We start from the raw sequence: 55,877 nt of genomic DNA on the forward strand, positions 1-55,877 counted from the left end.
GGGGGCCCGGCGCCCCCAGCGCGCGGTAGCCGGGCTCCAGGTGGAAGGTGCCCCAGTCGAGGAACTGGCGGCGGACCCGGGGTCCATCGAGCAGCAGGCGCTGGTGCTCGGTGTTGATCAGCTGCACCGGTAGGCGGGCTGCCAGCGCCGACCGGGTGCTGGCGTCGGCGCCGTTGAGACGCAGCCGGGTATGGCCGGGGGAGCGGGCCACCCCCAGGCGATCCTGGCCGCGGCCGGCGATGACCCGCGCCTCGTCCGCCCCCCAGCGGATCAACCGATCGCTCTGCCGGGTGCGGAAGGAACGAACCCGCGAGAGGAAGTAGATTGCCTCGAGCAGGCTGGTCTTGCCCGCGCCGTTGGGCCCGATCACCACGTTGACGTGAGGGTGGGGCCGCAGCTGGGTCTCATCCAGATTGCGGAAGCCGTGGACCTCCAGGCGTTCCATTCAGCTCAGAGCCGCATCGGCATCACGACGTAGCGGGCGTTGTCCAGGCCCTCCCCGCGGATCAAGCCGCTGCTGCTGGCATCGGTCAGGGTGACCTGCACGCGGTCGGTGTCCAGGGCGCCGAGGGCGTCGAGGAGGTAGTTCGCGTTGAAACCGAGCTCCACGGCGTCACCGCCATAGTCGACGCTGACTTCCTCCTCGGCCTCTTCCTGTTCGGGATTGTGCGAACCGATGCGAAGGGTGTCGCCCTCCACCGCAAAGCGGATGCCCCGGTATTTCTCGTTGGAGAGGATGGCGACGCGGGTCAGGGCCTGACGCAGGTATTGGCGGTCGATCAGCACGTGCTTGTCGCCGTCCTGGGGGATCACCCGATTGTAGTCGGGGAAGACACCATCGATGAGCTTGGAGGTGAAGCGCACCGATTGGAGGGTGACGCGAACGTGGTTGGTGCCGAATTCCAGGGTGGCGGATTCATCAGCGTCATCGAGCAGGCGCAAGAGCTCCTGGACACCTTTGCGCGGCACGATGACCTGCCGAGGTTGGGAGACGCTCACCGGGCTGTCGCTCTCGGCCAGGGCGAGGCGGTGACCGTCGGTGGCCACCGCACGCGCGCCGCTGCCGGTGAGCTCGAGGAGCAGACCGTTGAGGTAGTAGCGGACGTCGTGCTGCGCCATGGAGAAATGGGTGCGCTCGATCAGTTTGCGCAGCTCCGTGCGTGGTATATCGACGGACTCGGTTTGGCCGATGGACTCTACCTCGGGGAATTCGTCGGCCGGCAGGGTGGCGAGGGAAAAACGGCTGCTGGCGGCACGAAGCGTAGCGCGATCCTGGTTCGTTTCGATGCTGATCGAGGCACCTTCCGGAAGATTACGGCAGATATCCAGCCATTTCCGCGCAGGAAGAGTAATGACACCCTCGTCTTGGGTGTGAGCCTCGAGGTAGGCGACGAGTTCCACCTCGAGGTCGGTGGCGGTCAGCTGGAGCTGTTCCGGGCGTGCTTCGACCCGGATATTGCCGAGAACGGGCAGGGTCTGGCGGCGCTCGACGACCCCGACGATGGACTGGAGAGCGGCGAGCAGGGGTTCGCGTTGGACCTCGAAGCGCATGTTCGTCCTCGTTGGCTGTAATGACTGCTTAGGAAAAGAGAAAGCTTGTTGTTGTTATTGGCCCCGCGTCAACCTGTGGAAAGCGTTGATAAGGCACTGTCTGGGAAGGAACAAAGAGTTCACAACAAGTACCGGTGCCAGTGGTGTGCCACGTGTGGAAAACCTGGGGAGGAAAATGAGGCGGGAAAGCCTCCACGGGTTTTCCACAGCTTGCCCCCGGTTAAGTGCTCAGGGTTCTCAACAGGTTGTCGTAGTCCTCGGCGAGGCGTGCATCGTCCTCGATCAGCGATTTGATGTTGCGGCAGGCGTGGAGGACGGTGCTGTGGTCGCGACCGCCGAAGGCGTCGCCGATCTCGGGCAGTGAGTGGGAAGTCAGTTCCTTAGCCAGGACCATGGCCATGTGGCGGGGCCGCGTGATGGACCGGCTGCGACGCTTGGAGAGCAGATCGCCGACGCGGATCTTGTAGTAGGCCGCCACGGTCTTCTGGATGTTGTCGATGGTTACTAGCTTGTCCTGGAGCGCGAGGAGGTCGCGCAGGGCTTCCTTGGCGAAGTCGACATCGATGGCGCGGCCGGTGAACTGCGCATTGGCGGTGATGCGGCGCAGGGCGCCCTCGAGCTCGCGGACGTTCGAGCGCAGGCGTTTGGCCACAAAGAAGGCGACTTCATCGGGGAGGTCGACGCCGTCGCGGATGGCCTTGCTTTTGAGAATGGCGACGCGGGTTTCGAGTTCGGGTGGCTCAATGGCCACCGTGAGCCCCCAGCCGAAACGGGACTTCAGACGCTCTTCGAGGCCGTTGACCTCCTTCGGGTAGCGATCGCAGGTCATGATCACCTGCTGCTCACTTTCGAGCAGGGCGTTGAAGGTGTGGAAGAACTCCTCCTGTGAGCGCTCCTTGCCTGCGAAAAACTGGATGTCGTCGATGAGCAGGGCATCCAGGTTGCGATAATGGCGCTTGAACTCGTTGATCGCATTGTGCTGGAGCGCCTTGACCATCTCGGCGACGAAGCGTTCCGAGTGCAGGTAGAGGACGCGGGCCTCGGGGCGGGCCGTGCGGATGGCGTTGCCGACGGCGTGCATCAGGTGGGTCTTGCCGAGACCGACCCCGCCGTAGAGGAAGAGGGGGTTGTAGGCGCCGCCCGGGTTGTCGGCGACCTGCATGCTGGCAGCACGGGCAAGCTGGTTCGACTTGCCCTCGACGAAGGAATCGAAGGTGAAGCCGGGGTTGAGATTGGAGTCGACGGGTCGCTGTCGCGGTTCGGAGCTGCGCTGCGTGGACGCCTGCGCCGTACCGCCGGTGCTGCCCTGGCGCTGTTCCGGCGTGGGCGGGGAGCCGATCTCAAGCTCCACGCGCAGCGCTTCACCGGGACGGATCTCGGCGAGGAGTTCGCCGATGCGCGCGGAGAAGTTGTCGCGCACCCAATCGAGGACGAAGCGGTTCGGCGCATAGAGGCGCAGGGCGTCGCCCTCGAGCTGCGCCTGCAGGGGTCGAATCCAGGTGTTGAGCTGTTGCTCGGGGATCTCGCGCTCTAGCTGCTGAAGGCACGCGCTCCAGACCGAGTCGTCCATCGTGACGGCTACCTCGTTGTTCCGGGTGGTGGGCCGGGAAGGCCGGGGGTTGTGGACGACACAGTCTAAATGGGGGTCCGGAGGTTATCCACAGGTTTCCCCGGTTTTCCACAGCAACGCGGTGCGTCGCTGTAGCAATTGACAGGCCCTTGATGGCGAAGTAGATTCGCGGCTCACTGGCCGGAGGACGGCCTCCCGATCCCTTTCTATGAACGAGTCGTGAACCATGAAACGCACGTATCAGCCGAGTAATATCAAGCGTAAGCGGACCCACGGGTTCCGCGCCCGCATGGCCACCCGGGGCGGTCGCCTCGTGCTCAAGCGCCGCCGCGCCAAGGGGCGCAAGCGTCTGACCCCGACGGCCTGATCCGGGTCCCTGCTTCCTCTTGTCGGTCGACGAGAGGTTCCCGCGGGCCGCACGGCTGCTCCAGCGTGCGGAGTTCGAGGGAGTGCTCCGAACCCCGGAGTGGCGGGCGTCGAACCGCTACTTCCGCATCAGCGCGCGGCAAAATGGGTGCGGGCGCCCGCGGCTGGGGCTGGCCGTGCCCAAACGGGTACTGCGCCGGGCCACACAACGGCACCGAGTCAAGCGGATCATCCGCGAAAGTTTCCGGGTCCGGCAGGCGGCTCTGCCGGACCGCGATTTTGTGGTTGGGGTGCGCGGTGCGGTCGCCGAGGCGGACAACGCGACCCTTTTCAGCGCGCTGGAGGAACTCTGGGCGCACGCGCGGGGGCGGCCATGCGATGGCTCCTGATCGGGGTGATTCGAACCTATCAGTATGTGGTGAGCCCGTTTCTGGGGCCGCGCTGCCGTTTCCTCCCGACCTGTTCTGAATACGCCGCAGAGGCGATCTCCCGTCACGGTCCGTGGCGCGGAGGTTGGCTGGCGGTGAAGCGTCTGGGCAAATGTCACCCGTGGCATCCGGGCGGGCTCGACCCCGTACCGGAGCGCACCGACCGTACGCGAGAGTAGATCCCCATGGAGAATCAACGCCTCATCCTCCTGATCGCCCTGGCCGGGATCAGCCTGCTGTTGTACTTCGCCTGGGAGCGGGAGCAGATGGAACCCGCGGAAACAGTGGTGGAGGAACAGGAGGTCGAAGTCGACGACGAGGCACCGGATGCACCGTCCCGGGCCGAGGAGCCCGACGCCGGGGACCCGATGGCGGAAGGGGTCGTGGATCCGGACGAGGAGGATGCCAAGCGGGTGCGGGTGAGGACCGATCTGGTTGAGGCGGAGATCAGCACCCGGGGCGGTGACATTCGGCAACTGGATCTGCTCAAGCACCAGAAGGCTTCGGACGACCCGACGCCGTACCGGCTGTTGCGCGATGAGGGTGAACCGTTGTTCGTCGCTCAGGCGGGGCTCGGCGGCGATGGACCTGTACCAGGCCGAGACGCCCGCTACGAGGTGGAGCAGGAGGCGTTCGAGCTCGGCGAGGGTGAGGACACCGTCGAGGTTCCGTTGGTCTGGGAGCAAGACGGCGTCAAGGTGCGCAAGGTCTACACCTTCCGGCGGGACAGCTACCTGGTGGATGTCCGCCACGAGGTCGAGAACAACGCCGAGGCGGACTGGAGCGGGTTCCAGTTCATCCAGCTGCGTCGGCGGCCGGATCCGCCGGGCACCACGCCGTGGTACATCCACAGCTTCACCGGGGGGTCGCTGTATACGCAGGAGGATCGCTTTAGCCGGATCTCCTTCAGCGACATGGAGGACTCGGACCTGTCGCGGGACGTGCGTGACGGGTGGGCGGCCATGCTCCAGCACTACTTCCTCGGGGTGATGATCCCGGAGCGTGGCGAGACGTACCGTTACTACACGCGGGCACTCCCGCAGGAGACGTACCTGCTCGGCATGTCTTCGCCGTGGCTGCAGCTCGAGGCGGGGGAAAGCGGGCAGAAGACGAACCGGCTGTTCATCGGCCCGAAGGAGCAGGACCGGCTTACGGCGGTGGGGTCGGCGCTGGAGGTCGACGACCTGCGTCTGACCGTGGATTACGGGTTCCTGACCATCCTCGCCAACCCGCTGTTCTGGGCGTTGGATCAGATCGAAAACCTGGTCAAGAACTGGGGCGTGGCGATCCTGATCCTGACGCTGTTGATTAAGATCGCCTTCTATAAGCTCTCTGCGATCAGCTATCGCTCGATGGCGAAGATGCGCAAGGTTCAGCCGAAGATGCAACAGATCCGGGAGCGTTACTCGGATGATCGGCAGCAGATGAACCAAGCGCTGATGGAGCTCTACAAGAAGGAGAAGATCAACCCGCTGGGCGGCTGCCTGCCGATCCTGGTGCAGATCCCGGTGTTTATCGCCCTGTACTGGGTCCTGGTCGAGAGTGTCGAGCTGCGGCACGCGCCGTTCATGCTCTGGATCCAGGATCTGTCCAGCCGCGATCCCTACTTCATCCTGCCGTTGCTGATGGGCGCGAGCATGCTGGTGCAGATGAAGCTGAACCCGCCGCCGATGGATCCGATCCAGAAGCGGGTGATGCAGGTCCTGCCCTTCGTGTTCACCGGCTTCTTCATGCTGTTCCCGGCGGGACTGGTACTCTACTGGCTGACCAACAACATCCTGTCGATCGCACAGCAATGGTACATACTGCGTCAGGTGGAGAAATCCGACACAGCGTAGACGACGGCCGGCAGGCCGACACGATCTGTGCGATGGCGACCCCGTCCGGGCAGGGCGGGGTCGCTGTCGTTCGGGTATCCGGTCGGCGGGCACTGGCGGTCGCGGAAGCGGTGGCCGGTCCGCTGCCGGCGGCGCGGGAGGCGGCACTGCGGCGCTTTCGGGATGCGGCCGGGGAAGTGCTCGATCAAGGGCTGGTTCTGGTTTTCAAGGCGCCGGCGTCGTATACCGGGGAGGACGTGGTGGAGCTGCAGGGCCACGGGAGCCCTGCGGCGGTGGGAGCGATCCTCGGGGCGCTCTGCGCGGCGGGAGCGCGTCCGGCTGGGCCCGGGGAGTTCTCGGAGCGCGCCTTCCTCAATGGTCGGCTGGATCTGACGCAGGCCGAGGCGGTGGCGTCTTTGATCGAGGCGGAGACGGACAGCGCTCGTCGGGCGGCGCTGCGCGCTCTTTCCGGCGCTTTCGGGCAGCGGGTGGATCGGCTCGGGGAGCGCATGCTCGAGCTGCGGGCGCATGTGGAAGCCTTCCTGGATTTCCCGGACGACGAGGACGTGCCGGCCGATCCGCCGGAGCTCGGCAGAGAGGTTCGGGGCTTGCTGGGGGAGCTTGAGGAGATTCGGCGGCGTGCATCGGCAGGGGTCCGACTCGGCGATGGAATGCGGGTGGTGCTCATTGGGCCGCCGAACGCGGGGAAATCGAGCTTGCTGAACGGACTGAGCGGGGAGGAGGCGGCGATTGTCTCGGGTCGCGCGGGCACCACGCGGGATGTGGTGCGGCAGCGGGCGGTGATCGGGGCGAGGCGGGCGGAGCTGCTGGATACGGCCGGATTACGGCGTGCCGAGGAGCAGGACGAAATCGAGGCTGAAGGCGCCCGGCGTGCACGGGCGGCTGCAGCGGAGGCGGATCTGCTTTTAGTGGTTGTGGAGGCCGGTGGGGCGCTCGACGGGGAGCTGCGAGAGCGGCTGGAGGCGCAGGCGCCCGGGCCGGCGGTTGTGGTCTGGAACAAGATCGACGAGACCGGGGAGGCACCCGGGTGGGAAGAGGGTGGCGCACTCGGTGGGCACGTGTCGGTGGCGCGGGTCAGTGCGCGGACCGGGGCTGGCATGGAGGCGTTTCGCGACGGTCTGGAGTCGCTGGTGGCCGGCGAGGCTGGGGACGACGCCTGGGCGGCGCGGCAGCGTCATTTGGATGCGCTGGATCGGGCCGCCGGAGAACTCGAAGAGGCGCTGGGGGCAGCGACGCGGGGCGGTGAGGAAGAGCTGGTCGCGGAGGCCTTGCGTCGGGCGCAGAGCTCGCTGGGCGAGATTACAGGCCGCGTCAGCCACGAAGCACTACTGGATCGGATCTTCTCTGGGTTCTGCATCGGCAAGTAGTTCCACGTGGAACACTCCGGTTTTGGGGAGGGGAGCCCAGTCGGGGGGGTGTGCACTGTTCCACGTGGAACATCCCCCTTGAGGGTTCTGCCCCGGCGGCCCAAAATCCCCGCATGAACACCAACCGCTACGATGTCATCGTTATAGGCGGCGGCCATGCCGGCACCGAGGCCGCCGCTGCGGCCGCCCGTCTGGGGCGTTCGACCCTGCTGATCACGCACAATCTTGAGACTATTGGTGCGCTCTCCTGCAACCCCGCCATCGGCGGGATCGGTAAGGGGCACCTGGTGCGTGAGATTGATGCCCTTGGCGGCGTCATGGGGCGCCTTGCCGACGCCTCGGCTATCCACGCGCGCGTGCTGAACCAGCGCAAGGGCCCAGCGGTTCGTGCGACCCGCATCCAAGCGGACCGACCGACGTACGCCCGTGCCGCTCGACAGGCACTCGACGTCCTTCCCAGCCTCGCGCTCTTTCAGGATGCTGCCGACGAGCTGCTGATCGAGGGTGATCGCTGTTGCGGCGTACGGACCGAAAGCGGTGCCCGCTTCCATGCCCCAGCAGTGGTCATCACGGCCGGAACCTTCCTGGCCGGACGGATCCACATCGGGGCCTCCCGCCACAGCGCGGGGCGTGCCGGCGATCCGGCGGCCGATCAGTTGGCGGCATCGTTGCGCAATCTCGGTCTGCCGGTTCAGCGGCTGAAGACCGGCACCCCGCCGCGCATCGACCGCCGCAGCGTCGCGGTTGACCGTTTAGACGCCCAACACGGGGACAACCCGCGCCCACTGTTCTCGCCGTTCTGTCCGCCGGAGCGCCCGCTCCCCGAGGCGGCTTGCCTGATCAGCTGGACGACCCCCGAGACCCACCGCATCATCCGTGATGCGCTCGACGAGTCGCCGATGTACAGCGGTGCCATCCAGTCCTCTGGGCCGCGCTACTGTCCGTCCATCGAGGACAAGGTGGTACGTTTCGCCGATCGCGATCACCATCAGGTGTTCCTCGAGCCCGAGGGGCTCCACGCCACTGAGCTCTACCCCAATGGCGTCTCCACCGGGCTCCCATTTGCCGTTCAGGAGGCCCTGATCCGCAGCATGCCGGGCCTCGAGCAGGCACAAATCACCCGCCCCGGCTACGCCATCGAGTACGACTATCTCGACCCCCGCGGACTGACCCCTTGGCTGGAAAGTGCCACCGTCGGCGGGCTCTATCTGGCTGGGCAGATCAATGGCACCACCGGCTACGAGGAGGCCGCCGCCCAGGGACTGATCGCCGGACTCAACGCAGCCCGTGTACCCGCCGGCGAGGATCCTTGGTTCCCGACGCGGGATGAGGCTTATATCGGCGTGCTGATCGACGATCTGGTCACCACCGGCGTCACCGAGCCGTACCGAATGTTCACCAGCCGTGCCGAGCACCGACTGCGTCTGCGTGATGACAACGCCGAGGACCGCTTGACGCAGATCGGCCGCGGTCTGGGCTCGGTCGGAGAGGCGCAGTGGGCCGGCTTCGCGCGCTACCGGGATGCGCTGGAGAGCGAGCGCCAGCGCCTGCAGGCGACGCGTGTTCAGCCGGGGGGGCTCTCCGCTGCGCAGGAGGAGCGTCTGGGCGCACGTCTTCGGCGCGATCAGAGCCTCTACGACCTTCTGCGCCGCCCCGAACTCTCGTACGACGATGTCCGATTCATCGGCGCCCTGGAGACCGACCGGCCAACCGAGCGTGCCGTGCGGCAGCTGGAGATCGAGGCGCGCTACGACGGCTACGTGGAACGGCAGGACCTGGAAAACCAGCGCCACCAGCGCTATTCGAGCGTCCGTATCCCGGACGCCCTGGACTATGGGGCCATCGATGGCCTCTCGACCGAGGTGCGCGAGCGGCTGACCCGTATGCGCCCAACAACGGTGGGGCAGGCCGCACGCCTGCCCGGCGTGACCCCTGCTGCCATCTCGCTGCTGCTCATTCATCTGCGCCGCCGCGGGTGGCTGCGGGCTGTCAGTGAGGATGAAGATGCCGCGTAACCACCTGAATGCGCGCCTTGAGGAGCTCGATATCGACCTCGATGGCCCTGCCCGGCAGCGCCTCGAGGCGTACCTGTCCCTGCTCATGCGCTGGAATCGCGCGTACAATCTCACCGCTGCGCGGGATACCGGGACGCTCATCGATCGCCACCTGCTCGACAGCCTGGTGGTGCGGCACCATCTCCCGCCCGGCGCCCTGGCGGATGTCGGCAGTGGCGCAGGGTTCCCCGGTCTCGCTCTGGCCCTGGTGGAGCCCGAACGGCCGGTCACCCTGATCGACAGCAACGGCAAGAAGACGCGCTTCCTCCGCCAATGCGCCACCGAACTGGGTCTGAGCCACGTCCAGGTCCGTCAGGCGCGCATGGAATCGTTCGACCAGCGCACCTTTGCGGTTGTCACCGCACGTGCCGTTGCCCCACTGGTCAGACTGATCGAGGGAACACGGTGCCTGCTCGCGCCGGGCGGGGCGTTGCTCGCCCTCAAGGGCGAGCGCATCGAGGAAGAGTTGGCCGAGCTTCCCGGCGAAATTGCCGCGGAGCTCGAGGTTCACGAGTTGCCGGCCATCGCCGGTCAGGGGCGCGCCCGACTCGTCATCCGCCGCGCGCCCGTTCAACCCTGACCCCGGCCTGGCCGGGAGCCGAAACGCAGGAGAGTGTCATGGGTCGGATCATCGCAATCACCAATCAGAAGGGCGGCGTCGGCAAGACCACCACCTGCGTCAACCTGGCCGCCTCGCTGGCCGCCAACCGCAAGCGCGTCCTGCTCATCGACCTGGATCCGCAGGGCAACGCCACCGTCGGCTCGGGGCTGGATCGCCGCGCGATTGCCCCGACCGCCTACGAGGTCTTGGCCGAGCAGGCGGCTGTCTCCGAGGCGATCCATGCCATCGAGGGCGCCGGCTTTGACGTCCTGCCCGCGAACGGAGACCTGACCGCCGCCGAGGTCGAGTTGCTGGAGGCGGACCGACGTGAACAGCGACTCAGTCGTCAGCTCCGCGCCGTCACCGAGGACTACGACTACATCCTCATCGACTGTCCGCCCTCGCTGAATATCCTCACCCTGAACGCCCTGGTGGCCGCTCACGGGGTTCTGATCCCGATCCAGTGCGAGTACTTCGCCCTCGAGGGATTAACTGCGCTGCTCGATACCGTCCGCGGAGTCCAGGCCAGCGCCAACCCGAGCCTCGCCATCGACGGGCTGCTGCGTACCATGTATGACGCCCGCAATAACCTGGCCAATCAGGTCGGTGAGCAGCTCGCCGCCCACTTCGAGGCGCAGCTCTATCGCACCATGATCCCGCGCAACGTGCGCCTCGCCGAAGCGCCCAGCCACGGATTACCGGCCCTTGCTTACGATCGCGCCTCGCGCGGCGCCCTGGCGTATATGGCCCTGGCCACCGAGATGGAACGCCGCCACCGCAGCGGCCAGGCGGCCACGGCCGCCTCCGCCTGATCGACTCACCGCACGCAACCCGAGGAGAGAGCAGACGTATGTCGAACAAGAAGCGTGGTCTCGGCCGCGGCCTGGATGCCCTGCTCGGTGCCGAGCCCGGTGCCGTCGCCGCCGGCCAGCCGGTGGATGGCGGCGAGCTTCATGACCTGCCCGTGGATCTGCTGGAGCGTGGCCCCCATCAGCCGCGGCGCCACTTTGACGATCAGGCCCTGCAGGAGCTGGCCGACTCCATCCGCGCCCAGGGCGTCGTCCAGCCGCTGGTGGTTCGCCCCACCGAGGCCGGCCGCTATCAGATCGTCGCAGGTGAGCGCCGCTGGCGGGCCGCTCAACGCGCCGGTATCGACCACGTGCCGGCGCTGGTCCGCGACATCCCCGACGAGGCCGCCATTGCCGTCGGTCTGATCGAGAACCTCCAGCGCGAAGACCTCAACCCGCTGGAGGCCGCCGGTGCCCTGCAGCGGCTGATCCACGAGTTCGGCCTCTCCCATCAGAAGACCGCCGAGGCGGTGGGGCGCTCCCGTACCGCGGTAACGAACCTGCTGCGGCTGCTCGAACTGAATGAGGATGTACAGCGATTGGTCAGCGAAGGCCGCCTCGAAGCCGGGCACGCCAAGGCCCTGGCCGGACTGACGGGCACCGCGCAGAGCGAGGCGGCCGCCCGCGTAGCCCGCGATCAGCTGACCGTGCGCCAGACGGAATCCCTGGTCCGCCGCTACCAGAAGGCCGCCGCGGCGCCCTCGGAGAGCGAACAGGAGCAGGGCGGTGATGCCCGGCGCCTCGACCCGGATGTCGAGCGACTGCGCGATACGCTCGCCGATCGGCTGGGGGCGCCGGTGGACATCCAGCACAGCCGCCGCCAGGGCAAGGGTCGGCTGGTCATCCGTTACAGCAGCCTCGAGGAACTCGACGGCATCCTCGGACGTATCCGTTGAGTAAGGGAGCCTGATTTGACCCCCCTGATGCCGCCGTTTAGACTCCGCCACTTATCGATGCCGTAGGGCGTAAAGCGTGGAAGTGAGCGAAGCCCTCAATCAGGATTACGAGCCACAGGGCATGTGGCGCAGCCGCCGCCCGGCGTTACGGGTGGTTATCGCCGTCCTGCTGACCCAAGCCGGCGTTGGCACCATAGCCACTGGCCTCTGGCTCCTGGACGGTGGTTGGTCGGCCATCGCCGCGGCCTGCGGTGCCGCGATCGCCATCGTCCCCTCGGCCTACTACGCGGCCCACGTCTTTTCCAAGGCGCCGGGGACGGCGCCCCGGCAAGTGCTCAGGGCTTTTTACATCGGAGAAGTCGTGAAGTTGATTCTCACGGCGGTGCTCTTTATTATCGCGCTCCGATGGTTAAGCGGGCACTTTCTGCCGCTGATAACAACGTACGCAGCCGCCCTAGGCACCTACTGGTTCTTCTTCTTGGGGGCCCTCCGTACCTAGCGCATCCGCGCGGTACCAAACCGGGGAGCAACGTTTGCCATGAGCGCCGACAGCGAGTTCGACGCGACGGACTACATCCAGCACCACCTCACCAACCTTCGCCTGGACCTGACCGAGGGTACGATCGACTCCGGGGCCACCGGCTTCTGGACGCTCCATATCGATACCCTGATCATGTCGTTCGGTCTCGGCGCGTTGTTCTGCTACGTCTTCTGGCTGGCCGCCCGCCAGGCCACGCCGGGCGTACCGGGTGGGCTGCAGAACTTCGTCGAAGCCATGATCGAGTTCATCGACAAGACGGTGAAGGAGACCTTCCACGCGAAGAGCAAGGTCATCGCGCCGCTGGCGCTGACCATCTTTTGCTGGGTCTTCCTCTCCAACCTGATGGACCTCGTGCCGATCGACATGGTGCCGAGCATCATGATGGCCGTGGGGGTGGACTACTGGAAGATCCTTCCCAGTGTCGACCTGAATTTCACCTTCGGCCTGTCCCTGAGCGTGCTGGCGCTGATCATCATCTACGGCGTGATGGGCCAGGGTGTCGGTGGCTGGCTCAAGAGCTGGGTCACCCATCCCCTGGGCCCGTGGCTGGCTCCGGCCAACCTGATCCTCAACGTCGTGGAGTTCATCGCTAAGCCGGTGTCGCTCTCCCTGCGACTGTTCGGCAACCTCTACGCCGCAGAGCTGGTCTTCATCCTGATCTCTCTGCTCCCGTGGTGGATCCAGTGGGCGCTCGGCACGCCCTGGGCGATCTTCCACATCCTGGTCGTGCCGCTGCAGGCCTTCATCTTCATGATGCTCACCGTGGTCTATCTGGCCATGGCGTATGAAGAACATTAAACTGCCCCACTTTCGATACTGAGAATCCGGGAGGAATCACATGGAACTCGCAGAGCTCATTGCTAACGTCCAGGGGCTGACCGCCCTGACCGTGGGCATCCTGATCGCCGGCGGCGCCATCGGCACCGGTATCGGCTTCGGCCTCCTCGGCGGCAAGTTCCTCGAGGGCGTCGCCCGTCAGCCCGAGATGGCCCCGATGCTGCAGGTTCGCATGTTCCTGGTCGCCGGCCTGCTCGACGCCGTCGCCATGATCGGCGTTGGTATCGCGCTGTTCTTCACCTTCGCCAACCCGTTCCTGGGTGCTGTCGAGGCCGCCGCCGGCGCGTAAACACACGCCGGCGCTTTTAAGCCGCCAGCTCGATCGGAGGTGAAACCGTGAACTTTGGTGCCACGTTCTGGGGGCCGATGATCAGCTTCGCGCTGTTCGTCTGGTTCACCATGAAATTCGTCTGGCCGCCGATCCAACAGGCGCTTGCCGACCGGCAGAAGCAGATTGCCGACGGCCTCGCCGCCGGTGAACGCGGCAAGGAGGAGCTGGAGAAGGCTCAGGCCGAGGTCGACGCCATGCTGCGGGACGCCCGCGAGCAGGCCAGCCAGATCATCAACCAGGCCAACAAGCGTCAGGCCGAGATGATCGAAGAGGCGCGGGCCGAGGCCCGCACCGAGGCCGACCGGATCCTGGCCTCCGCCCGTGAGGAGATCGATCAGGAGATCCAGCGGGCCCGCGAGGACCTGCGCAAGCAGGTCTCAACCATCGCCGTGCAGGCGAGCAGCCAGATCCTGAAGCGCGAGGTGGACGCCAAGGCGCACAAGGATCTGATCGACGATCTGGCGACGCAAATCTAGGGAGGCGCCATGGCCGAGCGCAGCACACTGGCCCGACCTTACGCGCGCGCCGTCTTCGAGCTTGCCGGTGACGACGCGACCGAGCGCGAGGCTTGGTCGCGTCGGCTTGCGGCGGTGGCCGAGGTGGTGCAGGTGCCCCAGCTCGCCTCGCTGCTCACCCACCCGCGGATCAGTGCCGAGGAACTCGCCGGCACAGTCTGCGAGGCGGCAGGCGACATCGGGCAGGCCGGGAAGAATTTCGTCCGGCTGCTGGCGAGCAACCGGCGCCTGCAGTACGCGCCGGAGGTCGCCCGGGTCTACGAGCAGCTGCGTGCCGAGGCCGAGGGCATCGTCGATGTCGAGGTGCTTTCGGCGACCCAGCTCGAGGACGCGCAGCAAGAACGCCTGGCCGAAGCGCTCCGCAAGCGCCTCGGCCGAGAGGTGCGGCTGCAGACGCGGATCGACGAGTCCCTCATCGGGGGGGCGATTATCCGCGCTGGCGACACCACCATAGACGGCTCGGTGAAGGGCAAACTGGCCCGCCTCTCGAGTGCACTGGTTCATTGACGAGGTAGGACGATGCAAGTCAATCCATCGGAGATCAGCGAGCTCATCAAGCGTCGCATTGAGAACTTCGACGCGGCGGCTGAGGCCCGCAACGAAGGCACCGTCGTCAGTGTCGGCGACGGCATCTGCCGCATCCACGGCCTCGCCGACGTCATGTTCGGCGAGATGCTGGAGTTCCCTGACGACACCTTCGGCATGGCCCTGAACCTCGAGCGGGACTCCGTCGGTGCCGTCCTCCTCGGTGACTATCAGCACATCAAGGAGGGGGCCACCGTCAAGTGCACGGGCCGCATCCTCGAGGTGCCGGTCGGTGAGGCTATGCTCGGCCGTGTGGTCGACGCCCTGGGCCGCCCCTGCGACGGCAAGGGCCCGATCAAGACCGAGGCCAGCGAGCCCATCGAGAAGGTCGCTCCCGGCGTTATCACCCGTGAGGGCGTCGATCAGCCGGTGCAAACCGGCCTCAAGGCGATCGACTCCATGGTCCCGATCGGCCGGGGTCAGCGTGAGCTGATCATCGGCGACCGCCAGACCGGCAAGACCGCGGTGGCCGTCGACGCGATCATCAACCAGAAGGACAGCGGCATTAAGTGCATCTACGTCGCGGTCGGGCAGAAGAACTCGACGGTGGCCAACGTGGTGCGCAAGCTCGAGGAGCATGGCGCGATGGACAACACCATCGTCGTCAACGCCGGCGCCTCCGAGTCGGCCGCCATGCAGTACATCGCCCCCTACGCCGGCTGCGCCATGGGCGAGTACTTCCGTGACCGCGGCGAAGATGCGCTGATCATCTACGACGACCTGACTAAGCAGGCCTGGGCCTACCGCCAGGTCTCCCTGCTGCTGCGCCGGCCGCCGGGTCGTGAGGCGTACCCGGGTGACGTCTTCTACCTCCACTCCCGGCTACTCGAGCGCGCCTCGCGCATCAACGCCGAGGAAGTCGAGCGTCGCACCAATGGCGAGGTCAAGGGCCAGACGGGGTCGCTGACCGCGCTGCCCATCATCGAGACGCAAGCCGGCGACGTGTCCGCCTTCGTGCCGACGAACGTGATCTCGATCACCGACGGGCAGATCTACCTCGAGACGGACCTCTTCAACTCGGGCGTGCGGCCCGCGGTGAACGCCGGTCTGTCGGTCTCCCGCGTGGGTGGCTCGGCGCAGACGAAGATCATCAAGAAGCTCGGCGGCGGTGTCCGCCTGGCGCTGGCCCAGTACCGCGAGCTGGCGGCGTTCTCCCAGTTCGCCTCCGATCTGGACGAGACCACGCGCCAGCAGCTCGAGCGCGGCAAGCGCACCATGGAGCTGATGAAGCAGGGGCAGTACGAGCCGCAGTCGGTCGGTGAGATGGCCTTCGTGCTCTTCGCCGCCAACGAGGGTTATGTCGACGACGTCGAGAACGACCAGGTGGTTCGTTTCGAGAAGGCGCTGCTCGACTACCTGCGTGCCGAGCACGCCGAGCTGCTCCAGCGCATCACGGAGACCGGCGATTACAACGACGAGATCCACGCCGAGATGCAGAAGGCGATGGACGCGTTCAAGAAAAATCGCACGTGGTGAGCACGCGCTGCCGGGGAGCTGCACGCTCCCCGGCCGGCCCCTTAACGACACATAGGTGACGGCATGGCCGGGGCGAAAGAAGTAAAGACCAAGATCAAGAGCGTTCAGAACACGCAGAAGATCACAAGCGCGATGGAGATGGTCGCCGCATCGAAGATGCGGCGTGCCCAGGAGCGTATGGAGGCGACGCGGCCGTACGCCGAAAAAATCCGGCAGGTCATCGGCCACCTCGGCCACGCCAATCCGGATTACCGCCATCCGTTTCTGGTCGAGCGCGACGAGGTCAAGCGCGTCGGCTACATCGTCGTCTCCACCGACCGCGGTCTGTGCGGGGGTCTGAACGTCAACCTGTTCAAGGCGGCGATCAACGACCTCAAGGGCTGGCAGGAGCAGGGCGTCGGCGCCCAGGTCGTGCCCATCGGCGCCAAGGGCATCGGCTTCTTCGAGCGCACCGGGGTCGAGATCCCCGCCGAGGTCCGCGACATCGGCGACCGCCCGAAGCTCGAGCAGATGATCGGGCCGATCAAGGTCCTGCTCGACGCCTACGTGGACGGCACCATCGACCGGGTGAACCTGGTGAGCAACCAGTTCGTGAACACCATGACCCAGCGGCCGCAGGTCCAGCGGCTGATCCCGGTCGAGCCGGTTCGCGAGGAGGAAATGCTCGAGAACTGGGACTACATCTATGAGCCGGACGCTGCCTCGCTGCTGGATGATGTGCTGCGCCGCTACGTCGAGTCCCAGGTCTATCAGGGCGTGGTCGAGAACATCGCCTGCGAGATGGCAGCGCGAATGATCGCGATGAAGAGCGCCTCCGACAACGCCGCGGAGATCATCGACGATCTGCAGATCACGTACAACAAGGCCCGCCAGGCGGCGATCACGCAGGAGCTGACCGAGATCGTCTCGGGCGCCGAGGCCGTTTCGGGCTAATACCGATTTCCAATATCAACGGCGGGCCTGCGCGGCCCGCGAGAAGCTATCTGAGGGGATCCGAATGAGCGCTGGAAAGATCGTTCAGGTGATTGGTGCAGTGGTCGACGTGGAATTTCCGCGTGACCAGGTGCCGCAGATCTACGACGCCCTCGTGGTCGACGAGCGGGGCCTGACCCTCGAGGTCCAGCAGCAGCTGGGCGACGGCGTCGTCCGCACGATCGCCATGGGGTCCTCCGACGGCCTGACGCGCTCGGAGAAAGTCTCGAACACCGGCGGCCCGATCTCGGTGCCGGTCGGCCAGGGGACCCTGGGGCGCATCATGGACGTCCTCGGCGAGCCGGTGGACGAGGCCGGCGACGTGAAGACCGAGGAGCGCTGGCCGATCCACCGCAACGCGCCGACCTACGAGGACCAGTCCGGCGGCCAGGAGCTGCTTGAGACCGGGATCAAGGTCATCGACCTGCTGTGCCCGTTCGCCAAGGGTGGCAAGGTCGGCCTGTTTGGCGGCGCCGGCGTCGGCAAGACGGTCAACATGATGGAGCTGATCCGCAACATCGCGGTGGAGCACTCCGGTTACTCCGTCTTTGCTGGTGTCGGCGAGCGCACCCGCGAGGGCAACGACTTCTACCACGAGATGAAGGACTCCAACGTCCTCGACAAGGTCTCGCTGGTCTACGGCCAGATGAACGAGCCGCCGGGTAACCGCCTGCGCGTCGCGCTGACCGGCCTGACCATGGCCGAGTACTTCCGCGACGAGGGGCGTGACGTGCTGATGTTCATCGACAACATCTACCGTTACACCTTGGCCGGCCAGGAGGTCTCCGCGCTGCTCGGCCGCATGCCGTCGGCAGTCGGCTACCAGCCAACGCTGGCCGAGGAGATGGGCAAGCTCCAGGAGCGCATCACCTCCACCAAGACCGGTTCCATCACATCGGTGCAGGCGGTCTATGTTCCGGCCGACGACCTCACCGACCCGGCGCCGGCGACGACCTTTGCTCACCTGGACGCGACCATCGTGCTCTCGCGCCAGATTGCCGAGCTCGGTATCTACCCGGCGGTCGATCCGCTGGACTCCACCTCGCGCCAGCTCGACCCGCTGGTCATCGGCCAGGAGCACTACGACGTCGCCCGCGGGGTCCAGGGTGTCCTGCAGCGCTACAAGGAGCTCAAGGACATCATCGCGATCCTGGGCATGGACGAGCTTTCCGAGGAGGACAAGCTCACCGTCTCCCGGGCGCGGAAGATCCAGCGCTTCCTGTCCCAGCCGTTCTTCGTGGCGGAAGTGTTTACCGGCATGTCCGGTAAGTACGTCCCGCTGAAGGACACCGTCGCGTCCTTCAAGGCGATCATCGACGGCGAGTACGACCACCTGCCCGAGCAGGCGTTCTACATGGTCGGTACCGTCGAAGAGGCCGCCGAGAAGGCCAAGAACCTGTAATCCGGGGGTGCCATGAGCACGCTCCAAGTCGACATCGTAAGTGCTGAAGAGCAGCTGTACGCCGGCCAGGCGAGCATGGTCATTGCGCCGGCGGCCGAGGGTGACGTGGGTATCGCCCCGCGTCACGCCCCGCTGCTGACCCGGCTGCGTCCGGGTGAGCTGCGCATCACCCCGGAGGGCGACGAAGAGGAATTCTTCTTCTACGCTTCCGGGGGCCTGCTCGAGGTCCAGCCGCACAAGGTGACGGTACTCGCCGATACCGCAGTGCGTGCCCGTGACATCGACGAGGCCGCGGCCCTGGAGGCCAAGCGGCGGGCCGAGGAGAAGCTCCGCGAGCAGAAGGACGAGGTGGATTACAGCTCCGTCCAGGCGGAGCTTGCCGAAGCCATGGCGCAGCTGAGAACCCTCGAGAGCCTGCGCAAGCGGGCCAAGCGCTGACGCGAACGGAGGAACCGACCATGCGGGCACCTGTTGCCGTGGTCATACTGGCTGCGGGCAAGGGGACCCGCATGCGTTCGGCCCAGCCTAAGGTGCTGCAGCCGCTGGCTGGGCGCTCCCTGCTCTCCCACGTGCTCGATACGGCCCTCGCCTTGGGGCCGGAGCAGGTGCACGTGGTCTATGGTCACGGCGGCCAGGAGGTCGCCGCGGCGCACGCCGACTATCCGGTGCACTGGGTCGAGCAGCCCGAGCAGCTTGGCACCGGCCACGCGGTCGCCTGCGCCCTACCGCAGATCCCCGATGATCATCGGGTCCTGGTCCTCTACGGCGATGTCCCGCTGGTTACCCCGGCCACCCTCGAGCCGCTGGTGGACGGCCACGGCTTGGAGCTGCTGGCCGCCCGGGTGCCCGATTCCACCGGCTACGGGCGCGTGATCCGCGATGCAGCCGGGGGCGTGGTGGCGATCGTCGAGGAGAAGGACGCCGACCCGGGGCAGCGGGGCGTAGATGAAATCAATACCGGGCTTATGGCGGCTCCGGCCGCCGACCTGCGCCGCTGGATGGCAGCCCTGTCGGCGGACAACGCCCAGGGGGAGTACTACCTGACCGATGCGGTGGCCGCTGCTGTCGCGGACGGCGTCCCGGTGCTCGCCCGGTTCACTGCGGACCCCGGCGAGGCCAGCGGCATCAACGACCTTGTCCAGCTCGCGGAAGTCGAGCAGGCGTACCAGCGCCGCGAGGCCCGGCGGCTGCTGCGCGGAGGCCTGCGTCTGGTGGCCCCCGAGCGTTTCACTCTGCGCGGTCAAGTGCGCTTCGGCACCGACTGCGCCATCGACCCCGACTGTACCCTGGAAGGCGAGGTGGCGCTCGGCGACAACGTGCACATCGCCCAGGGCACCGTGCTCCGGGACTGCGTTGTCGAGGACGGGGCGCGCCTCGGACCCTATACTGTCATCGAGCAGGCCCGGATCGGCCCCGGGTGCCGGATCGGCCCCTTCGCCCATCTCCGTCCCGGGACCGTGCTCGAGGAGGGCGCCCGGGTGGGGAATTTCGTCGAGACCAAGGCGGCTCGTCTGGGTCCCGGGGCCAAGGCCAATCACCTCACCTACGTCGGCGATGCTGAGGTCGGGGCCCGGGCCAATCTCGGCGCGGGGACCATCACGTGCAACTACGACGGTGCCCGCAAACACCGCACGCGGATCGGCGACGACGCCTTCATCGGCTCGGGAAGCCAGCTGGTCGCCCCGGTCCAGGTGGGTGACCGGGCGACCATCGGTGCCGGAACAACGTTGACCAGCGACGCGCCGGCCGACGCCCTGACCGTCGCGCGCAGCCGCGCCCGGACCATCCCCGGCTGGCAACATCCCGGCTTGACGGGTCGTCGCGGACCTCCCGATGATAGCGATGCCACGCCGGCGTCCGACGGTGCCAAGGAAGAGTAAGGAGCGAGCATGTTCGACCACACAGTCGTTGCGGTGCACTTCGAGTCCCCCTACCAGCCCCTGCTCGATGCCATCGGTGAGCTGCACAAGTTCGGGGCGAAGCAGTTTACGCTGGTCGATGTCCTGCGCATCGATGACCCGGACGATCTCAGCGAGAGCCATCGCGCCGAGGCCCGTCGGCGTCTGGCCCAGAAGCAGTCAGACCTCCAGGCGGCCGGCTACCAGGTCGACATCCAGCAGCCGATCGGCTTCCCCGCGCCGGAGCTCGCCAAGATCGGCCGCGGCTACGGCGCGCAGCTGATCCTGCTCGGCTCGCGCGGCGAGGGGCTGCTGCGCGAGTTCTATCACGGCTCCACGGTCCTCGAACTCGCCCGGCAGACCGCGCTGCCGGTGCTCATGGAGCGCATCGCCCCGGACCCGAATACCTTCGGCCACGGCGAGACGTTCCAGCGGCCCATGCTGGCCACCGACTTCTCCAAAAAGGCTGCCGCGGCCCAGGCCCTGGCCCTGGATATCGGCGAGCACACCGGTGCGCTCACCGTGCTGCACGTCACCGACGAGGACACCCGGACCGAGGGCCAGGAGCGCCTGCAGCACTTTGCCGAGCAGGCCGAGGCGCGGGGCATCGAGGTCACGACCCGGCTGGAGACCGGGACCCCGTCGCGGGTGATCCGCAACGTCGCCGAGAAGGAGCGCAGCAGCATGGTCGTGGTGGGCAAGCGCGGTGACGGCCCCGGGCGTGACCTCGCCCTGGGCAGCACGGCGCAGCAGGTCTGCCGCAATTGCCCCTGTTCGGTGCTGCTCGTGCCCAACGAGCAGGGCATCTGGATTCGCTGATATGTGCGGAATCGTCGGTGCCTGCGCGCAGCGAGACGTGGCCCCGGTCCTGCTGGAAGGCCTGAGGCGTCTGGAGTACCGGGGGTACGACTCCGCCGGAATGGCTGTTATCGATCCCGACGGCCGTCTGTCGCGGACCCGGGTCGCCGGCCGGGTCGATGACCTGGCCAGCGCACTCGAGCCCCGGCTGCCGGCCGGCGGCACCGGCATCGCCCACACGCGCTGGGCCACCCACGGTGTCCCCAACGACATCAACGCCCACCCGCACACCGCCGCCGGCGAGGTGGCCCTGGTCCACAACGGCATCATCGAGAATCACGAGCGGCTGCGCGAACAGCTGCTCGCCGCTGGTTACGAGTTTCAGTCGGAGACCGATACCGAGGTCGCGGTCACCCTTTTCGCCGACCGCCACACCCGCGGCGGCGTCGATCTGCTCGAGGCGGTACGGGGCGGGCTGCCGGAGCTCGAGGGCGCCTACGCCTTCGCTGTGGTCTCCGCCCGCGAGCCGGGACGGATGATCGCCTGCCGGCGCGGTAGCCCCCTGGTGATTGGTGTGGGTATCGGCGAGCACTTCGTCGCCTCGGACGTGGCGGCGCTGCTGCCGGTAACCCGTCAGTTCATCTTCCTCGAGGACGGCGATCTCGCCGACCTCTCGCGGGACGGTGTCACCATCTACGACGCCGAGGGGCGACCGGTCGAGCGACCGGTGCGCACCTCCGAGCTCAGTGCCGAGTCGGTGGAGCGGGGCGGCTACCGTCACTTCATGCTCAAGGAGATCCACGAGCAGCCGGCGGCGGTGGCCGAGACCCTGGAAGGCCGCCACGCGGACGGCCGCGTCCTCGAGGCGGCGTTCGGCCCCGGCGCCGAACAGCTCCTCGACCAGGCCGAGCGTCTGCAGATCGTCGCCTGCGGCACCTCGTACCACGCCGGGCTGATCGCCCGTTTCTGGGCCGAGACCTACGCTGGGCTGCCCTGCGATGTCGAGGTGGCCAGCGAATTCCGATATCGGGCCCACGCCGTCCCGCCGGGCACGTTGGTGGTGGTGATCTCTCAGTCCGGCGAGACCGCCGACGTACTCGCCGCGCTGCGCGAGTCGCGCCGGCTGGGTTACGGCGGGGTGATGGCCATCTGCAACGTCCCCGAGAGCTCGCTGGTGCGCGAGGCCGACCTGACCCTGCTGACCCGGGCCGGGCCCGAGATCGGCGTCGCCTCGACCAAGGCCTTCACCACCCAGCTGACCGCCCTGTTGCTGCTGGTCGGCGCCTTTGCCCGCCGCCGCGGCCGCCCGCAGGCCGAGCAGGAGTTGGTCCGGGCCGCGGTGCAGCTGCCCGGCGCCCTGGAGCGCGCCGTGGCCATCGAGCCCCAGGTGGCCGAGCTGGCCGAGCAGTTCGTCGACCGTGCCCACGCCCTCTTCCTGGGCCGTGGCGCTCACTACCCCGTGGCGCTGGAGGGCTCGCTCAAGCTTAAGGAGATCTCCTATATCCACGCCGAGGCGTACCCCGCCGGCGAACTCAAGCACGGCCCCCTGGCCCTGGTCGACGACGGCATGCCCGTGGTGGCGGTCGCCCCTCGGGACGATCTGCTCGACAAACTGCACTCGAACCTCCAGGAGGTTCGCGCCCGTGGCGGGCGTCTGTTCGTCTTCGCCGACGACGCCGCCGCCCTGCGCTCCGCGCGTGGTTTCCACGTCCTCCCAGTGCCTGCCGGCCCAGAGGCCATCTCGCCGGTGATCCACACTGTCCCGCTGCAGTTGCTCGCCTACCACGTGGCGGTCCTGCGGGGCACCGACGTGGACAAGCCGCGCAACCTGGCCAAGTCGGTCACCGTCGAATGACAGGACCCGTTGTATGAACCTGCGCGACCTCCGCTATCTGGTCGCCGTGGCCGAGCACCGGCATTTTGGGCGAGCGGCGCGTGCCTGCTACGTCAGCCAGCCGACGCTCTCCACGCAGCTCAAGAAGCTCGAGGAGTACCTGGAAGTCCAGCTGGTCGAGCGCAATCGCCGGCGGGTGCTGCTCACGCCGCTGGGTGAGCGGCTGGCGGAGCGGGCCCGCGGGATCCTCAGCGCCGTCGACGACATGGTCGAGGTGGCCCGTGCCCAGGCCGAGCCGATGACCGGTGATGTCCGCCTGGGGGTGATCCCCACCGTCGGACCGTACCTGCTGCCCCACGTCATCCCGGATCTGGCGCAGACCTTTCCCCGCCTGCGCCTGCACCTGCGCGAGGACCTGACGCAGCGGCTGCTCGATCAGCTGCGTGCCGGCAGCCTCGACGGTGCCATCCTTGCATCGCCGATCGGCGGTGACGACCTGGTCTCGGCGCCACTGTGTCACGAGCCGTTCTACCTGGCCGTGCCCCGTGGCCACGCGCTGGACCATCCGGAACCGGTCCACACCAGCGATCTGCAGCAGACCGAGCTGATGCTCCTGGAGGAGGGGCACTGCCTGCGCGAACAGGCCCTGGAGCTGTGCCGGCGCAACGACGTCGGCGAGGCGGCGGCTTTCCGTGCCACCAGCCTCGAGACCCTGCGCCAGATGGTGGCCGCCGGGGTCGGGGTCACCCTGCTGCCGGCCCTGGCGGCGGGCGCCTCCCGCCACGGGCCGGACCGCGGCGCCATCAGCCTCCGGCCATTCGCTGAGCCTGTACCCAGCCGCGACCTGGCTCTCTACTGGCGGGCCGGGACCGCCCGAGAACCCACTTTCCGGGAGCTGGTCGAACGCATGTGCACCGCCCCTGTCCTTCAGGATCCTACCGAGACCCTGCCTGCTGCCTGATATGCCGATCGATGGCCTGACCACAGACCTCAATGACGCCCAGCGCGAGGCCGTCTGCCTGCCCCCGGGACGAGCCCTGGTGCTCGCCGGCGCCGGCAGCGGCAAGACACGCGTGCTCACCCGGCGCGCCGCCTACCTCGTGCAGGCCGAGGGCGCCTCGCCGTTCTCGATCCTGGCAGTCACGTTCACCAACAAGGCCGCCGGCGAGATGCGCGGCCGCATCGGCGAGCTGCTGGGTATCGCCACCGCCGGCATGTGGGTGGGCACCTTTCACGGCATCGCTCACCGGCTGCTGCGCCAGCACACCCAGCGTGCGGGGTTGCCCGAGGGCTTCCAGATCCTCGACGCCGACGATCAGCTACGGGTGGTCAAACGGGTCCTGCGCGCCCGCGGCACCGACGACTCCCGTTTTCCGCCCCGCCAGGTGCGGGGCTTTATCAGCGGCCGCAAGGAGGAGGGCGAGCGTCCCGCCGACGTGACCGAGGCCGCCGGCGACTATCAGCAAGAGCTGCTGGCGATCTATCACGACTACGAGCAAGCGTGCCGGCGGGGCGGGTTGGTGGACTTCTCCGAGCTGCTACTGCGCGCCTACGAACTGTTGCGCGACGACCCCGAACTGCTCGGTCACTACCAACGTCGTTTCGAGCATATCCTCGTCGATGAGTTCCAGGACACCAACGCCCTGCAATACCGGTGGCTGAAGCTGCTCGCCGGCGCCCGGGCCGAGCTGTTCGTCGTCGGCGATGACGACCAGTCCATCTACGGCTGGCGGGGCGCGCGGGTGGAAAACATCGAGCACTTCCGGCGCGAGATGGGGGATGTTCGGGTCGTGCGTCTGGAGCAGAACTACCGCTCCACCGGCACCATTCTGGACGCGGCCAACCGCCTGATCGAGCACAATGCCGGCCGGCTCGGCAAGCAGTTGTGGACCGACGGGGGCAGCGGCGAGCCCATCACCCTGTACGCCGCCTTCAACGAGATCGACGAGGCGCGTTGGGTGGTGGACCGGATCCGCCAGCTTATCGAAGAGGGCGGTCACGGCTACGCCGACTTCGCCATCCTCTACCGCTCCAACGCCCAGTCCCGCGCCCTGGAGCACGAGCTGCACGCCGCTCGTCTGCCGTTTCGCGTCTACGGTGGGTTGCGCTTTTTCGAGCGCGCTGAGGTCAAGGACGCGCTGGCCTATCTGCGTCTGGTGGCCAATCGCCACGATGACGCCAGCTTCGAGCGTGTGGTGAACACCCCACCCCGGGGCATCGGTGCCAAGACCGTCGACGCTGTCCGCTATGCCGCCCGGGAGGGCGATGTCTCGATGTGGCGCGCCGCCCGCGAGCTGGCTGGCGGGCGGGCCCTGGCGGCCCGGGCGCGCAACGCCCTGTCCGAGTTCCTGGCGTTCATCGATACCCTGGATCAGGAACTCGCCCACCGGCCGGTGCACGAGCAGGTGGAGCAGGCCATCACTCGCGCCGAGCTGCGCCGCTACCACGAACGCGACGAGGCCCGCCTGGAGAACCTCGACGAGCTGGTGACCGCGGCGCGCACCTTTGCCCAGCGCGATGACCAAGAGGAGGACCAGGACCCGCTGGCGGCCTTCCTGAGCCACGCCGCCCTGGAGGCGGGCGAGGGGCAGGCCGACGACTGGGAGCACTCCGTGCAGCTGATGACCCTGCACTCGGCCAAGGGGCTGGAGTTCCCCGTGGTCTTCCTGGTGGGCCTGGAGGAAGGGCTGTTCCCGCACCGCATGTCCGTCGAGGAGCCCGGCCGGCTTGAGGAGGAGCGCCGGCTGTGCTACGTGGGCATGACCCGGGCCCGCCAGCGGTTGATCCTGACCCACGCCGAGAAGCGTCGCCTGCACGGGGTTGACCAGTTGGCCCGGCCGTCGCGCTTTCTCACCGAGCTGCCCGGAGAGGGTCTGGAGGAGGTGCGCCCGCGCATGTCGGTGCGCCGGGGGCCGCCGCCGGCCACCGCCCCAAGCGGACCCTCGCTGCCGGGGGACCAACCGCCGGCGGGGTTGAGCTTGGGCAGCCGGGTGCGTCACCCGCGCTTTGGCGACGGCATCCTGCTCCAGTGCGAGGGCAGTGGCCCGAATGCCCGCCTGCAGGTCCGTTTCGACGAGGCCGGCACCAAGTGGTTGATCGCCGACCGGGCCGGCCTGGAGCCGGCTACCAGCTAAACAGCCGCCACAGCGGCGTGCGCGGGGGCTCGAGCGGGTCGTGCTCACCGCCGCTGCCGTCAAGTACGCCGTCTCCGGTGGTGTCGTAGAGCAGGTAAGGTGGGCCGACCGCCGGTTGGATGCGTACCGCGTAAATCTGCCCCGCGATGCGGTACTCCTCGATGACCGCCCAGTCGCGCTCGACGATGGTCACCGTCGGCTCGAGATCCGGTTCGTCGCGGATCAGCCCCTCGGGTGGGGGAGGCGGGGTCACCGTGATCCGTTCATCGGCCTCGAAGCCGCCGGCGGTGGTGGCCACCAGCATCCCCGCCAGGACCAGCCCCCCGGCACCCCGCGCACCCCGACTGCTGCTCATGGCCACCCTTCCTCTAGAGATCGAGCAGAATCTCCCGCTCCTCGCGGGAGGGCTGGAAGCCGCGGTCTTCGTAGTGGTCGAAGATGGCCGTGACCACCTCCTCCGGTGTATCCACGACCTTGAACAGGTGCATGTCCTCGGCGTCGATGGCCTCCTCGGCCACCAGTCGCTCCTGGAACCACTCCACCAGCTTCTCCCAGAAGGGGCTGTGCACCAGGATGATGGGGATGCGCGGCGTCTTCCCGGTCTGCACCAGGGTCAGGATCTCGGCCAGCTCGTCCAGCGTCCCGAACCCGCCGGGCAACACCACGTAGGCCGAGGCGTACTTGACGAACATCACCTTGCGCGAGAAGAAGTGCCGGAAGTGCAGGGCGATGTCTTGGTACGCATTGGCCTCCTGCTCTTTCGGCAGCTGGATGTTGAGCCCCACACTGGGCGACTTCCCGGCCTGGGCGCCCTTATTGGCCGCCTCCATGATGCCGCCGCCGCCGCCGCTGACCACCGAGAAGCCGGCGTCGGAGACCTCGCGGGCAACACGCTCGGCCAAGTGGTAGTAGGGGTGGTCCGGGGCGACGCGGGCCGAGCCGAAGATGCTCACCGAGGGCTTGATCGACGAAAGGCGTTCGAAGCCCTCCACGAACTCGGCCATGATCTGGAAAATCTTCCAGGATTCACGGGTCAGCGTGGCGCCGTTGAGCGGGATGCGCTCCTGGTGCGCGAACGGGTTCTTGGGGTCCATAAGGCTCCGTGGCTGGGCTGTTGATCGTCTCCGGGACTGCAACCTTTATCATAGCCGCGTAGCCCGCCAACAGTCACAGAGAGCGATTGCATGACACAACCGGACGACCGCCTGGTCCTGGTGGACGGTTCCTCCTACCTCTACCGTGCCTTCCACGCCCTGCCGGCGCTGAGCAACGCCGACGGTGAGCCCACCGGAGCGCTCTACGGCGTGGTCAACATGCTTCACAAGCTGCTCGCCGACGAGCCCCAGGCGCGCTTCGCGGTGGTCTTCGATGCCCCGGGCCGGACCTTCCGCGACGAGCTTTTCGAGCAGTACAAGGCCCACCGGCCGCCCATGCCCGACGAGCTGCGCGCCCAGCGCGAGCCGCTCAAGCAGATCATCGCCGCGCTCGGCGTGCCCGTGCTTGAGGTGGACGGGGTTGAGGCCGACGATGTCATCGGTACGCTGGCGGTGCGTGCCCCGGGGCCGGTGATCATCTCGACCACCGACAAGGACATGGCGCAGCTGGTGGACGAGCGTGTCTCCCTGCTCAACACCATGAGCGGCACCCGGCTGGATCCGGCGGGCGTGCGCGAGAAGTTCGGCGTGCCGCCGGAGGCGATCCGCGACTACCTCGCCCTGGTGGGCGATACCTCCGACAACATCCCCGGTGTCCCCAAGGTCGGACCGAAGACCGCGGCCAAGTGGCTCAATGCCTACGGCAGTCTGGAGGCGCTGCGCGAGCGCGCCGACGAGATCCGCGGCAAGGTCGGCGAGAGCCTGCGCGCCCATCTCGACGAACTGCCGCTCTCGGTGGACCTGGCCACCATCCGTTGCGACCTGGAGCTCGATGTCGCCCCCGAGGACCTTGTCCGTCGGACGCCGGATCGGGAAGCCCTCGCGGCGCTCTACCGGCGCTACGGCATGCGCCGCTTCCTCGCCGAAATCCAGGCCGGCGATGCTGCTGCCGCGGCCGATGGCACGGGCGCCAGCCTCCCTCCGGAGGCCCCGGAAACGGACTATCAGATCGTCCTCGACGACGACGGGTTCGACACCTGGGTCGAGCGCCTGCGCGCCGCCCCGGCGTTCTCCGTCGACCTGGAGACGGACAGCCTGAACTACATGGACGCGGCCATCGTCGGTGTCTCGGTGGCCGTCGAGCCGGGGCAGGCCGCCTACCTGCCGGTTGCCCATTGCGGCCCCGGTGCCCCCGAGCAGCTGGACCGCGACCGGGTGCTTGAGGTGTTGCGGCCCCTGCTTGAGGCCGAGCAGCCCGAGAAGATCGGTCAGAACCTCAAGTACGACATGAGCGTCCTGGCCCGCTACGGCATCGAGCTGCGCGGCGTGGCCTATGACAGCATGCTCGAATCCTACGTCCTGGATTCCACTGCCACCCGTCACGACATGGACTCGCTGGCCAGCAAGTACCTGGGCGTCGAGGTCACCAGCTACGAGGAGCTCTGCGGCAAGGGGGCCCGGCAGGTGCCGTTTGCCGAGATCGACGTCGAGCGTGCCGGCCACTACGCCGCCGAGGACGCCGACATCGCCCTGCGCCTGCACCGGCTGCTCCATCCCCGCCTGCAGGCGGAGCCGGGCCTGCTGCGGGTCTTCAATGAGCTGGAGATGCCCCTGCTGCCCGTGCTCTCGCGCATGGAGCGCCACGGGGTGCGCGTTGACCGCGGGCTGCTCGAGCGCCAAAGCGAGGAGCTGGCCGCGCGCATGGCGGAAGTGGAGCAGCACGCCCACGAAGAGGCCGGCGAGGCGTTCAACCTCGGCTCGCCCAAGCAGATCCAGGAGATCTTCTTCGAGCGCATGGGATTACCGGTAATCCAGCGGACCCCCAAGGGCCAGCCCTCCACCGCCGAGTCGGTGCTCGAGGAGCTCAGCGCCCGAGGCCACGAACTGCCGCGCCTGATCCTGGAGCACCGTGGGCTGTCCAAGCTCAAGTCCACCTACACCGACAAGCTCCCGCAGCTGATCCACCCGCAGACCGGCCGGGTGCACACCTCTTACCACCAGGCCGTGGCCGCCACCGGGCGGCTCTCCTCCTCGGACCCCAATCTGCAGAACATCCCCGTGCGCACGCCCGAGGGGCGGCGCATCCGCAAGGCCTTTGTGGCCAGCCCGGGGCACCGGCTGATCACCGCCGACTACTCCCAGGTGGAGTTGCGCATCATGGCCCATCTCTCCGCCGATACCGGGCTGCGGGGGGCCTTCGAGCAGGGCGAGGACATCCACCGGGCCACCGCTGCCGAGGTCTTCGCCACCGCCGAGGCCAACGACGAGCAGCGCCGCGCCGCCAAGGCGATCAACTTCGGGCTGATCTACGGCATGTCCGCTTGGGGGCTGGGCCGTCAGCTGGGCATCCCCCGCGATGAGGCGCAGACCTACATCGACCGCTATTTCGAGCGTTACCCGGGGGTGCGCACCTTCATGGACCGCGCTCGTGAGCAGGCGCGCGAGCAGGGCTTCGTCGAGACCGTCTTCGGTCGCCGCCTGCACGTGCCCGAGATTCACAGCCGCAACCGCCAGCGCCGCGAGTACGCCGAGCGCACCGCTATCAACGCTCCCATGCAGGGCACCGCCGCGGACGTCATCAAGCGGGCCATGATCGATGTCGATGCCCTGCTCGCCGAACGCTTCCCCGAGGCCCGGCTGGTCATGCAGGTGCACGACGAGCTGGTGCTGGAGGTGCCGGCTGGGCAGGAGACGACCATCGGCGACGAGGTGCGCCGGCTGATGACGGCGGCCGATGGCGGCATGCTGTCCGTGCCCTTGGAAGTCGAGGTCGGTGTTGGCGATGATTGGGAGCAGGCGCATTGAGGGCCGACCGGCGCCGCTGCATCGGCCCAAGGACGGGTGGTTATTTAGAAATCTTTTAGTTAAGGTTCCGTTGATTCAAGCGCCCAATCGGCGCTGCCGGCACCGCGCGGCGGTGTCGGATACAGCTGTCAGGCAGGAGGTGCCGCAACGATGGAAGCCCTCGACCCGCTGCTCTTATCGCGGATGCAATTCGCCTTCGTGGTTTCGTTCCACGCCCTGTTCCCGGTGTTCACCATCGGCCTCGCGGCCTACATCGCCGTCCTCGAGGCGCTGTGGTATCGCACCGACAGCCCGGTCTACCGACGGCTGTCCGAGTTCTGGATCAAGATCTTCGCCGTGGTCTTCGGCATGGGCGTGGTCTCCGGCGTGGTCATGTCCTTCCAGTTCGGCACCAACTGGAGCGAGTTCTCCTTCGCCACGGCCAACTTCCTCGGGCCGATCCTCTCCTACGAGGTGCTCACCGCCTTCTTCCTCGAGGCCGTCTTCCTCGGCATCCTGCTCTTCGGCCGCGATCGGGTCCCGCGCGGGACGCACCTGTTTGCCGCCTGCATGGTGGCCATCGGCACGTTCATCTCCTCGTTCTGGATCCTCTCGGCCAACTCCTGGATGCAGACCCCGCAGGGCTTCGAGTTCCGGGATGGCATCGTCCACGTCACCTCGTGGGCCGAGGCGATCTTCAACCCCTCGCTGTGGCCGCGCTTCGGCCACGTGGCGCTGGCCTCGCTGCTGACCGGCGGCTTCGTCGTCGCCGGCGTCAGCGCCTACTTCCTGCTGCGCAACCGCGCCGTGGAGATGAACCGCAAGGCGTTGAGCATGACCCTGTGGCTGCTGCTGCTGGTCGCACCGGCGCAGATCTTCATGGGCGACATCCACGGGCTGAACTCCTTTGAGCACCAGCCGACCAAGGTCGCCGCCATGGAGGGGGCCTGGGAGACCCGCGAGGGGGCGCCGCTCTATCTCTTCGCCATCCCCGACTCCACCGCCGAGACCAACCACCTGGCGGTGGGTATCCCCAACCTGGCCAGCCTCATCCTCACCCACCAGTGGGATGGCGAGGTGCCCGGGCTCAAGGAGGTCAGCGCCGAGGAGCGCCCGCCGGTGGGGATCGTCTTCTGGTCGTTCCGCATCATGGTAGGCATCGGTGTGTTGATGCTGCTGGTCGCCCTGTGGGGCGCCTGGCTGCGCATGCGCGGGCGCCTGTTCGAGAGCCGGGCGTTTCTCAACACCCTGCAGCTGATGATCCCGCTGCCCTTCGTGGCGGTGCTCACCGGCTGGTTCGTCACCGAGATCGGCCGGCAGCCGTGGCTGATCTACGGCCAGATGACCCTGGCCGAGGGGGTGACCCCGTCGCTGACCGGGTGGATGGCACTGGCCACCCTGATCGGTTACGTGCTGGTCTACGCGGTCATCTTCACCGCCGGGCTCTATTACGTGACGCGCATCGTGCGCACCGGTCCGGAAGGGGTGGGCTCCGTGGAGGAGCCGACGCACGCCAAGCGGCCCTTCTCGGCAGCCGACGTGCCGTTCGACGACGACCCGGATTTCTCCACCAGCTCGCGGTGAGGTAGCACTATGGATCTGATCGACATCACCATCATCTGGATGGGGATCATCGGCCTCGGGGTGTTCATGTACATCCTGCTCGACGGCTTCGATCTGGGGGTGGGCATCCTCTACCCGTTCACCCCCAGTGAGCAGGTGCGGGATGACCTGATGAACACGGTGGCCCCGGTGTGGGACGGCAACGAGACCTGGCTGATCCTCGGCGGGGCCGGGTTGCTGGCCGCCTTCCCGGCGGTCTACGCCATCTATCTGCCGGCGCTCTACCTGGGTGTGTTCCTGATGCTCGCCGGCCTGATCTTCCGCGGCGTGGCCTTCGAGTTCCGCTTCAAGTCCTCGCGCACGCGCTGGTTCTGGAACGCCGCCTTCGCCGGTGGCTCGATTGTCGCCGCGGCGGCCCAGGGTTTCGTGGTCGGCACCTACATCCAGGGCTTCGAGGTGGAGGGCTTCACCTACGTCGGCGGGCCGTTCGACTGGTTCACGCCGTTCACGGTCTTCACTGCTGTCTCGCTGGTGATCGGCTACGCGCTGCTCGGTGCCGCGTGGGGGGTGCTCAAGACCGAGGGCGCCACCCAGCAGTGGCTCTACCGGGTCACGCCCTGGCTGATCGTACTGCTCGCGATCTGCCTGCTCGGCATCTCGATCTGGACGCCGCTGACCTCGGAGCGGATCCTGGAGCGCTGGCAGGAGGCGTGGACCGTCCTCTGGCCGCTGCCCCTGCTCGGTCTCCTGGCCCTGACGGCGTGCTGGTACGGGATTCGTCGTCGGCTTGAGATGCTGCCCTTCGTGGCCGGCCTGGGCCTGTTCGTCACCGTCTACCTGGGCCTGATCGCCAGCCAGTGGCCGTACATGGTCCCGCCGGAGATCACCTTCCGCGATGCGGCCTCGGCCCCCGAGGCGCAGCTTTTCCTGCTGCTGGGGATCCTCTTCCTGCTGCCGATCATCGTCGGCTACACGGTTTGGACCTACTGGATCTTCCGCGGCAAGGTCGGCGCCGGCGGAGGCTATCACTGAGCCGTGACCGCACCGGCCGCTGACGGGGCAATCGACACCCGCCGGGCGGGCGCCTGGCTGCTGGAGCAGGCCCGCCAAGCCCGGGGCGCCATGGCCGCCACCGTCGGTGCCGGTCTGGCCGATGCGCTGCTGGTCGTGGCCCAGGCGGTGCTTATCGCCTGGGTCATCGACCGGGTGGTGATCCACGGCGCGCCCCTGGCCGAGCTTTGGGGGGCGCTGGGACTGCTCGCAGCGGTCTTCCTGGCCCGGGCCGGGGCGACTTGGGCGCGGGCCGCCGCCGGTGCCAGGGCGGCGTGGATCATCACCGCGGCGGTTCGCCGGCGCCTCTACCGCCACCTGGCCGCCCTCGGTCCGGCGCGCCTGCAGGGCCACCAGAGCGGGGCCGTGGCCAGCGCCCTGGTCGAACAGGTCGAGGCACTGGAGGGCTACTACGCCCACTACCTGCCGCAGATGGTTCTGGCAGTGGCGGTCCCGGTGGTCCTGATCGCCATCGTCGCCGGCGTGGATCCGCTCGCCGGCCTGCTGCTGCTCATCGCCGCGCCGCTGGTCCCGCTGTTCATGGCCCTGGTGGGGATGGGGGCTGCGCGGCTTTCCCGGCGCCAGCAGCAGAGCCTGGCGCGTATCAGCGCTCACTTCCTCGACCGTCTTCGCGGCCTGGCCACGCTGCGCATCTTCCGCGCCACCGACGCCGCCGCCGAGGCGGTGGAGGCCGCCGCAGATGAGTACCGGCGGCGCAGCATGTCGGTCCTGCGCGTGGCCTTTCTCTCCTCGGCGGCGCTGGAGCTGATCGCGGCGATCTCCATCGCCCTGGTGGCCATCTACGTCGGTTTCTCCCTGCTCGGCTACCTGCACTTCGGCCCGGGCCCGGAGCTGGGGCTGTTCGCCGGGCTGTTCATCCTGCTCCTCGCCCCCGAGGTTTTCTTCCCGCTGCGCCGGCTGGCCCAGCACTACCACGACCGGGCCGCCGCCGTGGGGGCGGGGGCGGAGATCCTGCAGCTGCTCGATGAGCCGCTGCCGGCCACAGCGGCGAGCGCGGCCGGGCCGGCGACGGCGCCGGCGCGCCGCGATCCGGAAACCGGCCTGCCGGTCCCGCAGCCGCTGCCGGTCGCCTTCCAGCGGGTCACGGTGACCTTCCCGGGCGGGGAGGCCGCGGCCCTCGACCGGCTCGATTTGACCGTCTCCGCGGGCGAGCGAGTGGTTATCTCCGGACCCAGCGGGGCCGGCAAGTCGACCCTGCTGAACCTGGCCGCCGGTTTCCTCCAGCCCGATAGCGGCGTGGTGACCGTCGGTGAGACGGTTCCCGCGGCCGGGGCGGTGGCCTGGGTGGGCCAGCGGCCCTGGTTGTTCCACGGCAGTGTGCGCGAGAACCTGCAGCTGGCCGATCCGGAAGCGGACGACCGGCGGCTGTGGGCCGCGCTGCGTCACGCCGACCTCGAAGGCGTCATTGCCGCCCTCCCGGAGGGGCTCGACACGCCGCTGGGCGAGGACGCCTACGGGCTCTCCGGGGGCCAGGCCAGCCGGTTGGCCCTGGCCCGGGCGCTGCTCTCCGGGGCACCGTTGCTACTCCTCGACGAACCCACCGCCGGGCTCGACCCGGACAGCCGCGAGCGGGTGCTGGCGGCGGTCGCCCGCCTGGCCGATGGCCGGCGTACGGTGCTGATGGTGGCCCACCACCGCGATACCCACGACTGGGGCGACCGACACCTGGTCATCGAGGCTGGTCGCTGCGTGGAGGATCGCCGTGCGTGAACTCAAGCCCTTCCTGCGCGACCTGCGCCGGGAGCGCGGGCGGCTGGTCCTCGGGACGCTGCTGCTGATCGTAAGCCTCGCGGCTAGCATCGGCCTGATGGGCCTGTCCGGTTGGTTCATCACCGCCACCGCCGTGGCCGGCCTGACCGGCGCCTACCTGGACATCTACCGGCCGAGTGCCGGTATCCGCTTCTTTGCCCTGGCCCGCTCCATCTCGCGCTACTTCGAGCGCCTGGTCCACCACGACGCGGTGCTGCGCACCCTGGCGCGCCTGCGCGGCTGGCTGTTCCGCACCCTGGCGCCGCTACCCTTGGCCCGCGTCGGGCGCCTGCGCCGCAGCGACCTGCTCAACCGCATGACCGCGGACGTCGAGGCCCTGGACAACCTCTACCTGCGCATTGTCGGCCCGAGCCTGGCCGCAGTGGTCACCCTCGCCGCCACGGTTACCGTGCTGGTGCTCCTGGCCGGTCCGGCCGGGTTAGCGGTGGGCGCGGTACTGCTCGCCGGCGGTCTCGTCCTGCCGTTGTGGGCCTGGCGGCGCGGCTCGCCCCACGGTGAGGCGGTGGATCGGCACCTGCCGGCCCTGCGCGGGGCCGGGGTCGACGCGGTCCAGGGCCTGGCCGAGCTGCGCGCCTGCGGTGCGGTGGCACGCCACGAGCAGCGACTGATGGCCGCCGCCGATGGCCTGGCCGCCGCCCGGTCCCGGGCGGCGCGTCTGACCGGTGCCGGCGAGGGCGCGGTGGGGCTGCTGGCCCACGGCGCGCTCCTTGCCGCGCTGGTCGCCGGCATCCCTCTCTATCACGCCGGGACCATCAGTGGTCCGCTGCTGGCGCTGGTGGCGCTGGCCGCGCTCGCGGCTGGAGAAGCGCTCACCACGCTGCCCGGAGCGTGGCAGCACCTGGGGCGGACGCGGGCTGCGGCACGGCGCCTGCTCGAGCACGCCGATGCCGCCCCCGACACGGCGGCGCCGCCGTCAGAGGGTCCGCCGCGCCAGGCCCTGGGGCTGGCGCTGGAGGGGGTTACGTTCCGCCACGAAGCGCACCTGCCGCCGGTCCTGCGGGACTGCTCGCTGGCGCTGGCACCCGGAGAGACCGTGGTGATCCACGGCCCGTCCGGTTGCGGCAAGTCGACGCTGCTCGATCTGGCGGCGGGCCTGACCCGTCCCGAGAGCGGCATGGTCATCCTCGGCGGGGTCCCGGTTGCGCAGCTGCCTGAGGCGGAGCGTTTCGCCCGCATCACCTACCTGACCCAACGCACCGAGCTGTTCGCCGACAGCGTTGCGGGCAACCTGCGCATCGCCGATCCGCACGCCGACGAGGCGCGCATGTGGCGGGCGCTGCACACCGCGGGCCTCGAGGAACGGGTGCGCGCCGCGCCGCGGGGGCTGGACGAGTGGATTGGCGAGGGCGGCGGGCGGCTCTCCGGCGGCGAGGCGCGGCGGCTGGCTCTGGCCCGTTTGGTGCTGGTAGACGCCCCGGTGGTCCTGCTCGACGAACCCTTCCGCGGCCTCGACGATGCCACCGCGACCCAGGTCGCCCGGCGTCTGGCCCCGTGGCTGGCCGAGCGGACGGCGCTGATCATCAGCCACGACCCGGAGAGCGTGCCGGCCCACGACCGGCGCGTGCCATTTCTCGAACTGGTCACACCCGGCGGTGAATAATCCGCTCCGGCGGCTTGGCATTCTGCCCGGCGCGGCGGGATAATACCGGGCTTTTCCTGACCCGAGCGGAGACCCTCCATGAAGCGACACGTGGCCAGTCTCCTGGCGCAGGCCCTGGAGGCCATGCGCGAGGCCGGCGAGCTGCCGGCGGACCTCGAGCTGCCCGAGGTGCAGGTGGAGCGCGCCCGCGACCGCGCCCACGGTGATTATGCCGCCAACACCGCCATGGTGCTGGCCAAGGCCGCGCGGCAGAAGCCGCGGGATCTGGCCGAGACCATCCGCAGCCGCCTGCCGGCCTCTCCGTCGATCGCCGGCGTGGAGGTCGCCGGCCCCGGCTTCCTGAATTTCACGCTCACGGCCGCAGCGCGCCAGGAGAGCGTCCGCGAGGTCCTGCGCCAGGGGGCCGGGTACGGCCGCACCGACGTGGGGGCGGGGCACCGGGTGCACATCGAGTTCGTCTCGGCCAACCCAACCGGCCCGCTGCACGTCGGCCACGGGCGCGGTGCCGCCTTCGGCGACGCCCTGGCCAGCGTCCTCGAGGCTGCTGGCTACGACGTCCACCGCGAGTACTACGTTAACGACGCCGGCCGACAGATGGACATCCTGGCCGCCTCGCTGTGGCTGCGCTACCTGGAGGCCGCCGGCGAGCCCGTACCCTTCCCGGCCAAGGGCTACCAGGGGGCGTACATCGTCGCCCACGCCGGCGAGCTGCTCGAGGCCGACGGTCGCGCGCACGTTCGCGGCGCCGACGAGCTGACCGCCGGGTTGCCGGCGGAGGCCGATGACCCGGAGGGCTACCTGGACGCCCTGGGCGCCCGGGCCCGCGAGCTGCTCGGCGAGACGGCGTATCGGCGGGTTCTCGACTTCGCCCTGGAGGCCATCCTCGGGGATATCCGTGCCGATCTGGACGCCTTCGGGGTGCACTACCACCGCTACTTCTCCGAGCGCGAGCTGGTCGAGCAGGGCCGCATCGAGCAGGCCCTGGAGCGGCTCGACGCCGCCGGCTACACCTACCTCGCCGACGGCGCCCTGTGGTTCCAGGCCTCGGCGTTTGGCGACGACAAGGACCGGGTCCTGCGCCGGGACAACGGCCTGACCACCTACTTCGCCGCCGATGTCGCCTACCACCTGGATAAGATCGAGCGCGGTTTCGATACCCTGGTCAACGTCTGGGGGGCCGATCACCACGGCTACGTGCCCCGCGTCCAGGCCGCCCTGAAGGCCCTGGGGGTGGATGCCGAGCGCCTCGACGTGCGCCTGGTGCAGTTCGCCATCCTCTATCGCGGCGGCGAGAAGCTGCCCATGTCCACCCGCTCGGGGGAGTTCGTCACCCTGCGCGAGCTGCGTGATGAGGTGGGCAAGGATGCGGCGCGCTTCTTCTACGTCATGCGCCGCTCGGAGCAGCACATGGACTTCGACCTGGATCTGGCCAAGTCGGAGTCGGCGGACAACCCGGTCTACTACTGCCAGTACGCCCATGCACGCATCTGCAGCGTCTTCCGCCAGCTCGAGGAGCGCGGTCTGGCCTGCCGCGTCGCGCCCGAGCAGGCCGAGCTGGAGCGGCTTGAAGCCGAACACGAAGCCATCCTCCTCGATCTCCTCGGGCGCTACCCGGAGGTGATCGAGTCGGCGGCCCTCTCCCGCGAGCCGCACCAAGTGGCGCAGTACCTGCGGGAGCTCGCCGCCGCCTTCCACACCTACTACAACGCGGTGCCGTTCATCATCGACGACGAAGCGCTGCGCGATGCACGCCTGACCCTGGTGAAGGCCACTCGGCAGATCCTGGCCAATGGACTGGGGCTGCTTGGCGTCGACGCCCCGCAGAGCATGTAGCGACGGATTATGACCCAGCGGAGTACGAAGTCCCGGAGCCCCTCGCGCAGCAAGTCACGCGCCTCCGCCCGCAGCCGCGGCGGTGGGGCCCAGGCGCGGCGGACCGAGCGGCGCGCCGTGCCCGGCTTCGTTTGGCTGCTGCTCGGGGGAGTGCTTGGGGCGGTCGCGCTGCTGTTCGTGCAGTACCAGCAAGGTCGGGAGGACGCCGCCCCGGTGGACCCGGCTGCCGAGGTCGAGCCCGAGCCGGAGGAGGCGCCCACGGCGGACGAGGACGAGCGCAGCTACGACTTCTACGAGCTCCTGATGCAGGACGAGGTCACCGTCCCCGAGGAGGACCTGGGCCGGGCCGACGAACGTCGCACCGAAGATGAAGAGGAGGAGGCGATCTCCCGGGCCGCGACCTTCGAGGAGGGGCGCAGCTACCTCCTGCAGGCCGGCTCCTTCCGGCGCCACGACGACGCCGAGAGCATGCGTGCCACCCTGGCCCTGGTGGGCCTGCCGGCGCAGATCCACACCGTTGAGCTGGATGAAGGCGAGGAGTGGCATCGGGTCCGGGTCGGCCCGTTCGACGACAGCGACCGGCTTGAAGAGGCGCGCACGCGCATGGAGGACAACGACATCCAGCCGCTGATGCTGCGGCAGGATGGTTAGTTTTCAGGGTTCAGAGTCCAGATTTCAGGGTTGAGCGGTCTGATGCCGGGGCTCTCGGCGGTGGGTCGGGTGCCCCGTTCTTTTTCCGGAGGAGGGATTTCATGATTGTGTTGCGCAGCATCCTGTTGCTCGCCACCGTTGCGTGCCTGGGCTTTCTCGGCTACACGCTCTACACCGCCGATGTGCTCGCCGACCCGGCCGCGGTGGTCACGGAGCTGGAGGCCCTGATCCTCAGCCCCTGGGTGCAGGTGGTGCTGGCCGCCTACTACCTGGGCGTGCTGTGCTTCCTCGCGGCCATCGTGGTCATCGAGAAGCGGGCGGTTCCGCGCATCGCCTGGGCCGTGGTTGGCCTCCTGCTGACCTATCCGGCGCTGGTCTTCTGGCTGCTGCTGCGCGGCCTGCCGGAGATGGGCGAGCGCAGCAGCCGTCGCCTGCGCACGCTCGGCTGAACGCCGGGGTCGTGGCCCCCGGGGGTAAGCCGCCCGGGGGCCGGCGCTCAGTCGGTGCCCAGGTCGCCCCTGCGCAGCCGATAGAGCGCCGAGATGTCCTCGTCCCCGTGCCCCTGCTCGATCAGGCGGTCGTAGTCGGCCAGGGTCCGCTCGATCAGATCCAGCTCGATGCCCTGGGCGGCCAGCACGTCGCGGACGATGCCCAGATCCTTGCGGTGCAGGGCCAGCCGGAACCCCGGCGGGAAACGGTCCTCGACCATGTTCGGCCCGCGCTGCAGCAGCTGCCAGTTGCTGGCCGCCCCGGCGCCGAGCACCTCGATCACCTGCTGCAGATCGAGCCCCTGTCCCTTGCCGTAGGCCAGGGCCGAGGCCACCCCCTGCATGATGCCGGCGACCATGATCTGATTCACCGCCTTGGTCGCCTGCCCGGCCCCGACCGGTCCCATGGCGTGGGCGGCGCTGCAGATCGGCTCGAGCACCGGGTGGATGCGCTCGAGCACCGCCGTGTCGCCGCCGACCATCATCACCATGGTCCCCTGGCGGGCGCCCTCCGGCCCGCCGGAGACCGGGGCGTCGAGGAACGCCGCACCGCTCGGAGCGATGCGCTCGGCGGCGAGTCGTGCCGTATCCGGCGCCACGGTGGAGGTGTCGACCACTACCTTGCCCGGTTCCAGGGCGTCCACCAAAGCGTCCAGGACCTCCAGCAGGTCGGCGTCGGCGTCGACGCTAATAAAGGTCACGTCCGCCGCGGTGGCCACCGTGGCCGGCTCGTCGGCCAGGGCCACGCCGTGCTCGCCGGCGAAGGCCTCGGCCTTCTCGCGGGTACGGTTCCACACCGCCGCCAGCTGTCCGCTTCGGGCCAGATTGGCCGCCAAGCCGCTGCCCATCGCGCCCAGACCGATGACCCCTGCCTTCATGCCGTTGCCTCCTTGTCCGTGCCCCTGCGCCGCGGCGCTCAGGGGCCTTCCAGATAGGTACCGCCGAGCAGCCCGGCCTCCAGATCGGCCAGGCAGGCGCGGCGGGCCGCGTCATCCAGGTCAGCGGCGGCGATGCGGCGCCGGTAGGCGCCGCTGAGCTCGCGCTCATCAAAGCCCACCGAGCGCAGCACGCCGCCGATGCTGTCGCCGCGGCTGGCCGTCACGAACCGGTGGCCATGCTCGTCCACCTCCACGTTCACGGAGTCGGTGGCGCCGAAGAGGTTGTGCCGGTCGCCGAGGATCTCCTGGTAGGCGCCGACCAGGAAGATGCCCAGCCAGAGGGGCTCGCCGGGCTCCGGCTCGGGCAGCGGGAGGGTGCCCTCTACCCCATCGCCATCCACGTAGAGCGAGACCGTGCCGTCGGAGTCGCAGGTCAGATCCTGGACCACACCGCGCCGGCTGGTTGGCCGGTCCAGCCCGGACAGCGGCACGATGGGAAAGATCTGGTCGATGGCCCAGACGTCGGGGATCGACTGGAATACCGAGAAATTGGCGAACAGCTTGTCGGCGAGCCCCTCGTTGAGGGCGTCGAGCACCTCCCGCTGATGCGGGCGGCCCGGGTTGAGTCGGCCGCGCAGGCGCATGCCGATGGCCTGGTAGCAGCGCTCGGCGTACGCCCGCTGGGGCAGGTCGAGGACGCCGTGGAGGTATAGCCCCCGTGCCTCCTGCAGGTAGTGGCAGGCGTCGTGGTACGCCTCGGTGGCCGGCCGTTGGGCGTGTTCCTCCAAGGTGCGGTAGAGCTCGCGCAGCACCTTGGGGGCGTCCGCCGGGGGTGGCTCCGGGGGGTCGGCCTCGCGGCTGTCGGTATCGATCACCGGCGTGACCAGCACCGCGTGGTGGGCGGTCATGGCGCGGCCGCTCTCGGTGATCAGGGTCGGGTGGGGCAGCCCGGCCTCGTCGCAGGCCGCTTTGAGGGCGGCCACCACGTTGTGGGCGTACTCGGTGATGCTGTAGTTCATCGAGCAGAACGCGCGCGAGCGGGTGCCTTCGTAGTCCACCCCCAGGCCGCCGCCGACATCCACCTTGTTTACCGGTGCCCCCAGGCGGCGCAACTCGGTGTAGAAGCGCGCCCCCTCGGAGAGGCCGGCGCGGATGTCGTGGACATTGGCGATCTGTGAGCCCAGGTGAAAGTGGAGCAACTCCAGGTGCTCAAGGAGCGCGGCCTCGTGCAGCTCCTCCACCACGGCCAGGGCGTCGGCGGCGGTCAGGCCGAACTTGGAACGTTCGCCGCCGGTGTTCTGCCACTTGCCGGCCCCCATGGAGGCCAAGCGCACGCGCAGACCGAGCCGCGGCGCGACGCCGAGCCGGCGCGCCTCGCGGATGATCAGCCGCGCCTCGGAGCGCTTCTCCAGGACCAGGTGGACCTGCAGGCCCAGCTGCAGTCCGCGCAGCGCCAGGCGGACGTACTCCGGATCCTTGTAGCCGTTGCAGATCACCGTGCCTCCGGCGGGCGCCAGTGCCAGTACCGCCATCAGCTCCGGTTTACTGCCGGCCTCCAGCCCGACGCGCTCGCCGTCGCCAACGATCTCCTCGATCACCGAGCGCTGCTGATTGACCTTGACCGGGTAGACGGGCCGGTACGCGCCCCGGTAGCCGGCCTCGGCCATCGCCTCGCCAAAGGCGGCGCAGAGGGCGTCAACGCGGTCGCGCAGGATCGCAGGGAAGCGGATCAGCACCGGCGGTGATACGCCCTGATCGGGCAGGTCGGCGACGATCCGGCGCAGATCAACGGCCGGACCACGCCCGCGGTGGGGGCGGACCTGCAGCCGCCCCGCCGCCGAGATGTCGAAGTACCCCTCGCTCCAGCGCGGGACGTTGTAGACCTCGCGGCCGGGTCGGTTGCTCCAGTCGTCGCTCATCGGTCCGTCTGCGGCTGTGGCGGAGAGACTGCGGCGCAACGCGCCACACTGCCCCGGGGATGGTAACATTCGCGCATCCGCAGCGAGCGGAGCCGAACAACAACCCCACTGGCGGAGGCGCGATGCGCGAGGGATGGTTTACTGAAGCGGTCGAGGACGAGGGCGTGGCCTTCTCCCTGGCCATCGATGACAGGGTCCACGAGGAGCAGAGCGAGTATCAGCACATCGAGGTCTACCGGACCCGGCGTTGGGGGCGGCTGCTGGTCCTCGACGGCTGCGTCATGCTCACCGAGCGCGACGAGTTCCTGTACCACGAGATGATGGCCCACCCGGCGCTCTTCGCCCACCGCGAGCCGCGGCGCGTGGCCATTGTCGGCGGCGGTGACTGCGGCATCCTGCGCGAGGTGCTGCGCCACCCCGGGGTCGAGCACGCCCTGCAGGTGGAGCTCGACGAGCGGGTGACCCGGGTCGCCGAGACCCACTTCCCGGACCTGTGCGTCGCCAACGACGACGAGCGCGCCGAGTTGCGCTTCACCGACGGCCTGCGCTGGATCCGCGAGGCCGAGCCCGAGTCGTTGGATGTGGTCATCGTCGACAGCACCGATCCGGTCGGTCCGGCGGCGGGCCTGTTCACGCGGGAGTTCCTCAGCGACGTGCGCAGCGCCCTGGGGCCCGGGGGGATCGTGGTGCAGCAGAGCGAGTCACCGCTGCTCCACCGCGATTCGGTCATCGCCCCGTTGCACCGCGCCGCCGGCGAGGCCGGCTTCGACGGCGTGCACACGCTGACCTTCCCGGTGCCCAGTTACCCCTCGGGCTGGTGGTCCGCCACGCTGATGGTCAACGGCGGCGACCCGCGCAACTTCCGCGAGGCCGACTCGGAGGAGAAGCCCTTCGAGACTCGCTACTACAATGCCGACATCCACCGGGCCGCCCTGGCGGTGCCGGAACTGCTCAAGTAGGCCCGCCGCCCCTGCGGCAGGCGCCCGGCGGCGGGCGCCTACCGCAGGCGGTCCAGGCGCAGGCGTTCGCGCTCGTCGAACAGCCGCCGGGCGGCGAACCAGACTGCTGCCAGGGTGCCGAAGCCGGTACCGACGGTGATCAGGAACATGATCAGGATCTGGTACTTCACCGCCTCCATCGGTGGTGCCCCGGCCAGGATCTGACCGGTCATCATGCCGGGCAGGCTGACGATCCCCGCCGCCGCCATGGCGTTGATCATCGGGATCATCCCCGAGCGCATGGCGTCGCGGCGGATCTGTTCCACTGCCACGCCCCACGGCTCCCCGAGCGCGAGCCGGGCCTCGATGACGTCGCGCTGCTGCCAAGCGCCGTCGGTCAGTCGGTCCACCGACAGGGCGATGCCGTTCATGGTGTTGCCCAGCAGCATGCCCAGCAGCGGGATAGCGTACTGCGGCTGATACCAGGGCTGCGGCTGCACCAGGGCGATCAGCGCCAGCACCGCCACGCTGAACGAAGACAGGAACATCGCCGCCGTGCCCAGGCCGAACCCCCAGAAACCGGCGAAGCGCCGCTTCTGCCGGGCCATCACCTCATAGCCGGCGACCAGCAGCATGACCACGCCCATCAGCGCCACCCAGTAGAGCGTGGCGTGGGCGAAGAGCGTCTCCAGGACCAGGCCGACGAGCAGTAGCTGGATCACCGTGCGTGCTGCGGCGATCAGCAGTGAGCGCTCCACCCCCAGGCGCCCGGCCCACGAAAACCCGGCCAGGGCCACCACCAGGACGCCGGCGATGACCAGATCCAGCGGTTCGAGGCGGATCAGTTCCTGGGTCACGGCGCCCCCTCCTCGGCGATCCCGTCGCGGATGGTAAAGCGGTGGGCGTCCAGGCGGCGGACCTGCTCCGGGTCGTGGGTGACCCAGACGATGGCCAGCCCGCGCCGGCGCTGCTCACCGATCACCCGCTCCACGGCCTCGGTGGTGGCCGTATCCAGGTTGGCGGTGGGCTCATCGAGGAGCAGCACCCGTGGCTGCAGGGCCACCGCCCGGGCCAGGCCCAGGCGGCTGCGCTCGCCGGTGGACAGCCGCCGCACCGACCACTGCGCCACGTCGGCATCGAAGCCGAGTTCGGCCAGGGTATCGCTCTCCACGGCGGCCAGGTGCTCGCCCACGGTCTCGGCCCACCAGGCGCAGTCGGCGGCCAGGTAGATGACCCGGCGACGCCACGCGTGGCCGGTGTAGGCGTCCCGCGGGCTGCCGTCCAGGTGCACCGCACCGTCATTGGGGTCGAGGTCGGCGATGGCGCGCAGCAGCCGGCTCTTGCCCGAGCCGGAGGGGCCGGCGAGGGCGGCGCAGCCCCCGGCCGGCACCGCAAGCCGTGGCCAGGCCGCCACCGCGCAGCGCAGATCGCGGACCGTCAGGCGTGGCTCGGCAGCCAAGCCGACGCCCTAGAGCGGCAGGCTGGCGCCGATGCCAAAGGAGACATCGGGGCTGGCGTCGTAGAGCCCCAGACCGACGTAGGGGCGCAGGTGGACCTGCTCGACCTGCAGTCCGGCGCCGACAATCAGATCCATGTGGTTGGAACCGGTGGGGTTCTCGTCGCCGCGCAGCTCGAAGTTGAGGTTGGTGCCGGTATCCAGGGGGTGGGCGTAGCCAATGCCCCAGTTGAAAAAGGAATCGTCAACGATGTTGTCGAACTGGTCCTGGATGGTGTAGCCCAACTCGCCGTAGACCAGCCCCGGACCGAGGTCGCGCTGCATGGGTAGGTTTACGTAGAAGTCCAGGCCGTCGTTGGGGTAGGGGGCCACGTCGTCGGCCCCGCCGGCGCGGGCGCCGAGTTCCAGGGCGAAGTGCCGGTTGAGCTGGAGCTTGGCGAAGCCGGTGATCCCCTCCAGGCCGGAATCGTCCGGGGCGCCGTCGTCGTCGTCGGAGTTGCTGACGAAGCTGAAGTAGGCGCCGTACTCGAAGTCGTCGGTGAGCCCGTAGCGGAAGCCCAGCGGGCCCAGGCGCAGGTTGTCGTAGTCGCCGGTGCCGGTGTCGGCGTTCTGGGCAGGTCCGTCGGAAGCCTCGCGCCCGAACTCATAGGCCGCGTGGCCGAAGAGCTCGGTGTTGTCGGTGCCGATTACCGGGACGCTGGAGAGGGTGATCGGCCGGTGGTCGGCGGCGCTGGCGACCGAGGCGCCGGCCACGGCGGCGACGGCGCAGGTCCACGGGATCCACTTGGAATGCATGGTTTTCTCCTCGGAACGGGGACTTGGATGCTGGCACGCAGCGTACAGGATAGCGGTTCCGTCTACCCCCGTAGCAAAGAAAAGCGGGCGCCGAAGCGCCCGCAAGGTCTCCCGTTCGGGAGAGGAGGAGAGGATCGGTTGCCCTATTTGCGCCCGGCGGTGAAGTCCGGGTAGGCCTCCATCCCGCACTCGGTCACGTCCATGCCCTTCTGCTCGTCTTCCTCTTTGGCACGGATGCCCAGGGTGAAGCGCAGGATCAGCCAGACCACCAGGCTGGCCAGGAAGACGAAGGTGAAGATGGACAGGATCCCGGCGATCTGGGCGCCGAAGGTGGCGTCCGGGTTGGAGAGCAGCACCGCCAGAATGCCCCAGATGCCGGCCGTGCCGTGGGCCGAGATCGCGCCCACCGGGTCGTCGATCTTCAGCTTGTCGAGGGCGACGATGGAGAAGACCACCAGGACGCCGCCGACCCCGCCGATGATCGCGGCGAGCAGGGGCGAGGGAGTGTCCGGCCCGGCGGTGATCGAGACCAGACCGGCGATGGCGCCGTTGAGGGCCATGGTCAGGTCGGCCTTGCCAAACAGGGCGCGGGCCAGGAGCAGGGCGGCGACCACACCGCCGGCGGCGGCCAGGTTGGTGTTCATGAAGATCGTCGCCACCGCGTTGGCCGCACCCGCCGACGAGACCGACAGCTCCGAGCCGCCGTTGAACCCGAACCAGCCAAGCCAGAGGATGAAGGTGCCTAGGGTAGCCAGGGGCAGGTTGGCGCCGGGGATGGCCCGCACCTCGCCGCGGGGGCCGTACTTGCCCTTACGCGCACCCAGGACCAGGACACCGGCCAGGGCTGCCGAGGCACCCGCCATGTGGACGATGGCCGAGCCGGCGAAGTCCGAGAACCCCATCTGGTCGAGGAAGCCGCCGCCCCAGCTCCACAGCCCCTGGATCGGGTAGATGAAGCCAGTGAGCACCACGGCGAAGATCAGGAAGGACCAGAGCTTCATCCGCTCGGCCACGGCACCCGAGACGATGGACATGGCCGTGGCCACGAAGACCACCTGGAAGAAGAAGTCCGAGAAGTAGGACTCCGTCGCCTCGCCGCTGCGCGCCATCTCGGCGGTGACCGGCTCGCTGGCAGGCAGCAGGAAGCTGAAGGTGGGCAGCAGACTGCCCGAACTCTCGTACATCAGGTTCCAGCCGATGAGCATGTACATGATCACGGCGATGGAGTAGAGCCCGATGTTCTTGGTCAGGATCTCCGTGGTGTTCTTGGCGCGCACCATCCCGGCCTCGAGCATGGTGAACCCGGCGGCCATCCACATGACCAGTGCGCCCGAGAGCAGGAAGTAGAAAGTATCGAGGGCGTAGGCAAGTTCGACTACGTCTTCCATGGTTCAGGTCCTCTGCGTTGAGTGGGGGCGGGCCGGTTACAGCGCGTCCGTGCCGGTATCGCCGGTGCGGATGCGGATGGCCTGCTCGACGTCGAAGACGAAGATCTTGCCGTCGCCGATCTTGCCGCTGTTCGCGGCCTGGCGGATGGCGTCACAGGCGCGGTCCACTAGACTGTCGTCGATGGCGATCTCCAGCTTCATCTTGGGCAGGAAGTCGACCACGTACTCGGCACCGCGGTAGAGCTCGGTGTGTCCCTTCTGACGCCCGAAGCCCTTCACCTCGGTGACCGTGATACCTTGGACCCCGATGGCGGAGAGCGCTTCGCGGACGTCATCGAGCTTGAAAGGCTTGATGATTGCCGTTACCAATTTCATGAGCGTCGTCCTCGTTGTACGCGTTGTACGGAGCCGCAGCGGCGAGTGGATGCGGCTGCGGTCATCAGGGATGTTGCAGGAGGCGTGCCAGGGCCCCGGGGCGACGGCGAAACCGCGCCACGCCGGGGGGAACAGACCGGCGGCCCGGTGACCCCTGCACCAGTCGGGGGCGAAAATGGCGCCGCTGCACGGTTTCGGTGCGTGACCACAGGGTTGGAAAGGCGATGATCGATCAGAAAACCATCGACGAACTGGCGCAGAAGCTCACGGCAAGCCTGCCGGCCGGCGTGCGCGAGTTCCACGACGAGGTGGAGAAGAACGTCCGCGCCTCGCTGCAGGCCGGCTTCTCGCGGCTGGATCTGGTGACCCGCGAGGAGTTCGACGCCCAGGCCAAGGTTCTGGCACGGACCCGGGCCCAGCTCGAGGAACTCAACCGCCGCGTTGCCGAGCTGGAGAAGGCCCAGGGCGGCGGCCCGGGCGGTCCTGCCGGCGGCAGCGACGGCTAACCGGCGGGGCGGTATGCCCCGCTGACCATCGCGTGTGCCCCACGAACCAGGGAGGGTTCCATGGCACTGGCTGTAACCCGGGCGCGGGCGGCGCTCGGCGTGTCGGCCCCCGAGGTCCGGGTGGAGGTCCACCTGGCGCAGGGGCTGCCTGCGTTCTCACTTGTCGGCCTGCCGCGGGCCGAGGTGCGCGAGGCCCGGGACCGGGTCCGCAGCGCCATCATCAACAGCGGCCTGCAGTTCCCCGTCGGCCGCGTCACCGTCAATCTGGCCCCCGCGGACCTGCCCAAGGGCGGGGGCCGGTTCGATCTAGCCATCGCCGTCGGCGTCCTGGCCGCCTCGGGGCAGGTCCACGGCGAGCTCGATTCGCTGGAGTTCATCGGCGAGCTGGCCCTCGGCGGCGAGCTCCGTGAGGTGGGTGCGACCCTGCCGGCGGCCCGCGCCGCCCGCGACGCCGGCCGGCGGCTGATCATCCCCGCCGGCGACGGCGCCGAGGCCGCCCTGGTCCATCCGCAGGGGGCAATAGCCGCGCAGCGGCTGCTGGCGGTCCTCGACCACCTGGACGGCCGTGATCCACTGCCCCCGGTGGGGTCGGCAGCGGCGGCCGAGCAGCGGCCCCGGGGTCCGGATCTGGCCGAGGTCCGCGGTCAGGCCGGACCGCGCCGGGCGCTGGAGGTGGCCGCCGCCGGCGGCCACAACCTGCTGCTCAGCGGGCCGCCGGGCACCGGCAAGAGCATGCTCGCCGAGCGGTTGCCGGGTTTGCTGCCGCCGCTGCCGGAGGCCGAGGCGCTGGAGGCGGCCGCGGTGCGCTCGGTCAGCGGCGCGGGGGTGGATCCGGCCACCTGGCGGGTGCCGGCCTTTCGCGCTCCGCACCACACCGTCTCCGCCGCCGCCCTGATCGGTGGCGGGCAGCCGCCGCGTCCCGGCGAGGTCTCCCTGGCCCACCGCGGTGTGCTCTTCCTCGACGAATTCCCGGAGCTGCCGCGCAACGCCCTGGAGGCGCTGCGCGAGCCCCTACAGGCCCGGCAGGTGAGTATCGCCCGCAGCAACGCCCGGGTGACCTACCCGGCGGCGTTCCAGCTGGTCGCGGCGATGAACCCCTGCCCCTGCGGCTACCACGGCGATCCGCGCGGGGTGTGTCGCTGTACGCCGGAACAGGTGGCGCGTTATCGCGACCGGATGACCGGCCCCCTGCTGGATCGCTTCGACATCGCCGTGGAGGTGCCGCGGCTCAGTGCCCGGGAACTGACCGCCGCGCCGGCGGCCGAGCCGAGCGGTGTGGTGGCCGAACGGGTGGCTCGGGCCCGTGAGCGGCGGCGGCAGCGCTCCGGGGTGATCGCCGCCGAACTGGCCGGAGAGGCCCTCGAATCGGCCTGCGCACTGGTGCCAGAGGCCGAGGCGACGCTGGAGCGGGCCACCGAGGTTATCGGCCTGTCGCCGCGCGGGCACCACCGCCTGCTGCGGGTGGCGCGGACGCTGGCCGATCTCGACGAGGTCGACCCCATCGAGGGGCGCCACGTGGCCGAGGCGGTCGGGCTGCGGCGGGGGCTGGAGAAGCGTGGCGGGGCGGGGTAACCCGACCGGAGGCGCCGGCCGGCGCCCCCGGGTGCAGGGGGGTGCGGCTAGAAGGAGCGGGACACCATGACCGCGAACTGGTCATCGCTGCCGGATTCGTCCGTATCCGTCCACATGACGCTGAAATCCAGGGTCTGATACGAGTAGCTGGCGCCGACGGCATAGTAGACGTAATCGCCATTATCTTCGTCCGGTTCGACGAAACCGAGCTGGCCGAGAAGCGAAACCCCACCAGGTACCGGGTAAGCGAGATTGAGCTCACCGACGATATCCGGCTCGTCGTTGGAGTAAAGATAGAAATCGTAGTCGAGTTCCCCGATGGACGATGCGATCCCAGCGTAGATCTCTTCGTCGTCTGCATCCCCTTCGGGATAATAGGTATACGCCACCACACCCAGATCAAGGTCGAAGCCCGGGGCGACCTCAAAGCCGTAGCCGGCGTAGAAGTCGATCTCCGTGGTGTCCGCACCTAGCACTACGCTGCTGCCCCAGGTTCCGACGTAGAAGCCGCTCTCGTGGTCCAGGTCGAAGCCACCCTGGACGGCTGGGTCCTCGTCGCTTTCGGAGCCACCGCGAAGGAGGTAGTTGGAGGTGATCGCCACGTTGGAGGAGAGGCTCCAGCCGGCGCCGATCTCCTCGGCCTGGGCGTTGGCGGAGAGGCCGAGGAGCAGGCCGCCGGCGGCGACTAGCGGGAAAGGCTTTTTCATGGTCGGGCACCTTATGCTGTATCCGTGGGTCAGGGGCGGCCACCGCCACGGGCGGCGCGCAGGGTGCTCATGCAGGGGGTGTGCCAGGTCCGGCCGTGCTAGGTGGAACAAGGGGTTAAGCGGGAGGTTGGGTGCCGCGCCCGCGCGCGGCGGCGTGCCTGCACCAGGAGCGCACGGCGCGCGCACCGAAGGGGTGCGCGCGTTGTGCGTGGTTGCAGCCGGGCCCGACCGGCAGGAAGAATAGCCTCTTTTCGAAACGGACGACGCGAGGGGGTAGGAATGCACCAGGTGTTGCTGTCGACGCACGCGCTGGCCGCCGTGGTCAGTCTCGGTCTGTTTATCGCCCGGGGGATCCTGATGTTCCGTGGCTCTGCAGCGCTCGAGAACAAGGTCCTGCGGGTGGCGTCGCAGGTCGCCGACACCGTGCTGCTGCTGACGGCAGTGGTGCTGATGGTGATGATCGCCCAGTACCCCTTCGTCGACGGCTGGCTCACCGTCAAGCTGCTCGGACTGATCGCCTACATCGTCCTCGGGGTGATCGCCCTGCGCCGAGGCCGCACCCGGCAGATCCGCATGGCGGCGTTCATCGGCGGCATCGCCGTCTTCGGCTACCTCTACCTCTACAGCATCACCCGCGAGCCGCTGCTGATCGTCGGCCTGGGCTGATCCGGATGGCCCCGGGCGCTGCTATAGTGTCCGGGGCAGCGAACGGAGCCGGATCATGCGTCTAACCCGACACAGCGACTACGCCCTGCGGGTCCTGCTCGCCCTTGGGGCGGCACAGGGCGAGCTGGTCACCATTGGCGCGATCGCGGAGCGCTTTGACATCTCGCGCAACCACCTGATGAAGGTGGTCAACCGGCTGGCTGCCCACGGCTTCGTGGAGACCGTCCGCGGCAAGCGTGGGGGGATCCGGTTGGCCCGCCCGCCGGAGGCGATCGCCCTGGGTGAGCTGCTGCGGCGCACCGAGGAGGACTTCACCCTGGTGGAGTGCTTCCGGGACGAGGATCAGCGCTGCCGGATCGAGGGCAACTGCGCCGTGCGCGCCGTACTCGACGAGGCGCTGCACGCCTTCCTGGCGGTGCTGGATCGCTACACCCTGGCCGATCTGCTGCACAACCGCGGCGCCCTGGCCGTGGACCTCGATCTGATCGACCGCCGTGCGGCGGAGACCGGCTGAACGCAGCCCGGGGCTGTCGGGTCAAAGACAGGGAAGGGATTGGAGCGGGTGATGGGAATCGAACCCACATCGCCAGCGTGGGAAGCTGGAACTCTACCATTGAGCTACACCCGCTGCGGACAGATGAAATCATAGCGCTGCACGGCGCCGAGGACAACCGGTGCCGCAGTGCCGCAACCGCGTTAGACTATCCGCGATGAGTACAGCAACCAGCATACAGATCCAGGTCAACGGCGAGGGCATGACCCTCCCCGCCGGCGCCAGCTGCGCCGATGTTCTGCAGCGGCTCGGCATCAGCGAGCAGCAGCGTCTGGCGGTGGAGGTTAACGAGACCATCGTCCCCCGCAGCCAGCTCGGTGATCACCAGCTGGCCGATGGCGACCGCGTGGAGGTCATCCAGGCCATCGGCGGCGGCTGACCCGGTTCCCCTCAAAGCACGGAGTTCAAGACAAAGATGGCGGATCGCGATCCCCTGGTCATCGCCGGGCGCGAGTATCACTCGCGCCTGCTGGTCGGTACCGGCAAGTACCGCGACATGGAGCAGGCCCGTGCGGCCATCGAGGCAAGTGGCGCCGAGATCGTCACCATCGCCCTGCGCCGCAGCAACATCGGCCAGAACCCGGACGAGCCCAACCTGCTCGAGGCCGTGCCGCCGGATCGCTACACCATCCTGCCCAACACCGCCGGCTGCTATACGGTGAAGGACGCGGTGCGCACCTGCCGCCTGGCCCGCGAACTGCTCGACGGTCACAACCTGGTCAAGCTGGAGGTGATCGGCGACGAGCGCACCCTCTACCCGGACGTCCCCGGAACCCTCGAGGCCGCCGAGCAGCTGGTGGCCGAGGGCTTCGAGGTCATGGCCTACACCAGCGACGACCCGATCACCGCCAAGCGGCTCGAGGAGATCGGCTGCGTCGCCGTGATGCCCCTGGCCGCGCCGATCGGCTCCGGGCTCGGCATCCAGAACCGCTACAACATCCTGGAGATCGTCGACCGCCTGGAGGTTCCGGTCCTGGTGGACGCCGGCGTGGGCACCGCCTCCGACGTGGCCGTCGCCATGGAACTCGGCTGTGACGCCGTGCTGCTCAACACCGCCATCGCCGGCGCGCGGGATCCGGTGCTCATGGCCTCGGCCATGCGCAAGGGCGTGGAGGCCGGGCGCGAGGCCTACCGCGCCGGCCGTATCCCGAAACGGCGTTACGCTGCCGCGTCGTCGCCTGAGGAAGGGACCTTCTTCGAGTGAGCCAGCTGCGACTGACCCGCACCTTCGTCCGTCGCGAGGGGCGCCTGACGCAGGGGCAGCAGCGCGCGCTGGAGCAGCTGTGGCCGGGCTTCGGCATCGATGTGCCGGAGCAGGGCGTTCTCGACCTCGACGGGCTCTTCGGCCGCACGGCGCCACGGGTCCTGGATATCGGCTTCGGCGACGGCGAGGCCCTGGTGGAGATGGCTGCCGCCGATCCCGGGCGCGACTATCTGGGCGTCGAGGTCCACCGCCCGGGGGTGGGCCACTGCCTGCTTTGCGCCGAGCAAGCGCAAGTGGAGAACCTGCGCGTGGCCACCGTGGACGCCGTGGAGCTGGTCCGCCACCACCTCCCGCCGCGGAGTCTGGCGGCGGTGCACATCTTCTTCCCCGACCCTTGGCCGAAGAAGCGCCACCACAAGCGGCGGATCGTCCAGCCGGCTTTCCTCGATCTGCTGGCCGAGCGGCTGGTACCCGGCGGTACCCTGCATCTGGCCACTGACTGGGCCGACTACGCCGAGTGGATGCTCGATACCGTCGAGCCCGACGAGCGCTTCGAGAACACCTGCGGCCCGCGGGCCTTCATCCCGCCCCCGCCGCCTCGCCCGCAGACCAAGTTCGAGCGGCGCGGTCTGCGCAAGGGGCACCAGGTCCACGACCTGATCTACCGCCTCCGGCCCGCCGACGCCGGATAGGCGGGGGCGGGCGGCGGATTACCCGCGGGAGGGGGCCGGGTCGTCGCTGAGTCCGCTCTGGCGTAGCAGCGGTTCGATGCTCGGCGGCCGGCCGCGGAAGCCCTGGAACAGCTCCCGGGCCGGCGCCGCACCGCCCATCTCCAGGATGTTCTCGGCCAGCGACTGGCCCACGCTGCGCTCGAGCAGCCCCTCCTCGCGAAAGCGCTCGAAGGCGTCCGCGGAGAGCACCTCCGCCCACTTGTAGCTGTAGTAGCCGGCGGCGTACCCGCCGGCGAAGATGTGCGCGAAGCTGTGCGGGAAGCGCTGCCAGGCCGGCGGGTGGACCACCGCCACGCGCCGGCGGACATCCTCAAGGGTGCTCAGGATGCCGGCCGCCTCCGGGGCGTCCCGGCGCTGGTGGAGTTCCAGATCGAACAGTGAGAACTCCAGTTGGCGGAGCATCTGCAGCCCGGCCTGGAAGTCGCGGGAGGCCCGCAGCCGTTCGAACAGTGGCTGCGGGAGTGGCTCGCCGGTCTGGTGGTGAGCGGCCAGCAGATCCAGCCCCTCGCGTTCCCAGCACCAATTCTCCAGCAGCTGGCTGGGCAGCTCGACCGCATCCCACTCGACCCCGTGGATCCCCGCCACCGGGCGCCAGTCTTGGCGGGTGAGCAGGTGGTGCAGGGTGTGGCCGAACTCGTGGAACAGGGTGACCACCTCGTCGTGGGTCAGCAGCGCTGGCTCACCCTCGGCGGTGGGCATGAAGTTGCAGGTCAGGAAGGCCACCGGGGGCTGAACGCCGTCGCCGCGGCGGCGCCGGCTGCAGCACTCGCCCATCCAGGCGCCGCTGCGCTTGCCCGTGCGTGCGTAGAGGTCGGCGTAGAGGCCGCCGCGCGCGGCCCCGTCGGCATCGAGCAGCTCGTAATAGCGGACATCCGGGTGCCAGCTCTCGACGTCGTTGCGGAGCCGGAAGCGGACCCCGAACAACCGCTCGGCGATCGTGAACAGCCCCTCGACCACGTGCTCGGCCGGGAAGTACGGGCGCAGCGTCTCGTCGGAGAGCTGGAAGCGCTCCTCGCGGAGCCGCTCGCTGTAGTAGGGGACGTCCCAGACCTCCAGGTGATCGATCCCGTCGCGCTCGTAGGCGAAGCGCTGCAGCTCGTCGAACTCGTCCTGGGCGCGTGGGCGGGCGCGCTCGGCCAGATCGGTGAGGAAGCCGTGCACCTCCTCGGGGGAGTCGGCCATGCGCCGTGCCAGGGCCTGGTGGGCGTAGCTGGGGTAGCCAAGCAGATCGGCCTGCTCGGCGCGCAGGCGCAGGATCTCCTCCATCACCGGGGTGTTGTCGTAGTGCCCGGCGTGGGGTCCGGCGTCGGAGGCCCGTGTGGCGTGGGCGGTGTAGACCTCGCGGCGCAGTTCGCGGTCCTCGGCGTGCTGTAGCACGGCCAGCACGCTGGGCATCTGCAGGGTCAGGCGGTAGCCACTGACGCCGGCCTCGGTCGCCGCCTGGCGGGCCATGGAGCGGGCCGAGCCGGGCAATCCGGCCAGTGCCGCCTCGTCCACGTCTAGGTGCCAGGCCTGGGTGGCGTCGAGCACGTTCTCCTGAAAGCGGGCACCGAGCTCGGCCAGGCGCTGTGCGTTGGCCCGGAACCGGCTGCGTGCCGGCTCTTCGAGCCCCACACCGGCGAGTTCCAGATCGCGCAGGGTGTCGGCGATCACCTTGCGCTGCGCTGGATCCAGGCCCAGCGCAGCGGCGCGTTCCGAGAGATCGTGGATCGCCCGGTAGAGCCGCGGATCCTGGCCCTGCTCGGCGTAGTGCGCGCTGAGTGCCGGGAGGGCGGCGTTGTAGGCCTGGCGCAGCTCCGGCGAATCGGCCACGGCGTGCAGGTGGGCGACCGGTGCCCAGACCCGGGCCAGCCGGTCGTCGGCCTCCTCCAGGGGCAGCATCAGGCCCTCCCAAGTGTAGGGCGGGCCGGCTGCTAGGGCCGTCTCGAGGGCCTCGCGGCTGTCCTCGATGAGGGTCTCCACAGCGGGTTCGACATGCTCGGCGCGGATGCGTGGAAACGGCGGCAGCAAGTGATCGTCAAGCAGCGGGTTTTGCGACATATCACCACCTCAGCAGCGGACGCGTTACACTCTAGCACGCGTGCGGCGAACGATCCCTGCACCGGATCCGGGGGAGCGGGGGGTTCGCCCGATGCCGGTTTTCGAGGAGGGTCCATGACGGACGAGTACGATCTGATCGTCATCGGTGGCGGCAGCGGTGGCATGGCCACGGCGCGTCGCGCTGCGGCTCACGGGGCCCGCGTGGCCATGGTCGAGCGCGACCGGCTCGGTGGCACCTGCGTCAATGTCGGCTGCGTGCCCAAGAAGGTCATGTGGTACGCCAGCGAGACGGCCGCCGCGCTCGAGCGCGCCGCCGACTTCGGCTTCAGCCTGGGGCAGGCCCCCGGCTTCGACTGGGCGGCCCTGTGCCGGGCCCGCGACGCCTATGTCGAGCGGCTCAACGGGATCTACGCCACCAACGTCGAGCGTGCCGGGATCGAGCTCTACCGGGGCACCGGGCAGCTGCGTGACGCCCACACCGTCGAGGTGGACGGCCGAGCCCTGCACGGGCGCTACATCCTCCTCGCCCCCGGCGGGCGGCCGAGCCGGCCGGAGATCCCCGGGGCCGAGCACGGCATCGACTCCGACGATTTCTTTCAACTCCGTGAGCAGCCCCGTCGGGCCGTGGTCGTCGGGGCCGGCTACATCGCCGTGGAGCTGGCCGGCGTGCTGCACCACCTGGGCACCGAGACCACGCTGACCGTGCGTCGGGATGGTCCCCTGCGCGGCTTCGACCCGCTGCTGCGCGAGGCCCTGGCCGAGAGCCTGGAGGTGGACGGCTTCGACCTGCGCACCCACTTCGTCCCCGCCGCCTGCGAGCGCCAGGCGGACGGCAGGTACACCCTGGTGGCCGAGGACGGCCGGCGCATCGAGGGCGTCGATACCGTCATCTGGGCCATCGGCCGCGACGCCGCCACCGGCGGCCTGGGTCTTGAGCGTGCCGGTATCACCCCACGGGCCGACGGCACCATCCCGGTGGACGACTACCAGCGCACCGAGGTGGATTCGGTGCTGGCCGTGGGTGATGTCACCGGCAACGATTTCCCGCTCACCCCGGTGGCCATCGCCGCCGGGCGGCGCCTGGCCGATCGGCTCTTTGCCGGCCGGAGCGATAGCCGCCTGGATTACCGGGATATCCCGTCGGTGGTCTTCACCCACCCGCCGCTGGGTACCGTGGGCATGACCGAGCCGGAGGCCGAGGCCGCCTACGGCGCCGACCAGGTCACCTGCCACCAGACCCGCTTCTTCCCCATGAACTACGCCCTGGCGCCGCAGGCGGTGAAGCGGCGCACGGCCATGAAGCTGGTGACCGTCGGTGCCGAGCAGCGGGTGGTCGGTGTGCACCTCTTCGGCGAGGGCGCCGACGAGATGCTCCAGGGCTTCGCCGTGGCGGTGCGCATGGGGGCGACCAAGGCCGATTTCGACAACACGGTGGCCATTCACCCCACCAGCG

54 protein-coding genes and 1 tRNA gene (1 of these 55 running past the window's edge) are annotated in these 55,877 nt (G+C 68.8%); 40 read left to right on the forward strand and 15 right to left on the reverse strand.

Annotated features, from left to right (window positions below):
- The 3 genes from LRG07_RS08605 to dnaA form a co-directional block, all read right to left on the reverse strand.
- Positions 1 to 445, reverse strand: a 445-nt coding sequence (locus LRG07_RS08605; protein ID WP_238642145.1) for an AAA family ATPase, incomplete at its 3' end; no start/stop codon positions are given.
- Positions 446 to 450: 5 nt separating this feature from the next.
- Positions 451 to 1,551: a DNA polymerase III subunit beta gene (gene dnaN, locus LRG07_RS08610; protein WP_238642146.1), complete on the reverse strand. Its 1,101-nt coding sequence runs from the start codon at positions 1,549 to 1,551 to the stop codon at positions 451 to 453.
- A gap of 220 nt (positions 1,552 to 1,771) precedes the next feature.
- Positions 1,772 to 3,121, reverse strand: coding sequence for a chromosomal replication initiator protein DnaA (dnaA, locus tag LRG07_RS08615; protein WP_201170217.1), 1,350 nt, complete (start codon positions 3,119 to 3,121; stop codon positions 1,772 to 1,774).
- Between the two features lie 226 nt (positions 3,122 to 3,347).
- Between dnaA and rpmH the strand changes: the two genes are divergently transcribed.
- The 23 genes from rpmH (at position 3,348) to uvrD (ending at position 25,842) form a co-directional block, all read left to right on the forward strand.
- Positions 3,348 to 3,488 (forward strand): 50S ribosomal protein L34, encoded by a 141-nt coding sequence (gene rpmH, locus LRG07_RS08620; RefSeq protein WP_011814026.1) that lies wholly within the window; start codon positions 3,348 to 3,350, stop codon positions 3,486 to 3,488.
- A gap of 19 nt (positions 3,489 to 3,507) precedes the next feature.
- A complete protein-coding gene (gene rnpA, locus LRG07_RS08625; protein WP_201170220.1) occupies positions 3,508 to 3,876 on the forward strand; it encodes a ribonuclease P protein component in 369 nt (122 codons plus the stop codon).
- Positions 3,861 to 4,094, forward strand: a complete 234-nt coding sequence (gene yidD / locus LRG07_RS08630) for a membrane protein insertion efficiency factor YidD (RefSeq protein WP_201170223.1) — start codon at positions 3,861 to 3,863, stop codon at positions 4,092 to 4,094. Before rnpA ends, yidD begins: the two co-directional genes overlap by 16 nt.
- A gap of 6 nt (positions 4,095 to 4,100) precedes the next feature.
- Positions 4,101 to 5,753, forward strand: a complete 1,653-nt coding sequence (gene yidC / locus LRG07_RS08635) for a membrane protein insertase YidC (RefSeq protein WP_201242134.1) — start codon at positions 4,101 to 4,103, stop codon at positions 5,751 to 5,753.
- The gene (mnmE, locus tag LRG07_RS08640) at positions 5,711 to 7,120 is read left to right on the forward strand and encodes a tRNA uridine-5-carboxymethylaminomethyl(34) synthesis GTPase MnmE (protein WP_201170229.1); all 1,410 of its coding nucleotides are present in this window, start codon (positions 5,711 to 5,713) and stop codon (positions 7,118 to 7,120) included. The genes yidC and mnmE overlap by 43 nt, the downstream gene beginning before the upstream one ends.
- 113 nt (positions 7,121 to 7,233) lie before the next feature.
- The gene (mnmG, locus tag LRG07_RS08645) at positions 7,234 to 9,135 is read left to right on the forward strand and encodes a tRNA uridine-5-carboxymethylaminomethyl(34) synthesis enzyme MnmG (RefSeq protein WP_238642147.1); all 1,902 of its coding nucleotides are present in this window, start codon (positions 7,234 to 7,236) and stop codon (positions 9,133 to 9,135) included.
- Entirely contained in the window at positions 9,125 to 9,754 is a 630-nt protein-coding gene (gene rsmG, locus LRG07_RS08650; protein WP_201170234.1) for a 16S rRNA (guanine(527)-N(7))-methyltransferase RsmG, read from the forward strand. The genes mnmG and rsmG overlap by 11 nt, the downstream gene beginning before the upstream one ends.
- Positions 9,755 to 9,792: 38 nt before the next feature.
- Positions 9,793 to 10,587, forward strand: coding sequence for a ParA family protein (locus LRG07_RS08655; RefSeq protein WP_201170236.1), 795 nt, complete (start codon positions 9,793 to 9,795; stop codon positions 10,585 to 10,587).
- A gap of 38 nt (positions 10,588 to 10,625) precedes the next feature.
- Positions 10,626 to 11,519: a ParB/RepB/Spo0J family partition protein gene (locus tag LRG07_RS08660; RefSeq protein WP_201170239.1), complete on the forward strand. Its 894-nt coding sequence runs from the start codon at positions 10,626 to 10,628 to the stop codon at positions 11,517 to 11,519.
- A 76-nt stretch (positions 11,520 to 11,595) separates the two neighbouring features.
- Positions 11,596 to 12,018, forward strand: a complete 423-nt coding sequence (locus LRG07_RS08665; protein WP_201170242.1) for an ATP synthase subunit I — start codon at positions 11,596 to 11,598, stop codon at positions 12,016 to 12,018.
- 39 nt (positions 12,019 to 12,057) lie between these two features.
- Positions 12,058 to 12,858, forward strand: a complete 801-nt coding sequence (gene atpB, locus LRG07_RS08670) for a F0F1 ATP synthase subunit A (RefSeq protein ID WP_201170245.1) — start codon at positions 12,058 to 12,060, stop codon at positions 12,856 to 12,858.
- Between the two features lie 40 nt (positions 12,859 to 12,898).
- A complete protein-coding gene (atpE, locus tag LRG07_RS08675) occupies positions 12,899 to 13,186 on the forward strand; it encodes a F0F1 ATP synthase subunit C (RefSeq protein ID WP_011815220.1) in 288 nt (95 codons plus the stop codon).
- Positions 13,187 to 13,233: 47 nt separating this feature from the next.
- Positions 13,234 to 13,704 carry a F0F1 ATP synthase subunit B gene (locus LRG07_RS08680; protein WP_201170247.1) on the forward strand — a complete coding sequence of 157 codons (471 nt, stop codon included), beginning with the start codon at positions 13,234 to 13,236 and terminating at the stop codon, positions 13,702 to 13,704.
- Positions 13,705 to 13,713: 9 nt separating this feature from the next.
- A complete protein-coding gene (locus LRG07_RS08685; RefSeq protein WP_201170249.1) occupies positions 13,714 to 14,250 on the forward strand; it encodes a F0F1 ATP synthase subunit delta in 537 nt (178 codons plus the stop codon).
- Between the two features lie 12 nt (positions 14,251 to 14,262).
- A complete protein-coding gene (atpA, locus tag LRG07_RS08690) occupies positions 14,263 to 15,804 on the forward strand; it encodes a F0F1 ATP synthase subunit alpha (protein WP_201170251.1) in 1,542 nt (513 codons plus the stop codon).
- A gap of 63 nt (positions 15,805 to 15,867) precedes the next feature.
- Positions 15,868 to 16,737 carry a F0F1 ATP synthase subunit gamma gene (atpG, locus tag LRG07_RS08695; protein ID WP_011815216.1) on the forward strand — a complete coding sequence of 290 codons (870 nt, stop codon included), beginning with the start codon at positions 15,868 to 15,870 and terminating at the stop codon, positions 16,735 to 16,737.
- Positions 16,738 to 16,801: 64 nt separating this feature from the next.
- Positions 16,802 to 18,178, forward strand: a complete 1,377-nt coding sequence (gene atpD, locus LRG07_RS08700) for a F0F1 ATP synthase subunit beta (RefSeq protein ID WP_201170253.1) — start codon at positions 16,802 to 16,804, stop codon at positions 18,176 to 18,178.
- Between the two features lie 12 nt (positions 18,179 to 18,190).
- Positions 18,191 to 18,616: a F0F1 ATP synthase subunit epsilon gene (locus LRG07_RS08705; RefSeq protein WP_011815214.1), complete on the forward strand. Its 426-nt coding sequence runs from the start codon at positions 18,191 to 18,193 to the stop codon at positions 18,614 to 18,616.
- A gap of 20 nt (positions 18,617 to 18,636) precedes the next feature.
- Positions 18,637 to 20,058, forward strand: a complete 1,422-nt coding sequence (gene glmU, locus LRG07_RS08710; RefSeq protein WP_238642148.1) for a bifunctional UDP-N-acetylglucosamine diphosphorylase/glucosamine-1-phosphate N-acetyltransferase GlmU — start codon at positions 18,637 to 18,639, stop codon at positions 20,056 to 20,058.
- Between the two features lie 9 nt (positions 20,059 to 20,067).
- Entirely contained in the window at positions 20,068 to 20,895 is an 828-nt protein-coding gene (locus tag LRG07_RS08715) for a universal stress protein (RefSeq protein WP_201242127.1), read from the forward strand.
- Position 20,896: 1 nt separating this feature from the next.
- Positions 20,897 to 22,729: a glutamine--fructose-6-phosphate transaminase (isomerizing) gene (gene glmS / locus LRG07_RS08720; protein WP_201170260.1), complete on the forward strand. Its 1,833-nt coding sequence runs from the start codon at positions 20,897 to 20,899 to the stop codon at positions 22,727 to 22,729.
- Between the two features lie 13 nt (positions 22,730 to 22,742).
- Positions 22,743 to 23,669 carry a LysR substrate-binding domain-containing protein gene (locus LRG07_RS08725; RefSeq protein WP_201170264.1) on the forward strand — a complete coding sequence of 309 codons (927 nt, stop codon included), beginning with the start codon at positions 22,743 to 22,745 and terminating at the stop codon, positions 23,667 to 23,669.
- Between the two features lies 1 nt (position 23,670).
- Positions 23,671 to 25,842 (forward strand): DNA helicase II, encoded by a 2,172-nt coding sequence (gene uvrD / locus LRG07_RS08730; protein WP_238642149.1) that lies wholly within the window; start codon positions 23,671 to 23,673, stop codon positions 25,840 to 25,842.
- On the opposite strand, the gene LRG07_RS08735 is transcribed toward uvrD, so the two are convergent.
- Positions 25,832 to 26,197 (reverse strand): DUF2782 domain-containing protein, encoded by a 366-nt coding sequence (locus LRG07_RS08735; protein WP_238635052.1) that lies wholly within the window; start codon positions 26,195 to 26,197, stop codon positions 25,832 to 25,834. The genes uvrD and LRG07_RS08735 overlap by 11 nt on opposite strands.
- Positions 26,198 to 26,210: 13 nt before the next feature.
- Positions 26,211 to 26,936: a TIGR00730 family Rossman fold protein gene (locus LRG07_RS08740; protein WP_238642150.1), complete on the reverse strand. Its 726-nt coding sequence runs from the start codon at positions 26,934 to 26,936 to the stop codon at positions 26,211 to 26,213.
- A gap of 90 nt (positions 26,937 to 27,026) precedes the next feature.
- Between LRG07_RS08740 and polA the strand changes: the two genes are divergently transcribed.
- The 8 genes from polA to LRG07_RS08780 all read left to right on the forward strand — a co-directional run bounded on the left by polA (position 27,027) and on the right by LRG07_RS08780 (position 38,657).
- Positions 27,027 to 29,741 carry a DNA polymerase I gene (gene polA / locus LRG07_RS08745; protein WP_238642151.1) on the forward strand — a complete coding sequence of 905 codons (2,715 nt, stop codon included), beginning with the start codon at positions 27,027 to 27,029 and terminating at the stop codon, positions 29,739 to 29,741.
- Positions 29,742 to 29,891: 150 nt separating this feature from the next.
- Positions 29,892 to 31,304: a cytochrome ubiquinol oxidase subunit I gene (locus LRG07_RS08750; RefSeq protein ID WP_238642152.1), complete on the forward strand. Its 1,413-nt coding sequence runs from the start codon at positions 29,892 to 29,894 to the stop codon at positions 31,302 to 31,304.
- 9 nt (positions 31,305 to 31,313) lie between these two features.
- Positions 31,314 to 32,315, forward strand: coding sequence for a cytochrome d ubiquinol oxidase subunit II (locus LRG07_RS08755; protein WP_201170275.1), 1,002 nt, complete (start codon positions 31,314 to 31,316; stop codon positions 32,313 to 32,315).
- A 3-nt stretch (positions 32,316 to 32,318) separates the two neighbouring features.
- Positions 32,319 to 34,064 carry a thiol reductant ABC exporter subunit CydD gene (gene cydD, locus LRG07_RS08760; RefSeq protein WP_238642153.1) on the forward strand — a complete coding sequence of 582 codons (1,746 nt, stop codon included), beginning with the start codon at positions 32,319 to 32,321 and terminating at the stop codon, positions 34,062 to 34,064.
- Positions 34,057 to 35,724 carry a thiol reductant ABC exporter subunit CydC gene (cydC, locus tag LRG07_RS08765; protein ID WP_238642154.1) on the forward strand — a complete coding sequence of 556 codons (1,668 nt, stop codon included), beginning with the start codon at positions 34,057 to 34,059 and terminating at the stop codon, positions 35,722 to 35,724. The genes cydD and cydC overlap by 8 nt, the downstream gene beginning before the upstream one ends.
- A 78-nt stretch (positions 35,725 to 35,802) precedes the next feature.
- Positions 35,803 to 37,557 (forward strand): arginine--tRNA ligase, encoded by a 1,755-nt coding sequence (argS, locus tag LRG07_RS08770; RefSeq protein WP_238642155.1) that lies wholly within the window; start codon positions 35,803 to 35,805, stop codon positions 37,555 to 37,557.
- A 9-nt stretch (positions 37,558 to 37,566) separates the two neighbouring features.
- A complete protein-coding gene (locus LRG07_RS08775; RefSeq protein WP_201170281.1) occupies positions 37,567 to 38,208 on the forward strand; it encodes an SPOR domain-containing protein in 642 nt (213 codons plus the stop codon).
- Between the two features lie 101 nt (positions 38,209 to 38,309).
- Positions 38,310 to 38,657: a hypothetical protein gene (locus LRG07_RS08780; RefSeq protein WP_201170283.1), complete on the forward strand. Its 348-nt coding sequence runs from the start codon at positions 38,310 to 38,312 to the stop codon at positions 38,655 to 38,657.
- Positions 38,658 to 38,704: 47 nt separating this feature from the next.
- On the opposite strand, the gene LRG07_RS08785 is transcribed toward LRG07_RS08780, so the two are convergent.
- The gene (locus tag LRG07_RS08785; RefSeq protein WP_201170285.1) at positions 38,705 to 39,574 is read right to left on the reverse strand and encodes an NAD(P)-dependent oxidoreductase; all 870 of its coding nucleotides are present in this window, start codon (positions 39,572 to 39,574) and stop codon (positions 38,705 to 38,707) included.
- A 38-nt stretch (positions 39,575 to 39,612) separates the two neighbouring features.
- Positions 39,613 to 41,493: a biosynthetic arginine decarboxylase gene (gene speA / locus LRG07_RS08790; protein ID WP_238633389.1), complete on the reverse strand. Its 1,881-nt coding sequence runs from the start codon at positions 41,491 to 41,493 to the stop codon at positions 39,613 to 39,615.
- 122 nt (positions 41,494 to 41,615) lie between these two features.
- Here speA and speE point away from each other — a divergent pair, with 122 nt between their 5' ends.
- The gene (speE, locus tag LRG07_RS08795; RefSeq protein ID WP_238633390.1) at positions 41,616 to 42,452 is read left to right on the forward strand and encodes a polyamine aminopropyltransferase; all 837 of its coding nucleotides are present in this window, start codon (positions 41,616 to 41,618) and stop codon (positions 42,450 to 42,452) included.
- 38 nt (positions 42,453 to 42,490) lie between these two features.
- Here the strand turns inward: speE and fetB are convergent, their stop codons facing one another.
- From fetB to LRG07_RS08820, 5 genes are all read right to left on the reverse strand, one after another.
- Positions 42,491 to 43,288 carry an iron export ABC transporter permease subunit FetB gene (fetB, locus tag LRG07_RS08800; RefSeq protein WP_201170290.1) on the reverse strand — a complete coding sequence of 266 codons (798 nt, stop codon included), beginning with the start codon at positions 43,286 to 43,288 and terminating at the stop codon, positions 42,491 to 42,493.
- Positions 43,285 to 43,890 carry an ATP-binding cassette domain-containing protein gene (locus LRG07_RS08805; RefSeq protein WP_238635045.1) on the reverse strand — a complete coding sequence of 202 codons (606 nt, stop codon included), beginning with the start codon at positions 43,888 to 43,890 and terminating at the stop codon, positions 43,285 to 43,287. The genes fetB and LRG07_RS08805 overlap by 4 nt, the downstream gene beginning before the upstream one ends.
- 9 nt (positions 43,891 to 43,899) lie before the next feature.
- Positions 43,900 to 44,682 carry a hypothetical protein gene (locus tag LRG07_RS08810; RefSeq protein WP_238642156.1) on the reverse strand — a complete coding sequence of 261 codons (783 nt, stop codon included), beginning with the start codon at positions 44,680 to 44,682 and terminating at the stop codon, positions 43,900 to 43,902.
- Positions 44,683 to 44,825: 143 nt separating this feature from the next.
- On the reverse strand, positions 44,826 to 46,070 hold the full coding sequence (locus LRG07_RS08815) for an ammonium transporter (protein WP_201170296.1): 1,245 nt from the start codon (positions 46,068 to 46,070) through the stop codon (positions 44,826 to 44,828).
- A gap of 36 nt (positions 46,071 to 46,106) precedes the next feature.
- Positions 46,107 to 46,445 (reverse strand): P-II family nitrogen regulator, encoded by a 339-nt coding sequence (locus LRG07_RS08820; RefSeq protein WP_201170298.1) that lies wholly within the window; start codon positions 46,443 to 46,445, stop codon positions 46,107 to 46,109.
- A 224-nt stretch (positions 46,446 to 46,669) separates the two neighbouring features.
- On the opposite strand from LRG07_RS08820, the gene LRG07_RS08825 reads away from it, so the two are divergent.
- Positions 46,670 to 46,951 carry an accessory factor UbiK family protein gene (locus LRG07_RS08825; protein ID WP_201170300.1) on the forward strand — a complete coding sequence of 94 codons (282 nt, stop codon included), beginning with the start codon at positions 46,670 to 46,672 and terminating at the stop codon, positions 46,949 to 46,951.
- A 60-nt stretch (positions 46,952 to 47,011) separates the two neighbouring features.
- The gene (locus LRG07_RS08830; protein ID WP_238642157.1) at positions 47,012 to 48,523 is read left to right on the forward strand and encodes a YifB family Mg chelatase-like AAA ATPase; all 1,512 of its coding nucleotides are present in this window, start codon (positions 47,012 to 47,014) and stop codon (positions 48,521 to 48,523) included.
- A gap of 47 nt (positions 48,524 to 48,570) precedes the next feature.
- On the opposite strand, the gene LRG07_RS08835 is transcribed toward LRG07_RS08830, so the two are convergent.
- Positions 48,571 to 49,230, reverse strand: a complete 660-nt coding sequence (locus tag LRG07_RS08835; protein ID WP_201242686.1) for a TorF family putative porin — start codon at positions 49,228 to 49,230, stop codon at positions 48,571 to 48,573.
- Positions 49,231 to 49,509: 279 nt separating this feature from the next.
- On the opposite strand from LRG07_RS08835, the gene LRG07_RS08840 reads away from it, so the two are divergent.
- Positions 49,510 to 49,896 carry a SirB2 family protein gene (locus tag LRG07_RS08840; protein WP_238642158.1) on the forward strand — a complete coding sequence of 129 codons (387 nt, stop codon included), beginning with the start codon at positions 49,510 to 49,512 and terminating at the stop codon, positions 49,894 to 49,896.
- Between the two features lie 55 nt (positions 49,897 to 49,951).
- Positions 49,952 to 50,410 carry an Rrf2 family transcriptional regulator gene (locus LRG07_RS08845; RefSeq protein ID WP_201173565.1) on the forward strand — a complete coding sequence of 153 codons (459 nt, stop codon included), beginning with the start codon at positions 49,952 to 49,954 and terminating at the stop codon, positions 50,408 to 50,410.
- 40 nt (positions 50,411 to 50,450) lie between these two features.
- Here LRG07_RS08845 and LRG07_RS08850 read toward each other — a convergent pair.
- A tRNA-Gly gene (locus LRG07_RS08850) sits at positions 50,451 to 50,524 on the reverse strand.
- 100 nt (positions 50,525 to 50,624) lie between these two features.
- Between LRG07_RS08850 and thiS the strand changes: the two genes are divergently transcribed.
- From thiS to trmB, 3 genes are read left to right on the forward strand one after another with little or no spacing between them, the layout of a single operon-like run.
- Entirely contained in the window at positions 50,625 to 50,828 is a 204-nt protein-coding gene (gene thiS, locus LRG07_RS08855; RefSeq protein ID WP_201173574.1) for a sulfur carrier protein ThiS, read from the forward strand.
- Positions 50,829 to 50,864: 36 nt separating this feature from the next.
- Positions 50,865 to 51,653: a thiazole synthase gene (locus tag LRG07_RS08860; RefSeq protein ID WP_201173561.1), complete on the forward strand. Its 789-nt coding sequence runs from the start codon at positions 50,865 to 50,867 to the stop codon at positions 51,651 to 51,653.
- Positions 51,650 to 52,345: a tRNA (guanosine(46)-N7)-methyltransferase TrmB gene (gene trmB, locus LRG07_RS08865; RefSeq protein ID WP_201242683.1), complete on the forward strand. Its 696-nt coding sequence runs from the start codon at positions 51,650 to 51,652 to the stop codon at positions 52,343 to 52,345. Before LRG07_RS08860 ends, trmB begins: the two co-directional genes overlap by 4 nt.
- Positions 52,346 to 52,363: 18 nt before the next feature.
- Here the strand turns inward: trmB and LRG07_RS08870 are convergent, their stop codons facing one another.
- Positions 52,364 to 54,424 carry a M3 family metallopeptidase gene (locus LRG07_RS08870; RefSeq protein ID WP_238642159.1) on the reverse strand — a complete coding sequence of 687 codons (2,061 nt, stop codon included), beginning with the start codon at positions 54,422 to 54,424 and terminating at the stop codon, positions 52,364 to 52,366.
- A 114-nt stretch (positions 54,425 to 54,538) separates the two neighbouring features.
- On the opposite strand from LRG07_RS08870, the gene gorA reads away from it, so the two are divergent.
- On the forward strand, positions 54,539 to 55,877 hold the 5' portion of the coding sequence (gene gorA / locus LRG07_RS08875; RefSeq protein WP_238642160.1) for a glutathione-disulfide reductase. It continues 23 nt past the right edge of the window; only the first 1,339 of its 1,362 coding nucleotides appear in the window; the start codon lies at positions 54,539 to 54,541; its stop codon lies beyond the right edge, outside the window.

It is taken from the genome of Halorhodospira sp. 9622 (assembly GCF_022228025.1).
Classification (GTDB): domain Bacteria; phylum Pseudomonadota; class Gammaproteobacteria; order Nitrococcales; family Halorhodospiraceae; genus Halorhodospira; species Halorhodospira halophila_A.

Coding starts and splice junctions, on each gene's coding strand:
- atpG (WP_011815216.1), top strand. CDS start 15,868: ATGGCCGGGGCGAAAGAAGTAAAGACCAAGATCAAGAGCGTTCAGAAC.
- yidC (WP_201242134.1), top strand. CDS start 4,101: ATGGAGAATCAACGCCTCATCCTCCTGATCGCCCTGGCCGGGATCAGC.
- LRG07_RS08705 (WP_011815214.1), top strand. CDS start 18,191: ATGAGCACGCTCCAAGTCGACATCGTAAGTGCTGAAGAGCAGCTGTAC.
- LRG07_RS08815 (WP_201170296.1), bottom strand. CDS start 46,070: ATGGAAGACGTAGTCGAACTTGCCTACGCCCTCGATACTTTCTACTTC.
- LRG07_RS08755 (WP_201170275.1), top strand. CDS start 31,314: ATGGATCTGATCGACATCACCATCATCTGGATGGGGATCATCGGCCTC.
- rsmG (WP_201170234.1), top strand. CDS start 9,125: ATGCCGCGTAACCACCTGAATGCGCGCCTTGAGGAGCTCGATATCGAC.
- atpE (WP_011815220.1), top strand. CDS start 12,899: ATGGAACTCGCAGAGCTCATTGCTAACGTCCAGGGGCTGACCGCCCTG.
- LRG07_RS08725 (WP_201170264.1), top strand. CDS start 22,743: ATGAACCTGCGCGACCTCCGCTATCTGGTCGCCGTGGCCGAGCACCGG.
- LRG07_RS08780 (WP_201170283.1), top strand. CDS start 38,310: ATGATTGTGTTGCGCAGCATCCTGTTGCTCGCCACCGTTGCGTGCCTG.
- LRG07_RS08810 (WP_238642156.1), bottom strand. CDS start 44,682: ATGCATTCCAAGTGGATCCCGTGGACCTGCGCCGTCGCCGCCGTGGCC.
- LRG07_RS08750 (WP_238642152.1), top strand. CDS start 29,892: ATGGAAGCCCTCGACCCGCTGCTCTTATCGCGGATGCAATTCGCCTTC.
- argS (WP_238642155.1), top strand. CDS start 35,803: ATGAAGCGACACGTGGCCAGTCTCCTGGCGCAGGCCCTGGAGGCCATG.
- rpmH (WP_011814026.1), top strand. CDS start 3,348: ATGAAACGCACGTATCAGCCGAGTAATATCAAGCGTAAGCGGACCCAC.
- LRG07_RS08685 (WP_201170249.1), top strand. CDS start 13,714: ATGGCCGAGCGCAGCACACTGGCCCGACCTTACGCGCGCGCCGTCTTC.
- LRG07_RS08835 (WP_201242686.1), bottom strand. CDS start 49,230: ATGAAAAAGCCTTTCCCGCTAGTCGCCGCCGGCGGCCTGCTCCTCGGC.
- speE (WP_238633390.1), top strand. CDS start 41,616: ATGCGCGAGGGATGGTTTACTGAAGCGGTCGAGGACGAGGGCGTGGCC.
- LRG07_RS08860 (WP_201173561.1), top strand. CDS start 50,865: ATGGCGGATCGCGATCCCCTGGTCATCGCCGGGCGCGAGTATCACTCG.
- uvrD (WP_238642149.1), top strand. CDS start 23,671: ATGCCGATCGATGGCCTGACCACAGACCTCAATGACGCCCAGCGCGAG.
- LRG07_RS08785 (WP_201170285.1), bottom strand. CDS start 39,574: ATGAAGGCAGGGGTCATCGGTCTGGGCGCGATGGGCAGCGGCTTGGCG.
- glmU (WP_238642148.1), top strand. CDS start 18,637: ATGCGGGCACCTGTTGCCGTGGTCATACTGGCTGCGGGCAAGGGGACC.
- LRG07_RS08735 (WP_238635052.1), bottom strand. CDS start 26,197: ATGAGCAGCAGTCGGGGTGCGCGGGGTGCCGGGGGGCTGGTCCTGGCG.
- polA (WP_238642151.1), top strand. CDS start 27,027: ATGACACAACCGGACGACCGCCTGGTCCTGGTGGACGGTTCCTCCTAC.
- LRG07_RS08840 (WP_238642158.1), top strand. CDS start 49,510: ATGCACCAGGTGTTGCTGTCGACGCACGCGCTGGCCGCCGTGGTCAGT.
- LRG07_RS08870 (WP_238642159.1), bottom strand. CDS start 54,424: ATGTCGCAAAACCCGCTGCTTGACGATCACTTGCTGCCGCCGTTTCCA.
- mnmG (WP_238642147.1), top strand. CDS start 7,234: ATGAACACCAACCGCTACGATGTCATCGTTATAGGCGGCGGCCATGCC.
- LRG07_RS08825 (WP_201170300.1), top strand. CDS start 46,670: ATGATCGATCAGAAAACCATCGACGAACTGGCGCAGAAGCTCACGGCA.
- dnaN (WP_238642146.1), bottom strand. CDS start 1,551: ATGCGCTTCGAGGTCCAACGCGAACCCCTGCTCGCCGCTCTCCAGTCC.
- yidD (WP_201170223.1), top strand. CDS start 3,861: ATGCGATGGCTCCTGATCGGGGTGATTCGAACCTATCAGTATGTGGTG.
- LRG07_RS08775 (WP_201170281.1), top strand. CDS start 37,567: ATGACCCAGCGGAGTACGAAGTCCCGGAGCCCCTCGCGCAGCAAGTCA.
- LRG07_RS08660 (WP_201170239.1), top strand. CDS start 10,626: ATGTCGAACAAGAAGCGTGGTCTCGGCCGCGGCCTGGATGCCCTGCTC.
- atpB (WP_201170245.1), top strand. CDS start 12,058: ATGAGCGCCGACAGCGAGTTCGACGCGACGGACTACATCCAGCACCAC.
- LRG07_RS08715 (WP_201242127.1), top strand. CDS start 20,068: ATGTTCGACCACACAGTCGTTGCGGTGCACTTCGAGTCCCCCTACCAG.
- atpD (WP_201170253.1), top strand. CDS start 16,802: ATGAGCGCTGGAAAGATCGTTCAGGTGATTGGTGCAGTGGTCGACGTG.
- atpA (WP_201170251.1), top strand. CDS start 14,263: ATGCAAGTCAATCCATCGGAGATCAGCGAGCTCATCAAGCGTCGCATT.
- glmS (WP_201170260.1), top strand. CDS start 20,897: ATGTGCGGAATCGTCGGTGCCTGCGCGCAGCGAGACGTGGCCCCGGTC.
- dnaA (WP_201170217.1), bottom strand. CDS start 3,121: ATGGACGACTCGGTCTGGAGCGCGTGCCTTCAGCAGCTAGAGCGCGAG.
- LRG07_RS08740 (WP_238642150.1), bottom strand. CDS start 26,936: ATGGACCCCAAGAACCCGTTCGCGCACCAGGAGCGCATCCCGCTCAAC.
- LRG07_RS08845 (WP_201173565.1), top strand. CDS start 49,952: ATGCGTCTAACCCGACACAGCGACTACGCCCTGCGGGTCCTGCTCGCC.
- mnmE (WP_201170229.1), top strand. CDS start 5,711: ATGGTACATACTGCGTCAGGTGGAGAAATCCGACACAGCGTAGACGAC.
- LRG07_RS08820 (WP_201170298.1), bottom strand. CDS start 46,445: ATGAAATTGGTAACGGCAATCATCAAGCCTTTCAAGCTCGATGACGTC.
- LRG07_RS08830 (WP_238642157.1), top strand. CDS start 47,012: ATGGCACTGGCTGTAACCCGGGCGCGGGCGGCGCTCGGCGTGTCGGCC.
- LRG07_RS08655 (WP_201170236.1), top strand. CDS start 9,793: ATGGGTCGGATCATCGCAATCACCAATCAGAAGGGCGGCGTCGGCAAG.
- speA (WP_238633389.1), bottom strand. CDS start 41,493: ATGAGCGACGACTGGAGCAACCGACCCGGCCGCGAGGTCTACAACGTC.